59 protein-coding genes and 1 pseudogene (2 of these 60 cut by a window edge) are annotated in these 57671 nt (G+C 28.6%); 28 read left to right on the top strand and 32 right to left on the bottom strand.

What is annotated here, in order from left to right; all coding sequences use genetic code 11:
• Nucleotides 1-121: the 5' portion of a hypothetical protein gene (locus tag AVENP_RS00315; protein ID WP_128358222.1), read on the bottom strand. The gene continues 65 nt to the left of window position 1, outside the view; 121 of the gene's 186 nt are visible here — the first part of the coding sequence; its start codon is at nucleotides 119-121; its stop codon lies beyond the left edge, outside the window.
• A gap of 101 nt (nucleotides 122-222) precedes the next feature.
• On the opposite strand from AVENP_RS00315, the gene nifB reads away from it, so the two are divergent.
• The 9 genes from nifB to AVENP_RS00360 all read left to right on the top strand — a co-directional run bounded on the left by nifB (nucleotide 223) and on the right by AVENP_RS00360 (nucleotide 6405).
• Complete coding sequence (nifB, locus tag AVENP_RS00320) at nucleotides 223-1668, top strand: nitrogenase cofactor biosynthesis protein NifB (protein WP_128358223.1); 1446 nt, start codon at nucleotides 223-225, stop codon at nucleotides 1666-1668.
• 10 nt (nucleotides 1669-1678) lie between these two features.
• Nucleotides 1679-1963 (top strand): hypothetical protein, encoded by a 285-nt coding sequence (locus AVENP_RS00325; protein ID WP_128358224.1) that lies wholly within the window; start codon nucleotides 1679-1681, stop codon nucleotides 1961-1963.
• Nucleotides 1964-2092: 129 nt separating this feature from the next.
• A complete protein-coding gene (locus AVENP_RS00330; RefSeq protein ID WP_128358225.1) occupies nucleotides 2093-2470 on the top strand; it encodes a hypothetical protein in 378 nt (125 codons plus the stop codon).
• A gap of 233 nt (nucleotides 2471-2703) precedes the next feature.
• Nucleotides 2704-3816 (top strand): homocitrate synthase, encoded by a 1113-nt coding sequence (gene nifV / locus AVENP_RS00335; protein WP_128358226.1) that lies wholly within the window; start codon nucleotides 2704-2706, stop codon nucleotides 3814-3816.
• Nucleotides 3798-4604, top strand: a complete 807-nt coding sequence (locus AVENP_RS00340; RefSeq protein WP_128358227.1) for a hypothetical protein — start codon at nucleotides 3798-3800, stop codon at nucleotides 4602-4604. Before nifV ends, AVENP_RS00340 begins: the two co-directional genes overlap by 19 nt.
• 10 nt (nucleotides 4605-4614) lie before the next feature.
• The gene (locus AVENP_RS00345) at nucleotides 4615-4821 is read left to right on the top strand and encodes a CCE_0567 family metalloprotein (RefSeq protein WP_128358228.1); all 207 of its coding nucleotides are present in this window, start codon (nucleotides 4615-4617) and stop codon (nucleotides 4819-4821) included.
• A gap of 6 nt (nucleotides 4822-4827) precedes the next feature.
• On the top strand, nucleotides 4828-5076 hold the full coding sequence (locus tag AVENP_RS00350) for a hypothetical protein (RefSeq protein WP_128358229.1): 249 nt from the start codon (nucleotides 4828-4830) through the stop codon (nucleotides 5074-5076).
• On the top strand, nucleotides 5073-6068 hold the full coding sequence (locus tag AVENP_RS00355) for a leucine-rich repeat domain-containing protein (RefSeq protein ID WP_128358230.1): 996 nt from the start codon (nucleotides 5073-5075) through the stop codon (nucleotides 6066-6068). Before AVENP_RS00350 ends, AVENP_RS00355 begins: the two co-directional genes overlap by 4 nt.
• A gap of 10 nt (nucleotides 6069-6078) precedes the next feature.
• On the top strand, nucleotides 6079-6405 hold the full coding sequence (locus AVENP_RS00360; protein ID WP_128358231.1) for a nitrogen fixation protein NifQ: 327 nt from the start codon (nucleotides 6079-6081) through the stop codon (nucleotides 6403-6405).
• Nucleotides 6406-6525: 120 nt separating this feature from the next.
• Here the strand turns inward: AVENP_RS00360 and AVENP_RS00365 are convergent, their stop codons facing one another.
• The gene (locus AVENP_RS00365) at nucleotides 6526-7422 is read right to left on the bottom strand and encodes an RluA family pseudouridine synthase (protein WP_128358232.1); all 897 of its coding nucleotides are present in this window, start codon (nucleotides 7420-7422) and stop codon (nucleotides 6526-6528) included.
• 147 nt (nucleotides 7423-7569) lie between these two features.
• Between AVENP_RS00365 and purB the strand changes: the two genes are divergently transcribed.
• The 3 genes from purB to AVENP_RS00380 all read left to right on the top strand — a co-directional run bounded on the left by purB (nucleotide 7570) and on the right by AVENP_RS00380 (nucleotide 12405).
• Nucleotides 7570-8901 carry an adenylosuccinate lyase gene (gene purB / locus AVENP_RS00370; protein ID WP_128358233.1) on the top strand — a complete coding sequence of 444 codons (1332 nt, stop codon included), beginning with the start codon at nucleotides 7570-7572 and terminating at the stop codon, nucleotides 8899-8901.
• 24 nt (nucleotides 8902-8925) lie between these two features.
• Entirely contained in the window at nucleotides 8926-11310 is a 2385-nt protein-coding gene (locus AVENP_RS00375) for a ribonucleoside-diphosphate reductase subunit alpha (RefSeq protein WP_128358234.1), read from the top strand.
• A 75-nt stretch (nucleotides 11311-11385) separates the two neighbouring features.
• Nucleotides 11386-12405, top strand: coding sequence for a ribonucleotide-diphosphate reductase subunit beta (locus tag AVENP_RS00380; RefSeq protein WP_128358235.1), 1020 nt, complete (start codon nucleotides 11386-11388; stop codon nucleotides 12403-12405).
• A 120-nt stretch (nucleotides 12406-12525) separates the two neighbouring features.
• Here AVENP_RS00380 and AVENP_RS00385 read toward each other — a convergent pair whose 3' ends face one another.
• Nucleotides 12526-13392: a hypothetical protein gene (locus AVENP_RS00385; protein WP_128358236.1), complete on the bottom strand. Its 867-nt coding sequence runs from the start codon at nucleotides 13390-13392 to the stop codon at nucleotides 12526-12528.
• 362 nt (nucleotides 13393-13754) lie between these two features.
• Here AVENP_RS00385 and AVENP_RS00390 point away from each other — a divergent pair, with 362 nt between their 5' ends.
• Nucleotides 13755-14204: an acyl-CoA thioesterase gene (locus AVENP_RS00390; RefSeq protein ID WP_128358237.1), complete on the top strand. Its 450-nt coding sequence runs from the start codon at nucleotides 13755-13757 to the stop codon at nucleotides 14202-14204.
• Nucleotides 14205-14211: 7 nt separating this feature from the next.
• On the opposite strand, the gene AVENP_RS00395 is transcribed toward AVENP_RS00390, so the two are convergent.
• Nucleotides 14212-14829 carry a LysE family translocator gene (locus AVENP_RS00395; protein WP_128358238.1) on the bottom strand — a complete coding sequence of 206 codons (618 nt, stop codon included), beginning with the start codon at nucleotides 14827-14829 and terminating at the stop codon, nucleotides 14212-14214.
• 137 nt (nucleotides 14830-14966) lie between these two features.
• On the opposite strand from AVENP_RS00395, the gene AVENP_RS00400 reads away from it, so the two are divergent.
• Together AVENP_RS00400 and AVENP_RS00405 are read left to right on the top strand one after the other, a co-directional pair.
• On the top strand, nucleotides 14967-15851 hold the full coding sequence (locus tag AVENP_RS00400; protein WP_128358239.1) for an AraC family transcriptional regulator: 885 nt from the start codon (nucleotides 14967-14969) through the stop codon (nucleotides 15849-15851).
• An 18-nt stretch (nucleotides 15852-15869) separates the two neighbouring features.
• Nucleotides 15870-16259 (top strand): VOC family protein, encoded by a 390-nt coding sequence (locus tag AVENP_RS00405; RefSeq protein WP_128358240.1) that lies wholly within the window; start codon nucleotides 15870-15872, stop codon nucleotides 16257-16259.
• 9 nt (nucleotides 16260-16268) lie between these two features.
• Here AVENP_RS00405 and AVENP_RS00410 read toward each other — a convergent pair whose 3' ends face one another.
• Nucleotides 16269-16997 (bottom strand): dienelactone hydrolase family protein, encoded by a 729-nt coding sequence (locus AVENP_RS00410; protein WP_128358241.1) that lies wholly within the window; start codon nucleotides 16995-16997, stop codon nucleotides 16269-16271.
• A gap of 15 nt (nucleotides 16998-17012) precedes the next feature.
• Entirely contained in the window at nucleotides 17013-17501 is a 489-nt protein-coding gene (locus AVENP_RS00415) for a hypothetical protein (protein WP_128358242.1), read from the bottom strand.
• Between the two features lie 85 nt (nucleotides 17502-17586).
• On the opposite strand from AVENP_RS00415, the gene AVENP_RS00420 reads away from it, so the two are divergent.
• A complete protein-coding gene (locus AVENP_RS00420) occupies nucleotides 17587-18057 on the top strand; it encodes a CYTH domain-containing protein (protein WP_128358243.1) in 471 nt (156 codons plus the stop codon).
• Nucleotides 18058-18078: 21 nt separating this feature from the next.
• Here AVENP_RS00420 and hcp read toward each other — a convergent pair whose 3' ends face one another.
• On the bottom strand, nucleotides 18079-19404 hold the full coding sequence (gene hcp, locus AVENP_RS00425; RefSeq protein WP_128358244.1) for a hydroxylamine reductase: 1326 nt from the start codon (nucleotides 19402-19404) through the stop codon (nucleotides 18079-18081).
• Between the two features lie 135 nt (nucleotides 19405-19539).
• Between hcp and AVENP_RS00430 the strand changes: the two genes are divergently transcribed.
• Entirely contained in the window at nucleotides 19540-19800 is a 261-nt protein-coding gene (locus AVENP_RS00430; protein ID WP_128358245.1) for a hypothetical protein, read from the top strand.
• Here AVENP_RS00430 and AVENP_RS15955 read toward each other — a convergent pair.
• Both AVENP_RS15955 and AVENP_RS16050 read right to left on the bottom strand, forming a co-directional pair.
• The gene (locus AVENP_RS15955; protein WP_346726423.1) at nucleotides 19797-20732 is read right to left on the bottom strand and encodes an FAD-dependent oxidoreductase; all 936 of its coding nucleotides are present in this window, start codon (nucleotides 20730-20732) and stop codon (nucleotides 19797-19799) included. The two genes, AVENP_RS00430 and AVENP_RS15955, sit on opposite strands and share 4 nt — an antisense overlap.
• Nucleotides 20733-20738: 6 nt before the next feature.
• Nucleotides 20739-21017, bottom strand: a pseudogene (locus tag AVENP_RS16050) (NAD(P)-dependent oxidoreductase); the annotation flags it as partial.
• A gap of 174 nt (nucleotides 21018-21191) precedes the next feature.
• Here AVENP_RS16050 and AVENP_RS00440 point away from each other — a divergent pair.
• On the top strand, nucleotides 21192-22217 hold the full coding sequence (locus tag AVENP_RS00440) for an OmpA family protein (protein WP_172664174.1): 1026 nt from the start codon (nucleotides 21192-21194) through the stop codon (nucleotides 22215-22217).
• Nucleotides 22218-22220: 3 nt separating this feature from the next.
• Nucleotides 22221-22703, top strand: coding sequence for a hypothetical protein (locus AVENP_RS00445; protein WP_128358248.1), 483 nt, complete (start codon nucleotides 22221-22223; stop codon nucleotides 22701-22703).
• An 8-nt stretch (nucleotides 22704-22711) separates the two neighbouring features.
• Here AVENP_RS00445 and AVENP_RS00450 read toward each other — a convergent pair whose 3' ends face one another.
• The 16 genes from AVENP_RS00450 to AVENP_RS00525 form a co-directional block, all read right to left on the bottom strand.
• A complete protein-coding gene (locus tag AVENP_RS00450) occupies nucleotides 22712-23698 on the bottom strand; it encodes a YhdH/YhfP family quinone oxidoreductase (protein WP_128358249.1) in 987 nt (328 codons plus the stop codon).
• Nucleotides 23699-23767: 69 nt separating this feature from the next.
• Nucleotides 23768-24472, bottom strand: coding sequence for an energy transducer TonB (locus AVENP_RS00455; RefSeq protein WP_128358250.1), 705 nt, complete (start codon nucleotides 24470-24472; stop codon nucleotides 23768-23770).
• Nucleotides 24473-24481: 9 nt separating this feature from the next.
• Entirely contained in the window at nucleotides 24482-25378 is an 897-nt protein-coding gene (locus tag AVENP_RS00460; protein ID WP_128358251.1) for an NAD(P)H-dependent glycerol-3-phosphate dehydrogenase, read from the bottom strand.
• Nucleotides 25378-26805, bottom strand: coding sequence for an Asp-tRNA(Asn)/Glu-tRNA(Gln) amidotransferase subunit GatB (gatB, locus tag AVENP_RS00465; protein ID WP_128358252.1), 1428 nt, complete (start codon nucleotides 26803-26805; stop codon nucleotides 25378-25380). Before gatB ends, AVENP_RS00460 begins: the two co-directional genes overlap by 1 nt.
• Before the next feature lie 14 nt (nucleotides 26806-26819).
• The gene (locus AVENP_RS00470; protein WP_128358253.1) at nucleotides 26820-27644 is read right to left on the bottom strand and encodes a peptidylprolyl isomerase; all 825 of its coding nucleotides are present in this window, start codon (nucleotides 27642-27644) and stop codon (nucleotides 26820-26822) included.
• 71 nt (nucleotides 27645-27715) lie between these two features.
• The gene (locus AVENP_RS00475) at nucleotides 27716-30553 is read right to left on the bottom strand and encodes an FAD-binding and (Fe-S)-binding domain-containing protein (RefSeq protein ID WP_128358254.1); all 2838 of its coding nucleotides are present in this window, start codon (nucleotides 30551-30553) and stop codon (nucleotides 27716-27718) included.
• Between the two features lie 216 nt (nucleotides 30554-30769).
• Nucleotides 30770-32131, bottom strand: a complete 1362-nt coding sequence (locus tag AVENP_RS00480) for a TRAP transporter large permease (protein ID WP_128358255.1) — start codon at nucleotides 32129-32131, stop codon at nucleotides 30770-30772.
• Nucleotides 32128-32739 carry a TRAP transporter small permease subunit gene (locus AVENP_RS00485; RefSeq protein WP_172664176.1) on the bottom strand — a complete coding sequence of 204 codons (612 nt, stop codon included), beginning with the start codon at nucleotides 32737-32739 and terminating at the stop codon, nucleotides 32128-32130. Before AVENP_RS00485 ends, AVENP_RS00480 begins: the two co-directional genes overlap by 4 nt.
• 110 nt (nucleotides 32740-32849) lie before the next feature.
• A complete protein-coding gene (locus AVENP_RS00490) occupies nucleotides 32850-33917 on the bottom strand; it encodes a TRAP transporter substrate-binding protein (protein ID WP_128358256.1) in 1068 nt (355 codons plus the stop codon).
• Between the two features lie 65 nt (nucleotides 33918-33982).
• Nucleotides 33983-34627 carry a response regulator transcription factor gene (locus AVENP_RS00495; protein ID WP_128358257.1) on the bottom strand — a complete coding sequence of 215 codons (645 nt, stop codon included), beginning with the start codon at nucleotides 34625-34627 and terminating at the stop codon, nucleotides 33983-33985.
• A gap of 2 nt (nucleotides 34628-34629) precedes the next feature.
• Nucleotides 34630-36825 carry a sensor histidine kinase gene (locus AVENP_RS00500; protein WP_128358258.1) on the bottom strand — a complete coding sequence of 732 codons (2196 nt, stop codon included), beginning with the start codon at nucleotides 36823-36825 and terminating at the stop codon, nucleotides 34630-34632.
• A gap of 25 nt (nucleotides 36826-36850) precedes the next feature.
• Complete coding sequence (locus AVENP_RS00505) at nucleotides 36851-37438, bottom strand: LutC/YkgG family protein (protein WP_128358259.1); 588 nt, start codon at nucleotides 37436-37438, stop codon at nucleotides 36851-36853.
• Nucleotides 37431-38801: a lactate utilization protein B gene (locus AVENP_RS00510; RefSeq protein ID WP_128358260.1), complete on the bottom strand. Its 1371-nt coding sequence runs from the start codon at nucleotides 38799-38801 to the stop codon at nucleotides 37431-37433. Before AVENP_RS00510 ends, AVENP_RS00505 begins: the two co-directional genes overlap by 8 nt.
• A complete protein-coding gene (locus AVENP_RS00515; RefSeq protein ID WP_128358261.1) occupies nucleotides 38798-39547 on the bottom strand; it encodes a (Fe-S)-binding protein in 750 nt (249 codons plus the stop codon). Before AVENP_RS00515 ends, AVENP_RS00510 begins: the two co-directional genes overlap by 4 nt.
• 61 nt (nucleotides 39548-39608) lie before the next feature.
• On the bottom strand, nucleotides 39609-40178 hold the full coding sequence (locus tag AVENP_RS00520) for a class I SAM-dependent methyltransferase (protein ID WP_128358262.1): 570 nt from the start codon (nucleotides 40176-40178) through the stop codon (nucleotides 39609-39611).
• An 8-nt stretch (nucleotides 40179-40186) separates the two neighbouring features.
• Nucleotides 40187-40624, bottom strand: coding sequence for a deoxycytidylate deaminase (locus AVENP_RS00525; protein WP_128358263.1), 438 nt, complete (start codon nucleotides 40622-40624; stop codon nucleotides 40187-40189).
• Between the two features lie 170 nt (nucleotides 40625-40794).
• Here AVENP_RS00525 and accB point away from each other — a divergent pair, with 170 nt between their 5' ends.
• The 9 genes from accB to AVENP_RS00570 all read left to right on the top strand — a co-directional run bounded on the left by accB (nucleotide 40795) and on the right by AVENP_RS00570 (nucleotide 51228).
• Nucleotides 40795-41259, top strand: coding sequence for an acetyl-CoA carboxylase biotin carboxyl carrier protein (gene accB / locus AVENP_RS00530; RefSeq protein ID WP_128358264.1), 465 nt, complete (start codon nucleotides 40795-40797; stop codon nucleotides 41257-41259).
• Between the two features lie 9 nt (nucleotides 41260-41268).
• On the top strand, nucleotides 41269-42621 hold the full coding sequence (locus AVENP_RS00535) for an acetyl-CoA carboxylase biotin carboxylase subunit (RefSeq protein ID WP_128358265.1): 1353 nt from the start codon (nucleotides 41269-41271) through the stop codon (nucleotides 42619-42621).
• Nucleotides 42622-42860: 239 nt separating this feature from the next.
• The gene (locus tag AVENP_RS00540; protein WP_128358266.1) at nucleotides 42861-44558 is read left to right on the top strand and encodes a DEAD/DEAH box helicase; all 1698 of its coding nucleotides are present in this window, start codon (nucleotides 42861-42863) and stop codon (nucleotides 44556-44558) included.
• 195 nt (nucleotides 44559-44753) lie between these two features.
• The gene (locus AVENP_RS00545; RefSeq protein WP_128358267.1) at nucleotides 44754-46337 is read left to right on the top strand and encodes an inorganic phosphate transporter; all 1584 of its coding nucleotides are present in this window, start codon (nucleotides 44754-44756) and stop codon (nucleotides 46335-46337) included.
• An 89-nt stretch (nucleotides 46338-46426) separates the two neighbouring features.
• Entirely contained in the window at nucleotides 46427-47332 is a 906-nt protein-coding gene (locus AVENP_RS00550) for an AEC family transporter (protein WP_228201854.1), read from the top strand.
• Nucleotides 47333-47338: 6 nt separating this feature from the next.
• Entirely contained in the window at nucleotides 47339-49129 is a 1791-nt protein-coding gene (asnB, locus tag AVENP_RS00555; protein WP_128358269.1) for an asparagine synthase (glutamine-hydrolyzing), read from the top strand.
• A gap of 60 nt (nucleotides 49130-49189) precedes the next feature.
• Nucleotides 49190-49492, top strand: coding sequence for a hypothetical protein (locus AVENP_RS00560; protein WP_128358270.1), 303 nt, complete (start codon nucleotides 49190-49192; stop codon nucleotides 49490-49492).
• Nucleotides 49492-50112 carry a 5,6-dimethylbenzimidazole synthase gene (bluB, locus tag AVENP_RS00565; protein ID WP_128358271.1) on the top strand — a complete coding sequence of 207 codons (621 nt, stop codon included), beginning with the start codon at nucleotides 49492-49494 and terminating at the stop codon, nucleotides 50110-50112. Before AVENP_RS00560 ends, bluB begins: the two co-directional genes overlap by 1 nt.
• A gap of 51 nt (nucleotides 50113-50163) precedes the next feature.
• Nucleotides 50164-51228 carry a TRAP transporter substrate-binding protein gene (locus AVENP_RS00570; RefSeq protein ID WP_128358272.1) on the top strand — a complete coding sequence of 355 codons (1065 nt, stop codon included), beginning with the start codon at nucleotides 50164-50166 and terminating at the stop codon, nucleotides 51226-51228.
• Nucleotides 51229-51258: 30 nt separating this feature from the next.
• Here AVENP_RS00570 and AVENP_RS00575 read toward each other — a convergent pair whose 3' ends face one another.
• The 7 genes from AVENP_RS00575 to AVENP_RS00605 all read right to left on the bottom strand — a co-directional run.
• Complete coding sequence (locus AVENP_RS00575) at nucleotides 51259-51996, bottom strand: succinate dehydrogenase/fumarate reductase iron-sulfur subunit (protein ID WP_128358273.1); 738 nt, start codon at nucleotides 51994-51996, stop codon at nucleotides 51259-51261.
• Nucleotides 51993-53594: an FAD-dependent oxidoreductase gene (locus tag AVENP_RS00580; RefSeq protein WP_128358274.1), complete on the bottom strand. Its 1602-nt coding sequence runs from the start codon at nucleotides 53592-53594 to the stop codon at nucleotides 51993-51995. The genes AVENP_RS00575 and AVENP_RS00580 overlap by 4 nt, the downstream gene beginning before the upstream one ends.
• A gap of 2 nt (nucleotides 53595-53596) precedes the next feature.
• Nucleotides 53597-53983 (bottom strand): hypothetical protein, encoded by a 387-nt coding sequence (locus AVENP_RS00585; protein WP_128358275.1) that lies wholly within the window; start codon nucleotides 53981-53983, stop codon nucleotides 53597-53599.
• 306 nt (nucleotides 53984-54289) lie between these two features.
• Nucleotides 54290-55693: a PhoH family protein gene (locus tag AVENP_RS00590; protein ID WP_128358276.1), complete on the bottom strand. Its 1404-nt coding sequence runs from the start codon at nucleotides 55691-55693 to the stop codon at nucleotides 54290-54292.
• Nucleotides 55693-56214 carry a CopD family protein gene (locus tag AVENP_RS00595; protein WP_128358277.1) on the bottom strand — a complete coding sequence of 174 codons (522 nt, stop codon included), beginning with the start codon at nucleotides 56212-56214 and terminating at the stop codon, nucleotides 55693-55695. The genes AVENP_RS00590 and AVENP_RS00595 overlap by 1 nt, the downstream gene beginning before the upstream one ends.
• 1 nt (nucleotide 56215) lies before the next feature.
• Nucleotides 56216-57406, bottom strand: coding sequence for a replication-associated recombination protein A (locus tag AVENP_RS00600; RefSeq protein WP_128358278.1), 1191 nt, complete (start codon nucleotides 57404-57406; stop codon nucleotides 56216-56218).
• Nucleotides 57390-57671 carry the end of a pseudouridine synthase gene (locus AVENP_RS00605; RefSeq protein ID WP_128358279.1) on the bottom strand. It continues 525 nt past the right edge of the window, so the window shows 282 of its 807 coding nt (coding positions 526-807); its start codon lies beyond the right edge, outside the window — the gene reads right to left on this strand; its stop codon occupies nucleotides 57390-57392. The genes AVENP_RS00600 and AVENP_RS00605 overlap by 17 nt, the downstream gene beginning before the upstream one ends.

A 57671-nucleotide genomic window follows, 5' to 3' on the forward strand; every position in this document is an offset into this window, starting at 1 on the left:
TAACTGCTTCATCACATGGCTTGTCAAGACTGAATCTCAAACTTACGAAATCATAGATATTATCAATATTCCCATACACTTCTTTTAGTAGCTCTTTTTTTATCTCTTCTTGTATTCTCATCTTGAATCCTTTTTTTTATTAAAAACTTGCATTTACTATTCCTAAAATTCGTGTGGAACAATATGTGCATTATATTTCTAAATTTAAATAAGGAGTTATCTATGAGTTGTTCGTGTACTTCAAGTAGTTCTCAAGAATCAATCCAAGAAGAGGTAATGGCAAAAATTAATAATCATCCATGTTATAGTGAAGGTGCTCACCAACACTATGCAAGGATTCATGTTGCCGTTGCACCAGCTTGTAATATTCAATGTAACTACTGTAATAGAAAATATGATTGTTCAAATGAGAGTAGACCAGGTGTTACTAGTGGTAAATTATCACCAGAAGAAGCAGTTAAGAAGATTTTATTTGTTGGTGGAGAAATCCAACAACTTTCTGTTGTAGGAATCGCAGGTCCTGGTGACGCATTAGCAAACCCTGAAAAAACTTTTAAAACATTTAAAATGCTATATGAAAAAGCACCAGACTTAAAAATGTGTTTATCTACAAACGGACTTATGCTTCCAGATTTTATTGACCAAATTGTAAAATACAATGTTGACCACGTAACAGTTACAATCAACTCTGTTGATGAAACTGGTGAAGTTGGTTCAAAAATTTATCCTTGGATTTTATGGAATCATAAAAAAGTATTTGGAAAAGAAGCTGCAAAAATCCTTTTACAAAGACAACTTGAGGGAATCAAGATGTTAACAGATAGAGGAATTTTAGTTAAAGCAAACTCTGTTTTAATTCCAGGTGTTAATGATAAAGAATTACCAAATGTTGCTAAAAAATTAAAAGAGTTAGGTGTATTTTTACATAACATTATGCCACTTTTATCTAAACCTGAATTTGGTACATATTATGGACTAAATGGACAAGAAAGTGCAACTGATCAAGAAGTTATGGCTGCACAAGAAGCTTGTGGAATGGATATGAAATTAATGTCTCACTGTAGACAGTGTCGAGCTGATGCTGTTGGACTAATTGGTGAAGATAGAGGGGACGAGTTTACAAAAGATACTTTTGTAAAAATGGACTGGGAAGATTTAACAAAAAAATATGATATCTCAGCTCGAGCTGCTAAACACCAAGTTATTGAAAACTGGAGAGCGGCTCTTGAAGTTGCAAATGAAAAAGTAAAAATCGCACAAGCATCTAAAGAGCAATTAAGTTCAACAGGTGAGACTAAACTTGTAGCTGTAACAACTGCTGGTGAGGGAACTATTAACTTACACTTTGGTAATGCTAAAGAGTTCTTAATCTACGAAGCTGGTGATAAAGCAATTAAATTTGTAATGCACAGAAAAGTAGAAAATCCATATTGTAAAGGGCCTGAAGATTGTGATGGTTCTTATCCAATTGAAGATATTAAAAATACATTAAAAGATGTGGATTTATTATTAACTGAAAAAATTGGTGGTTGTCCAATGGATGAATTAAAATCAATTAACTTGATTTGTGATGATTCTTATGCTCTTCAACCAATAGAAAAATCAGTTTTCGCAGCAGTTCAAAGATATTTTTATGCAGAAAATAAAACTGAACATGAGTTAGGGTAATCCCTAACTTATGAAAACAAAACCTACAGTAATCCTTCTAAAAGGTAATGGACCAATCTCTATAAACAATGAATTAATGGAGCTAATTACAATTACCACTTCACACGGTTTTATTGGTTTCCCACTAAAACAACTTCGTGCACAAAAAATCGTAACACTAACTGACTATGATAGATTTTTAACTATTGAAAAAGAAATCACTACAAAACCCTGCTGTTTTGTTTTTTCTTATGACAAATTGGAAGCTAAAGATTTAGAACTTATTAAGGCTGAAGAGTTAGAAGTTTTGGAATAATTTCACATTCTTTTTGAGTTAATTCTTATTTTATGAAAAGTTGATTGTCCCCTTTATTTCACTTTATTTGTTGGGACCGAGGAAAATTATTTAAGAGATTAAAAATATATAATTATATACAATGATGTTATGAATTTAATTAAAACAATAATACTAATAACTTTTATTTCAAACTCACTATTCTCTTATGATAAATGGAAAAATGAAATAAACATACATAAACTAGATAATCAGAATCTTTCATTTGAAACTAAAAAATATTTTTGTGAACATAAAAATAAAAAAGAACTTCAAGAAGAGATTTTTCTTTTTTTAAAAGAACAAGATTTAAATTTTTATATAAAGTATTCACAAACTATAGATTATTTACCGAGAAAATTGATTGATAGTACACTAAAGAAGAATCAAAATTGTGGTAATCCTAGGAGAAATATAGTAATTGGTTCTTGTGGTAATTGGGCATGTTTAGATGGTAGCAAACCTGATGTAATATTGGATATTAGATAGGTTTTTTTTGTTACCAAGCTCTAGATTGGTAATGTATACTTTTTTAATCATATTATTTATAATTATACTATTCAAATGACTCAATTTTATTTTATTAAGTTTTATATATTCTCAAAGTGTAAAAACTAGAATTTACAAATTCCTATTCTAATATTTCCCAAATTCTTTTCAACAAGCCTCACTTCGGAACACTATTTGCATGAATATTTATATCGAAATTAAAGGTTAGTATAATGCCAATTATTAATGATACAACTTTAAGAGATGGTGAACAAACGCCATACGTAGCTTTCAACTTAAAAGAGAAGTTACAAATAGCAAGGCTTTTATATGAAGCTGGTGCAGATGAGCTTGAAGTAGGAATTCCTGCAATGGGAAAAAAAGAACAAGATGACTTAAAAGAGATTCTTGCTCTTAATTTACCTATTCCAATAATGAGCTGGAATAGAGCTACGATGAGTGATTTAGAAGCATCATTAAAGTGTGGATTAAAAGCAGTTGACTTATCTATACCTGTTTCAGATATTTTGATTGACATTAAATTTGGTGGAGATAAAACAAGATTACTAAAACAATTAGAAGAAGTAATTTTACAAGCCAAAAAAGAAAATTTATTTGTTTGTATCGGTGGAGAAGATTCAAGTCGCGCGAACAACTCTTTTTTAAAAGAGATTATGACATTGGGGAAAGAACTTGGTGCAAATAGATTTAGATATTGTGATACGGTTGGCATTTTAACACCTCATAAAACTTATGAAAATATCAAAGATTTAAGTTCTTCAAATCTTTTAGATATAGAAATGCACACTCACAATGATTTTGGAATGGCAACGGCAAATGCGATTGCTGGTTATGAAGCTGGTGCTATGAGTGCTAACACTACAGTTATTGGTATTGGTGAGAGAGCTGGAAATGCTAGTTTTGAACAAGTATTGATGTCTTTGAGATTATTAGGAAAAGATGTTCATATAAATTCAAAAGTATTAAAAGCTCTTATCAAAACTGTAAGTAGCGCTTCAAATAGAAGAATAGATACAAATTTACCAATTATTGGTAAAAACATATTTTCACATGAATCTGGTATTCATGTAAATGGTATGATGAAATCAAATCAGGCTTATGAGCCTTTTACTCCAGATGAAGTTGGATTAAAACGAACTTTCCCAATTGGAAAACACTCAGGTAGCTCAACATTGGTTTATCATTTGAAAGCTGTTGGAATTAATCCAAATCTAGAAATTGTACAAAAAATTCTTCCAAAGGTGCGAGAAATCGTTACGAATAGGAAAAAAGTTTTAAGTACAAATGAATTAAAAGAGTTATACCTATGTTCATTGGATATTTAAAAAATGGATTTGAAGAATCATTAGAGGATTTATTAATTGAAAATCCTCTATTTGATTTAGAACTATTAAAACAAACATATCATGTTTATCCTCAACACTGTTTTGCAGCCTATGAAGATTCAAAAATAGTTGGCATTTTAAGTGCTTATATTTTTGAGAATTATTTGTATATAAATGTGATTGATGTGATAAGTAAATATGAAGATATTCTAAAAAGATTAATCTCTTTGTTACTGAGAAATTTTCCTGAAGAAAATATTTTAGTTTTAATTGAAAATGATAAAAGTAAACAGTTGGAAGAATTAGGATTTAAAACTTATAGTGATTTTCTAAGATTTATGCATTCAGGCGAATCTGTTGCTTTTAACTTTTCAAATTCAACAGCAAAACAAGTTAGTGGTGAACACTACGCAGAAGTTGCAAAAAGAGTTGATAGAAAAGTTTTTAATTTAAATAGAGATGAGTATTTAAAAACAGATTGTGTTTTTACTAATTCTTTGAAACTCTCTACTGGATATGGATTTTTGCACTCTTATGTGGTAAACAAAAGATTTATAAAAATCTCACCTTGGATTATGGATAATGAAGCCTTTTTAGATGCTGAGAAGCTTTTGCGAGGAGTTTTATATTATCGAGGATTAAAAAGCATTTATGGATATGCTCCAAAAAATGTAAAAGAGATAGTGGATTTATATCAAAGCTATAAGTTTAAAATTTATGGGGATTTTAAACTTATGTATTTGAATGAAAAACCAAACATCATACTAGATAATTTATACGCAATTTAAAGGAGTAATTATGGAATTAACACATGAGCAAAAAGAGTTAAAAAAAGAGTTGGCTAAATATAAAAGAAAAGTTGTTGAGTTAGCAGGTGAAGTTCATGACATCGTTGAAGATTCTATTTGGACTGATTATGTGAGATTACCAAAATTGAGCCAAGATATAGATTCTGGAATGAAAATTGTTAATGAGTTTTTAGAACGACATCCATACTTAAAGTAGTATATAATGGAAAATTTAAAAGATAAACAAATTTGTGAATGTGGGGGAATGACCATTCTTCAAGCACAAAAAATATTTGAAGAAACTGACTTACCATATAAAAAAGCAAAAAAACTTGTTACTGGCTGTAGTCAAACTTGTTGTAGAAGACCTTTAATGGCTCTATTTAACATGGTTGAATTTGGTGAAGTTGATTATGAAGAGATTGCATTTTTAATTGATGCGAAAAACGATAGATTAAAGGATGACGAATGAGTTACGATATCGAACATTTTGTAAAATGGATAAGAGCTAACGATTTAACACCTATAATGTCAGTTGTTGAAGATGATTTGGAGTTATTAACACATTTAGATTTATCAAAAAGAAATTTAAAAGATTTACCTGAATCAATTGGAATTTTAAAAAATCTAAGCGTTTTAAAACTCTCAAATAACAAACTTAGAAAACTTCCAAAAGCAATTGGAGAATTAAAAAACTTAAGAAATCTTCAATGTGAAAATAATTTAATTGAAGAGTTACCAACAGAAATAGGAAATCTAGCAAATCTAATGATATTAAATCTAAATGTAAATAGACTAAAAGCCTTACCAAAAGGTTTTTATGATTTAAAATCACTAACTAGACTTACCCTTGCTGCAAATAGAATTGAGAGTTTAGATGAAGATTTCAAAAAATTATCAAAACTTTTATATCTCTCACTTGAAACAAATGAGTTAGAAGATATTCCTGATATTTTTGAGAATATGCAACAGCTTTATTATTTGGATTTATCGTTCAATCATTTAACTTCTTTGCCCTCTTCTTTATCAAGAATAAAAGAGTTAGAGACTCTTATTTTAGAAGGAAATAGTTTAAAAGAATTACCATCTTTAGAATCTCACGATATGCTTATAAAACTTGATTTGAGTGGGAATAATTTAACATCTTTAGATTTTGATATTAGTCGTTTAGAAGACTTAAAAATATTAATTTTGGACAATAACTTATTAATAAAACTTCCAAAAGATATTTGTAAGTTAAATAAACTTAGTACTTTGTCAGTTAGTTCAAATAAATTAGATGAGTTGCCTGATTTAATAGGTGATTTAGTAAATCTTCAAGAGTTAGATGTAGAAGATAATGATTTAAATTCTATTCCAGAGTCAATTAAAAATCTAACTAATTTGAATAATTTATTTATAGATAATAATAATGGATTAAAAAAACCAAAATCACTTGAGTTAGAATTTTGTGATGTAAAATAAGGAGTATCCCATGAGTAGTTTAGTACATATAACAATGGAAAGTGAAATTTTAGAACTTCTTCAAAGTCATGCAAATGACAAATATGCAAAAGATGAACTAGCTCCATGGATTGCAAAAACTTCATTACAAATGGGACATTTATACTCAGATTTAGGTTTAGAAAGTAGAGAAGAGATGGGGAAATTTATGAGCAAAAATTTCACCTCATTAGCAAAACTAAAACCTCAAGATAAACGATGGAAAAAGTATTTGTATGATTGTATTGGCAAAACAGCCCCTGCTTGTGCTGCTTGTGATGATATTAGTAACTGTTTTAATTGCTCTTTAAATCAATAAAGGAAGCATATTGAATATTAAAAATAAGTCTCAAAATAGAAACTTTAGTAAAAAAGATTTAGCTATTTTAGTCTCTTTTGAGCTTATGATTGTTCTTGTTTCTTTATTTTTTACAATGGATTAATTTAAAAATTCATTGTAAAGGTCTTTGTTTTTAGAGAATATTTTATAAGTTACATCTTTGTATGTAAACTCTAAATAATTAGCATGAAGCCATAATCTACTTGATTTTGTAACTTCAAATCTATCTTCAAGACTTAGGGTTTTATTTAGATAATTTTCTGCACTATCATCATCAACTCCATAAATTGGGTCACCTAAAATTGTATGACCAATTGAGTGTAAATGAACTCTAATTTGATGCTGTCTCCCTGTTAATGGTAAGGCTTCAATAAGAGTTAAATCTTTTTCTTTATTATATTTAAGAGGTTTTATAATAGTAATAGACTCTTTCCCCTCATCGCAAACTTTCATTCGTACACCAATTACAAGCCCTTCTCTATCTAGCCCTTTATCTATTCTAATCTCTTCTTTTATTTCGCCTTGAGCAATTGCCAGATATGATTTATGATATTTTTTTTCTTGGAACATCTCTTTTAGAGCAATTTCGCTTTTTTTGTTTTTCCCAACGATAATCAAACCTGATGTTTCAGCGTCAATTCTATGAATTAAATTTGCATCTTCCCCAAAATGAAACCTAATTTCATCAAGTAAAGAGTAAGGTGTACTTTTTGAAATTGGGTGAACCATAAGATTTGTAGGTTTATCAAAAATTGCAAAATCAGTAAACTCAAGAAGAGGTTTTAAGCCCTTTGAAACACCCTCAAAAACAGCTATATAAATGTAATCAGTTGGAATAGTTTCCCCAGTATTTATAGTGTTCATGTTTTCATCAAAAATTCTTCCTTTTGATGTGAGTCTTTGCCCTATTTTAGGGTCTAGACCTAACTCATGTATCAAAAATATTTGTATTTTTTTACCTTTGATAGCTTTGTGTTTTTTAAGTGTAAATGGCAAATTTTTATCCTATTGTTTTTTGGTAATCTAATATTTTTTAATAGATTTTTTAAGTTTATATTGGTGTAATTTAGATACCATATCATACATAAATTAATAAAAATATTTAATAAAAATTCAAGAAACATGATTATAAGGGACATATAAATGGTTGAAAGATACGCTAGAGTTGAAATGAGTTCAAAGTGGACTCAAGAAGCAAGATATGCAGCATGGTTAGAAGTAGAAAAAGCTGCTGTTAAAGCTTGGAATAAAATTGGACTTATTCCCGATGCTGATTGTGAAAAAATAATAAAAAATGCTACTTTCTCAGTAGAGCGAATTGAAGAAATCGAAGCTGTTACAAAACATGACTTAATTGCATTTAATACAAGCGTATCTGAATCTTTAGGTGAAGAATCAAGATGGTTCCACTATGGAATGACATCTTCTGATGCTGTTGATACGGGTGTAGCTCTTCAAATGAGAGACTCTTTAAAAATAATTATTGAAGATGTGAAAATGCTAATGGAGTCTATTAAAACAAGAGCCTATGAGCATAAAATGACTTTAATGGTTGGAAGAAGTCATGGTATTCACGGTGAGCCAATAACTTTTGGTTTAACTTTAGCTGTTTGGTATGATGAAGTTGCACGTCATCTTTTAAATCTTGAACAAACAATGGAAGTTATAGCAGTTGGACAAATCTCAGGCGCTATGGGTAACTTTGCCCACGCACCACTTGAACTTGAAGAGTATGCAATGGCAGAACTTGGGTTAAAACCAGAACCTTGCTCAAATCAAGTAATCCATAGAGATAGATATGCAAGACTTGCAACGGCTTTAGCACTACTTGCATCTAGCGTTGAAAAATTTGCAGTTCAAGTAAGACACTTACAAAGAACAGAAGTTTATGAGTGTGAAGAGTATTTTGCAAAAGGTCAAAAAGGATCTTCTGCAATGCCTCACAAAAGAAATCCAATTTTAACAGAAAACATAACTGGACTTGCAAGAATGATTAGATCATATGCAATTCCTGCTATGGAAAATGTTGCTTTATGGCACGAAAGAGATATTTCTCACTCTTCAACAGAGAGATTTTGGTTACCAGATGCCTTTATTACAAGTGATTTTATGTTACACAGAATGAATAGTGTAATTGCAAATTTAACTGTAATGCCAGAAAATATGATGAAAAATTTAAACTTAACTGGTGGATTAGTATTCTCTCAAAGAGTATTACTTGAGTTACCACTTGCAGGTGTTTCAAGAGAAGATGCCTATAGAATTATTCAAAGAAATGCGATGAAAGTTTGGGAAGAGATTCAACATGGAAAACCAACAACAAATGAAAAAGGTGAATCTTTATACCTTCAATACCTTTTAGCAGATGAAGAATTAAGAAATTCATTATCTGAAGAACAAATAAGAGAATGTTTTAACTTCGAATACTATACAAAAAATGTGGATAAAATTTTCAACAGAGTATTCAAAAAATAATATAAGATACTACAAGGTAAAATTATGGGAATTATGATAAAAAAAAGAAATGGTCGCAAAGAAGTTTTAGATATTACTAAAATTCAAAAAATGACTGTGGAGGCAACTGAAGATTTAGATGGTGTCTCTCAAAGTGAACTAGAACTTGATGCTCAAATCAAATTTATTGATGGGATGAGTTCTTCTGATATTCAAGATGCACTTATTAAAACAGCCGTTGAAAAAATTGATATAGATGTTCCAAATTGGACATTTGTAGCAGCTCGTCTTTTTGTTTTTGATTTATATCACAGAGTTGGAAAAGCAACTCATGGGATAAAAGGTGAGCCATATTGCCATTTAAGAGATTATTTGAAATATGGAAAAGACGCAGGAAGATTAATTCCTAGTCTTGGTGAAGGTTACGATTTAGATGAATTAAATGATTATATTGACCCTAAAAGAGATTTCTTATTTAACTACTTAGGAATCAAAACTTTATATGATAGATATTTAATTAAAAACAATAAAGCTGAACCAATCGAGTTACCACAACATATGTTTATGGCAATTGCAATGTTTTTAGCTCAAGATGAAGTTAATAAACAACAATGCGCAAAAGAGTTTTATGATGTAGTTTCTAAATTTGAAGTAATGCTTGCCACTCCAACTTTATCAAATGCTAGAACAAATAGACACCAATTATCTTCTTGTTATATTGGAAGTTCTCCTGATAATATCGAGGGAATTTTTGATGGTTACAAAGAGATGGCACTATTATCTAAATTTGGTGGAGGAATTGGTTGGGATTGGAATCAAATCAGAGCTTTAGGTGGTGTTATTGATGACCACAAAAGTGCTGCTGGTGGAACAGTTCCATTCTTAAAAATCACAAATGATATAGCACTAGCAGTTGACCAATTGGGTACAAGAAAAGGTGCAATTGCCGTTTATCTTGAACCTTGGCACATGGATATAGTTGACTTTATTGACTTAAAGAAAAACTCTGGTGAAGAAAGAAGAAGAGCTCACGATTTATTCCCTGCTTTATGGATAACTGATTTATTTATGGAGAGAGTTTTAGAAGATGCTCATTGGACTTTATTTGACCCTTATGAAGTAAAAGACTTAAGTGAGTGTTATGGTGATGAATTCAAAGTAAAATATATTGCTTATGAAAATGATGAGTCTATTACAAAAAATGTGATGAAAGCAAAAGATTTATGGAAAAAAGTTTTAACTTCATATTTTGAATCTGGAAGTCCATTCTTATGTTTCAAAGATACAGCAAATAGAGCAAATCCAAATTCGCATGTTGGACATATTAGAAGCTCAAATCTTTGTACAGAGATTTTCCAAAATACAAATCCAAACTATTACAAAATCAGACTTGAGTTTGTAGATGGAACAGTTTCTACTTATGAAGAAGAAGAGTTAATTGTTGTTGATGGTGGAATCACTAAAAAAGCAAATAAAGTTTCTGCTCTTGATAGTATTAATGGAAAAAGAGTATTTATTGTTGAAAAAGAAAAAATTGATGGAGATACAGCTGTTTGTAACTTAGCTTCTGTAAATCTTTCAAGAATTAATACAAAAGAAGATATTGAAAGAGTTGTTCCAATAGCTATTAGAATGCTTGATAATGTTATTGATTTAAATTTCTATCCATTAAGAAAAGTAAAAGCTACAAACCTAAAATCAAGAAGTATTGGTTTAGGTGTTATGGGTGAAGCTGAAATGTTAGCTGAATACAAACTTGTTTGGGGTTCAAATGAACACTTCAAAAAAATCGACCAAATTATGGAAGCAATTTCATATAATGCAATCAAATCAAGTTCAAATATAGCAATAGAAAAAGGTATTTACCCTACTTTTGAGGGTTCTAAATGGTCTTTAGGAATTATGCCACATGACCACGCTCCTCAAGCTGTAAATGCACTTGTAAATAAAGATTTATTTGATGCTTCTTACGATTGGGATGAATTAAGAGCAAAAGTTAAAAAAGATGGAATGAGAAATGGTTATTTAATGGCCGTTGCTCCAACTTCATCTATTTCAATTCTTGTAGGAACTACACAAGCAATAGAACCAGTTTACAAAAGAAAATGGTTTGAAGAGAACTTATCAGGATTAATTCCAGTTGTTGTTCCAAAACTAAGTCCTGAAACTTGGAATTATTATACTCCTGCTTTTGAAATTGACCAATTACAAGTAATTAAAGCAGCCGCAATTAGACAAAAATGGATAGACCAAGGTCAATCAACAAATATTTTCATGAGCTTAGATAAAGCAAGTGGAAAACATCTACATGAAATCTATACATTAGCTTGGAAATTAGGACTTAAATCAACATATTATTTAAGAAGCCAATCACCAGAAGCAAAAAATGATGTAGAAGACAGATCTATGGAGTGTAGCGGTTGTCAATAAGATAACCTTACATTCTATCAATACAAACAATTAAATTTATATAATAAAATCTTAGAAAAAAGCAGAGGACTCCAAATGGAAAGAAAAACTAGTTATAACCCTGATTCTAAAGAGAGTTTAAACGATAGAAGAGTTTTTGGTGGAAATAGTGATGGAATGATTAATTTTACTAAAATGAAATATCAATGGGCTTTAAATCTTTGGGATACAATGGAAGCAAATACTTGGTTTCCAAGAGAAGTTCAAATGACAGGTGATGCAAAAGATTATAAATATCTAACAGAGCCTGAAAAAAGAATGTATGATTTAGTTTTATCTCAACTTATTTTTATGGATTCATTACAAACAAATAACCTAATGGATAATATAAATCCATATATCACAGCTCCTGAAATAAATGCTTGTTTAGCAAGACAATCTTATGAAGAAGCAAATCACAGTAAATCATATGCAGTTATGGTTGAGTCTATTTCTGATAACACAGACTTGATTTATGATATGTGGAAAAATGATGTAAAACTAAGAGAAAAAAACAACTACATTGCAGCTGTTTATAAAGACCTTTCAGGTGAAATCACAGATGAAAAAATCGTTTTAGCACTTTTCGCAAATCAGATTTTAGAGGGATTATATTTTTATGCTGGATTTGCAGCTATGTATGCCCTTGGAAAATCAGGAAAAATGCTTGGAAGTTCACAAATGATTAGATTCATCCAAAGAGATGAAGTTACTCACCTTTTACTTTTCCAAAACATGATAAATTCAGTTAGAAAAGAGAGACCAGAACTATTCACAGCCCAACTTGAAGAGACTGTAAGAGGAATGTTCAGAAAAGCCGTAGAACTAGAATCAGCTTGGGGTTCATATATCACTCAAGGTCAAATCCTAGGTTTCACAGATGGAATCATAAAACAATATATTCAATATCTTGCAGATAAAAGATTAGATGCAGTTGGATATAAACCAGAATACAACGTAAAACACCCTATTCCATGGGTTGATGGTTATGCAAGTTTCAATGACCAAAGAACAAACTTCTTCGAAGGTAATGTAGTTAACTACAGTAAAGGTTCAATCGACTTCGACGATTTTTAATAGTTCTTTTACACAATCTCAGCGTTGGAGCAATTTTTTTACTCAGTCACATACTGATTGTATGCTCCCTCGCAAAAAAATCACTCCGCCTTGACCTTGAATAAAATAACTATTAAAAAATTAAATTAGCCCATTTTCTACAATATATTTCTTTCCTTCATCATTAACTTTATAGATGTATTGCTGTTTATTAGGACTGTATTCATTTGTTAAGAGTCTTTTTGCAATTAAATTCTTTAAAATATAGTCTGCTTTTAACTCTGGAAGATTTAATAATTTTGATATTTCTTCTAAAGTAGTTTCTTTTTTATGATTACTTGCAAAATCTTTCATTATTAATCTTTCTTCATCTGAAGAGTTTCTATATGTTTTATCTAATTCTTTTTTAAGTAACGTATTATGTTCACTAAAAGTTTTTAAGTTATTTTGTAATTTTTGATTTTCTTGAATTAATTCTTCAGTATTTTTTGTATCTTTTTTGTATTCATCAATTTTATTTAAACTTTCTAATAATAAATGTTCTTTTTCATCAAGAAACTTTCTAAGTTGTGTGATTTCTTTGTCTTTTTCTGAAAATGTTTTACTGAAACTTAATTCTAATTCAAAATATTTTTGTTGAAGTTCTCCAAATTCTTTTTCAGTAAGTACTTTTCCATTACTTATTTTTTTTAATTCATTTTGATGCCATATCCAAGCTTTATGAATAAATTTAGAAATAAATGGTAAAACTAAAACATAAGCAAGTGCAATTAATAAGGGCAATAACAATCCATTGATTGGTATATTTAAGATTGAAATAGAAATATAATCTGTTTTGTATAGGTTATCTATAGCTACAAATTTGTTTTCAGAAGTTAAATCTTTATCAAATAAAATTACAATAAACTTGTAATTACAAATAATCCAATAAAAAATAAAAGAACCAAGCAGTGGACTAGTTGTTCTTTCATAGAGATTTGCTTTGAATGAGTTAATCATGTCTTTCATTAAAAATCCTAAATTAAAATTGTTAGGATAATAGCAAAAAAATTAATAAAAAAGATAAAAGCTAAAACCGAAGAAATCCCAGCCTTTGTCAAAGCCGAGTAGTTTTAAATTTTTTTCGGAAAAAGTCGAGGACTGTTTGAGTAAAAAAGAGTGACAAATTCACTCTTTTTTGCGAGTTCCGCAGACTAGAAAACAAATTTGAAACTAGGAGGGAAGCTTTGCCTTTGACAATATGGCTGTGGCTTTTTGTTTTACTTTTTACCACTAAAAAGTAAAGAAAATATTACAACTTCCAAATATCTTTAAACAAAATATAAACCCTTTTCGTTAAACTATCCTCCTTTTAAATTGGAGAAAATAAAATGTTCACAGAAATAATAAAACCAAGATTTTTAGAAACAGATGCGCTTGGGCATATTAATAACAACACTTACGGTGTGTGGTTTGAAGCTGCACGAGATGAGATATTTCGTATCTTTATGCCAAAGGCAAATGTAAAAGAGTGGAATCTTATCATGGCTCATACTTCTTTTGACTTTTTAAAAGAGGTATTTTGGGGTAAAGAAGTTATCGTAAAAACTGGTGTTACAAAATTAGGTAACTCTTCTATTGAATTATGTCACGCAGTTTATCAAGATGGAAAACTTTGCACAACTGGAAAGTGTATTATTATTCACTATAATTTTATGACAAAAGAGGCAGTAAGAATCCCTGATAATATCAGAACTATACTTGAATCTCATATTTTCTCAATCCCTTGGATGGGAACTTTAGCAGAAGTTGAAGAGTTTGAAAAAAGTAATAAGAGTTAATCTCTTATTACCAATTTCCAAGAATAACTGGCAGAACGGATACAACTAAAAGTATCGCCATGATTAGATTGAACTTTCTTACATGACTTTCATCTTTTATAAATCTTTTTAAAGCAACACCACCTATTGCCCAAGCATTACACGAGATTATTCCAGCTATTAAAAACAAAAAAGCAATGATAATTACTTGAGTTATACTATTCTCTTTTGATGTTACAAATATTGACATAGCAGTCATTGACATAATCCAACCCTTTGGATTTACCCATTGAAAAAGTGCTGCTTGTATAAAAGTAAAAGGTTTGTGTTTCTCTTTTATTTTCAGATGACCTTTGCTAGAACCTATTTTATATGCCATCCAAAATAGATAAAGAAGTCCTACAACTTTTAGTATTTTTAATACTATTGGAAACTTTTCAAATACAATTCCAATTCCTAATCCCACAAGTAAAACCATCAAAGCAAAACCTAAAAATACTCCAAATACATGGGGAATACTTCTTTTATATCCAAAGGTTAAACCAGAAGATAAAAGTAAGACATTATTTGGTCCTGGTGTTATTGTGGCTGTTAATGCAAATGCAGCAATAGAAATCAACATTGTTAGCGTATAAAAATCTTCCATTTTAACTCCTTTTTAATTTTTATGAATTCTATCTTTTAATTTTCTTTTATTCTTTACATATTTTGGTTTAAAAGTTATCTATTATTGTTTAAAAAGTATGCCTAAATATGTTAAACTTATGACTAATAAGGATTATTATGCAAAAAAGAACTACTTATAACAAAAATGTACAAATAGCAAATGATGCAATGTATTATATTTATGAGTACATAGATACAGATATTAATATTGATGAATTAGCTTTAAATTTTGGTATTAGCAAGTTTCATTTGCACAAACTTTTCAAAGAAGTTATGGGGATAAATATCTATGAAACAATAAAATCAATACGGCTTCAAAAAGCTTCAAGTTTACTTCTTACAAATAAGTATTCAACTATTACTCAAATAGCTTCAATGTGTGGGTATAGCTCACAAACTTCATTTATTAGAGCATTTAAAGAAAGATTTAATCAAACACCAAAAGTGTGGAGAAATGGAGGATATGAAGAGTATTCAACTAATATTTTAAGAAATTCTAATATGGCTTATTATGAGAAAAAAGATTTTGAAAACATAGAACCAAAAATTATTAAATCAAAACCTCTAAGAACTTATTACATAAGACAAAGGGGTTATCTAAAAGAAGAAGTTACAAGAGTATGGCAAAAACTTCAAGCTTGGGTTTATACAAACAATATTACAAAATATGAAGAGATTGGTATTTATCATGATAATCCAACTATAACACCTCACAGTGAGTGTTTTTATGTGGCAGGAATTATTCCAAAAGGTGATGTTGATTTATCAAATACAAGTCTTCCTATTTTTGATACTCCTGAGGCTTTATATGCAACTTTTGAGATAAAAGGAGAGACAGGAGATATTCTTAGATTTATCCAATGGGCATATCAAGAGTGGCTTCCAAAGAGTGGGTTTGAAACAACAACAAATCCACCTTATGTAATATTTAAAAAGAATCACTTTTTGAATGAAGATAGAACTTTTGAAGCGACATATTATTTGCCAATACAATATGTCTAAAATTTGTTATAATTTTTAATGATTAAAATTAATAGATTAGACCATTTTGTATTAACAGTAAAAGATATAACGGCTACTGTTGAGTTTTATACACAAATTCTAGGTATGGAAAAAGAAGTTTTTAAAGGTTCAAGAATTGCATTAAAATTTGGAAATGCAAAAATAAATCTTCATGAATTAGGACATGAATTTGAACCAAAAGCTTTTAATGTAAAAGAAGGTAGTGCCGATTTATGTTTTATAATTGATACACCTTTACTTGAAGCAAAAAGTTATATTGAGAGTTTAGGTATTGTTATTGAAGAGGGAATTGTTAGTAGAACTGGAGCTCTTGGAGAAATTGAATCAATTTATCTAAGAGATCCTGATAAAAATTTGATTGAACTATCAAATTATAAAAGCAAGTAAAACTTGCTTTTATTTTAATGTCTCTTCTAAAACTTCTGTAAATCTTTTCCAAGATTTTTTATCTGCATCTTCCCTATAACTTTTTGCTCCAAAAACTGTAAAAGCATGTGGTGCACCACTATAAGTTGTCATTTCATGATTTATTCCTGTTTTTTCTAGCTCAACAGCTAAAGAAGCAAATTCGCTAAATGGTACAACTGTATCTGCACTTCCGTGAAATACTACGATTTTACCTTTTGTATTTTTATAATCTTCACCCTCAGGAGTTGCAAGATTTCCATGAAAAGGAACAAAAGCTTTCATATTAGCTCCACTTCTTGCCATTTCAAGAATTGCACTTCCTCCAAAACAATAACCCATTCCCAGTGTATTTGATACATTTGCACCTAGTTTTTTTGCTTCTTCAAATCCTGTATTTAATCTTTTTCTCATTTCATCTCTATGTGAATAAAGATATTTTGTCTGAGCGATTTTGTCATTAAGTTCTGTTGGTCTTATACCTTTTCCATATAAATCAACTGCAAAAACTGAATAACCTAAATCATTTAACATTTTTGTTCTTTTGATTTCATACTCAGTGATTCCATCCCAATCATGTACCATAAAAATAAGAGGTGCAGTTTTTGAAACAGGACTATAATATCCCTCATACTCTTTTCCATCAATATTGTAAGTAACATTTCCATTTGCAAAAGATATGCTTACAAGTGATAATATTGTTAAAATAAACTTTTTCATAAAATATTTCCTTTTTTAAAATTTAGTTTCATCAAAATAAAACTCATTAACTCCATTAAATCCCTCTAAAAAATATAAAAAGTGAGAAACTTCTTCTATTTGAGTATCATTGATTTTACCTTTCATTGAAGGCATGGTATTAAAGTGCCTAATTACACCCTCAAGACAGATTGTTTTAGCTTTATCTGGATTAATTATATAATCTTTTACGAAAGCTGTGGTTTGCATAAGATGAAATTCTACATCATCCCTACTTCCAATTTGTTGTTTTAGTCTAAAGGAGATTTCATTTCCAGTTGGAGCCTTTAGATTCAAAGTTTGGTTATTCTCTTCAATAAAATTTTTCATCAAAAGAGGAATTGGCATTGATTTTTGGTGACACTCCATACATTTATTTTCAAAGACTTTTTCACCTTGGTTATATAAGTCTCTATCAAATTCTTCAGGTAATTCATTGGCAAATATAAAGCCTGTAAAGGCAAGGGTTAAAACTATATTTTTCATCGTAACTCCTTTTTTAAATTTTAGCACAAAATTAAATATATTAAATTGTTTTGATAAAATTAATAAAATATAAAAAAGGTAAGTTATGGCTTTAGAAATAGAAAGAAAATATCTTGTTGATTTAGAAAAACTTGGCACTTTAGAAAATGGAAGCAGAATAAAACAAGCTTATCTTTCAACAAATAAAGATGCAGTTGTAAGAGTTAGAGTTAAAAATGACAAAGCATATCTAACAATAAAAGGCTCAAATATTGGAGTTACAAGATTAGAGTTTGAATATGAAATTCCTTTAGATGAAGCAAATGAGATGTTAGATAAATTATGTCAAAAACCAGTGATTGATAAAACAAGATATTTGATAACTCATGAAAATCATATTTGGGAACTTGATATTTTTTATGGAGAGAATGAGGGTTTAGTAGTTGTTGAAGTTGAACTTTCAAGTGAAGATGAAACTATAATTTTGCCTTCTTGGGTAAAAGAAGAAGTAACAACTGATGCCAGATATTACAACTCAAATCTTATGAAACATCCATTCAAAGATTGGCAAAAATAAAGAGAATAAATTCTCTTTATTTTAAGCGATTAGAAGTTTTGCTAAATCATCTTTTGCATTTGTTGTAAGTGTAAGATTGAAGTTTTCTGCTAAGAAGTTGAAAATATCTTCATTTACAAATTGTGGAGGTTTTGGCCCTAAGTAAATATTTTTTATTCCAAGTGAGAATAGAGCTAATAAGACAATAATAGCTTTTTGCTCCATCCACGATAATACAATTGAAATTGGTAAATCATTGATTGGAGTATTTAATGCTTCGCTTAAAGCTTTAGCAATTTCAACTGCACCATTTGAGTCATTACATTGACCTAAGTCTAGGTATCTAGGAATTCCAGTTCCTTCAATCTCTCCAAAATCAATATCATTGAATCTGAATTTACCACAAGATGAAGTGATGATTACACAATCTTTTGGTAAAGATGAAGTTAATTCTCTATAATATTCTCCACCTTTCCCTGGTGCATCACAACCAGCAACTACGAAGAATTGTTTGATTTTCCCCTCTTCTAATGCTTTTAAAATTTGTGGAGCTAAAGTTAAAACTGTTTTATAGTGATGACCAGTTGTTAATGTTGTAGTTTCATTAAAATCAATTCCATTTGCATCTGCGCACTCTAAAGTTCTTTTGATTAAAGCATCAAAGTTATCATTTTCAATAGGAGTTGAACCCTCAACACCTACGATTTTGTAAGTGAATAATCTATCTAAATATCCACAATTTTTCTTTGGAGGAACAATACAGTTTGTATTTACTACAAAAGTTCCAGGGAATTTTTCCATCAGTTTTGCTTGGTCAAACCATGCTTTCCCAACATTTCCTTTTAGGTGTTTATATTTTCTTAGTTCTGGATAACCATGAGCTGGTAACATTTCAGAGTGTGTATAAACATTAATTCCTTTATCTTGTGTTGCTATTAACAATCTTTCAAACATCTCTAAATCATGTCCAGAAACTAAGATAGCTTTCCCTTCAACTTTGTTTTGAGAAACAGTTACGGGAGTTGGAATACCAAATTTATTAGTGTGAGTATTTGATAATCTATCCATTACTAAACTTCCAGCTCGTCCAATTTTCATTAGTTGATTGATGTGGTCGTTAAAATTAAAATTCACATTTGTAAGTGTAAAATAAAGCGTTTCACTCATAACATCATCAATTTCTTTTGTAAGTTCAGGTTTAAATGTATTTAAATGCTCTCTATATGCACTAAGACCTTTTAAACCAAAAATCATAATATCTTGTAATCTTGAAAGATTTTCATCTTTCCCACAAGTTCCAACAACTGCACCAGTACTTCCACAACCACCTTTTTGACTCATTTCACATTGATAACAAAACATACTCATAATATAAAATCCTTTTAAGTTTTGAGGGATTATATGGTTTTAACAGATGTGATACATTGATACAAATCAATACTTGTTTATGTTTTGTAAGTTATAAAATCCTAGAATACGAACTTTAAAATAAAAAGGATTATTATGTCAAAAGATAGAATTAGAGATTTTATAGATATTCAATTTGAAAATTTAGAGGATCCTATTTATAAAATTGAAGAAGATGAGAATCATGTTTATGCAATTTTCACAGAAGTTTTAAGTAAAAATGTATCTAAGGAGATAACTTTTAAAATATTAAATGATATTTTATATCTACATTCTGTAACTTATGGTTGGAAACCAGTAGAAAAAGGGAATGCAAATAAATATTTTTGGATTGAACTTTTAAAAACAGAAGCCTAAGAAGCTACTGTTTTTGCTGGAAGTTTAGAAATAAACTCTTCAATAGACAAAGCAACTCTTTTAGAAAAGGCAACAGCTTCTACAACAGTTCTGGCACCGGTAACCACATCACCAGAAGCAAATACACCACGTCTAGCTGTTATTCCATTTTCATCACTTTGTAGTAGTCCATTTTCGCCTAAAGATAATCCAGTATTATTTCTTACAATTAAATCCCTTGCTGTTTGACTAATTGCAATTAATATAGAATCAGCTTCTTCAAAACTTTCTCTATTTACTTCTTGATCTGTTGTCATATATCTAATGCCTTTTTCTGTTAGTTCTAAAGGTAATTTGTGAAGATTGAATTTTACACCATCTATTTTTGCATGGTCAATTTCCATTTTTTCTGCATGCATATCTTCTTCACCTTTTCTATACATTAGTGAAACATCATTTGCACCATTTCTAATGGCAGTTCTTGCAACATCCATGGCAACATTTCCAGCACCAATTACAACAACTTTTTTGCCTAAATCGTAAGCTTTTGGAGTTTTTAGATAATCAATCGCAAAGTGAACATTTCCAAGACTTTCGCCTTTGATTCCTAGTTTTTTAGGTGCCCAAACACCTGTTCCTATAAATATCGCATCAAAGCCATCTCTTTGTAAATCATCAAGGGTGATATTTTTCCCAATCATGATATTTTTTCTAATCTTAACCCCTATTTTTTTTAGCTTATCTTCTATTGTGTCTAAGATAGTTTTGTCAAGTCTAAAATCAGGAATACCATATCTTAAAACACCGCCGATTTGGTTGTTCCCTTCATACATAGTTACATTGTAACCTTTTATAGCCATTATCATTGCAAGACTAATTCCAGCAGGTCCTGAGCCAATGATTGCTATGTTTCTACCCTTTTGAATTGGTTTTTCAAACTCCCTATAATTCATATAATAAGTTGAGATATAGTTTTCTATTCCACCTACATTTACGGGAGTCGATTTTTTATTTAAAACACAATGTCCTTCACAATGCTTTTCATGTGGACAAACTAAAGAACAAACAATTGATAAAGGATTATTATCAAATACTAATTTCCCTGCTTCTTTGATATTTCCACTTAAAAAAAGTCTAATCATTTCTGCAATTGGAGTGCTAACAGGACAACCTGTTTGACACTTAGGTTTTTTACAATCTAGACAAGTTTGCGCTGAATTTATTATATGTTGCATTTTATACTCTTTTTGTTTTGTATGTAATTATAACAAATTAATTAATCTATTAAAATAATTTAAATATAGCAAGCAATTTTCTAGTTATTTCTTCACTAATTAAGTATAATATTCAACTTTAAATAAATAGTTATTAAACAACTAACATAATAAAAATAATTATATAAAAGGATGGTGATGTCTCTTGTTAAAAAGGTAGTTTTCTTGGTAGTTTTATTGCTTGGATTTATAGTATATTCTGTTTATACATTTGATTATGATACAGCTTTAAATACTAATTCAGCAGTTTCAAATTCTGAAAAAATACAAAATAAAGTTTCCCAAATAGGCTTTGTTGATAAAATTATTAATATGTTTGATTCTTCTGATGATACACAAACTAAACCTTTTAGTTTTGTTTTAACTAAAAAAGATGGAATGCTAGTTATGGATGGTATTTTTTCAAGTGAAGATGATACAAAAAAAATATCAGATATTTTAAATATTAATCGTGATGGTGAATATACTTATGAAGAGGATATATCAATTGACGAAGATTTAATAAGTAAAATTGCTAATTTAATTACACCTTTAAAAGATTTTTTTGAAGATGGGGCAAAACTATCAATTATAAATAATGAAGTTTTTTTATCAGGGGAATTAAAAGATCCAAATTATTCTTCATTATTAGAAACAATGATTTCAAGATTAGATATTAATATAATAGAAGATATAAAAATATCAAATCCTATACTTGTAAGTGAATCAACTTCTTTAGAGAACAATGAATCAATCTTAAACACTGAATTACCTAATGATAAAACTGTTAATGCTAATAATAAAAAATCTTTGAATATTCAAGAGATACAAGCAAATATAAATAAATTATTAGCAGATAAAAAAATTACATTTGAAAGAAGAAGTACTTCTGTTACTGAGGATTCTTATTCAACATTAACAAAAATCTCACAGATAATGAAAGAAAATAAGAGTTTAAAAATTGAAATAGCCGGACATACTGATTCAAGAGGTGAAAAGGCATTAAATAAACAGATTTCTCAAGAAAGAGCAAATAGTGTTAAAAATGTTTTAGTGTCTTTAGGCATCCCCTCAGATAGTTTAACTGCAGTTGGTTATGGTGAAGAACTTCCTCTTGTTAAAGATGATGAAAACGGATTATCAGAAATTAACAGAAGAGTTGAATTTAATATTATAGGAGAATAAAAAATGTTTGAAATTGCATCATTAATTGTTGTGAACTTGTTGCTTGCTGGAATTATAGGATTTATTATAGGTTATCTAGTTGGTAGAACTAATTCTCCGAAAATTAAATCAATAAAGAATAATAATAGCGATGAACCAAGAGATGAAAAAGTAAGACATTCTATAAACCCAATTTTTAAAAAGAATTCGACTTTAGATTTTAAACCACTTATTTTAACTTGTCCAAAGTTATCTGGAAAAGATGCTTTAACAAAAATTAAAGGTATAAATAAAAAGATTGAGAATGATTTGAATAACTTAGGTATTTATCATTTTGAACAAATTTCAAAATGGTCAAATAAAAATTCTGAATGGATTGAAGAGTTTTTATTGCTTCCTGGAATTGCAAGAGGTAATCAATGGGTTGAACAAGCCAAAATCTTATGTTCAGGTAGAAATACTCCTTATAGTTTGCAAGTTGAAAATGGTGAAATTGAAGTAGATTAAGTTTTAATCTACTCTTTTATTTTTACTACATATCTTCCTACTGCTTTTCCTGATAAAAGAAGCTCATAAGCAGATTTTATTTCATATAATGAAATTTCATTTACTATTGTATTTAGACTATTAATTTTCCATCTACTAGCTAGTTTTTCCCAAGCAGCTTGTTTTTTTTCTAATTTACACTCAACTGAATCAATTCCTATTAGTCTTACACCTCTTAAAATAAACGGAAATACATTTGTATTTAATTCAAAAGAAGATGTTAACCCACAACACGTTACTATTCCATCATATTTTACTTGTTTAAGTGCATTTGCTAATATTTTTCCACCAACTGTATCAATTACTCCTGAGTATTTTTCACTTAACATTGGCTTTGTAGATTCTTCTTCAAATTCTTCTCTTGAAATTACTTCATTTGCACCGATTTTTTTCAAGAATTCAACTCTTTCTTTTTTCCCTGAAATGGCAGTTATTGTATAACCCAATTTACTTAAAATCGCTATTGCAATTGAACCTACTCCACCTGTTGCACCTGTAACTAAAATATCTCCACTTTCTGGTTTTATTCCATTTTCAATTAACTCATTTACACTAAGAGCTGCTGTTAATCCAGCTGTTCCAAAAGTCATAATTTCTTTATCTGAAACAGAATCAGGAATTCGAGCAACCCAAGATGCAGGTATTTTTACAAATTGAGCATGACCTCCATTTGAATTCATCCCCATATCATAACCAGTTACTAAAACTCTCTCACCTACTTTAAAAATTGGTGAAGTTGATTCATAAACAGTTCCCGCAACATCAATTCCTGTAACATGTGGGAAATTTTTAGTGATTCCTGGATTTCCCATAGCACTTAAGGCATCTTTATAATTTAGTGAAGAGTACGTAACTTTTATTACAACTTCATTCTCTTCACATTTTGGAGTTTTTATATCTTGGACGTCTGATACAAACTCATCCTCTCCAACTTTTTCAACTACAAAAGCTTTCATTTATTTCCTTTTTCCTATTTGTATTTATACTTTAGCTAAAATATTGTAAAAGCTAAATAACATTTTGTATTAATTTATTACAACAAATTCTAATGGAACATCAAAATCCATATACTCTTTATTTATATCTTTATCAAATGCTTTATATGCTTTTGTCTCATATAAAGCTCTTAAAGCTGCTTCATCTAATCTTTTGATATTACATGAGCTTTTTAGTTTTATGTTCTCAAATAGACCATTCTTTTGCACTCTAAAGCTAATTATTACTTTTCCTTCTTCTTTTAATTTTCTTGAAATTACAGGATAGCTTTTATTTTTATTTATCTCTTGTCGTAACTGCATCATATAGTTTTGAATAAAGAGTTTTTCTTTATTTATTTGATCTTGTGTGATTAAATTTTCTTTTATCTCGTTTTGATTTTTTGTATGGCTATTTTCTACTTCTTTTACTTCTTGAGTTATATTTTTCTCAGAATTTTCTTTTGAAATAAGTGGAGTTATATTAGGTTTTGTAACTTCTTTTTTGACTTGAACAGTTTTTTCTATTTGTTTTATAGTTTTAGTTTCATTTTTAGGTTTTGTAATCTCTCTTTGAGTTATAGCTTCTTGATTTAATACTTCTTTTTTTGTTTGAGTTTTTGAAAGTTGTAATGAAATAAAAGTACTCTTTTGTTGTTGATTTTGCTCTATTTTATCTGTTTTTAAAAAATTGATAAGTACAAAGTGAGCTGTTGAAACTAAAATAAAACTAAGAGTAATTATAAATTTATTCATAATTTATAATTAATGTTTTAATAAATCTTTTAAACTATCTTTTGGATTTTTACCATCTAATATAAGTTTCACTTCATTTGCAATTGGTGTATATATTTCATGTTTAATTGATAGGTTATATATAGCATCGGCTGTTTTAATACCCTCTGCAACTTCACCTAAATCTTTTAAAATTTCATTAATTTTTTTATTTGAAGCAAGACCAAGTCCTACTCTATAGTTTCTACTCATTGTAGAGTTCGCAGTCAAAAACAAATCTCCTGCTCCACTTAAACCTAAAAAAGTTGATTTTTTTGAGCCAAAGAATCTACCAAATCTCTCCATTTCAACTAATCCTCTTGCTATTAATGAAGCTTGAGCATTTTTACCGAGATGTAATCCCTCACAAATTCCACTTGCAATTGCTAAAACATTTTTATATGCACCGGCAACTTCTGCTCCAATAACATCAGAACTATAATAAGTTTTAATAAAAGTTGGGAAAAAAGCAGAGAATTTTTTAAAAAGTTTCTTTGAATCTGAATTTAAAACTAAAGCACAAGGTAAACCTTGAATAACTTCAGCTGCAAATGATGGTCCAGAAATAAATCCTATATTTTTATTTGGAACAAATTCAGCATAAATTTCATTTAAAAACTCTCCACTTGAAGCTTCAATACCTTTTGAAGCAACAAGAATTTTTTGTCCTTTAAAAATAAAATTCTCTTTTAACCAAGCTCTAATTTCTTGAGCAGGAATGGCAATTATTAAATATTCACACTCTAAAGCAGTTTTCAAATCAACGAAGTTTTTTATATCTCTTGGTGTTCTTGATGTTATAAAAGCTTCTTGTTTTTGACTAAGTGCAAAATGAAGAGCTTGTCCCCATTTCCCTGCACCTATAACTGCAATAGAGTTGTTTTTCATTAAGATAATCTTTGTTTTAATAGGTCATTTACTTTAGCAGGATTTGCACTACCTTTTGATTCTTTCATAGTTTGACCTACAAAGAAACCAAATAGTTTATCTTTACCTGATTTATATTCAGATACTTTATCTTGATTTGCAGCAAGTATTGTATCAATAATAGTTAATAGTGCACCATCATCAGATACTTGTTTAAGTCCTAATTTTTCAATAGCTGAATCAACATCTGTTGATTCATTTTCTATTAGGAAATCTAGTACTTCTTTTGCTGCTTTTCCTGAAATTGTATTATCTTCAATTCTTTTAACAATTGTTGCTAAAGTTTTTGCATCGATAATTGAATCTTCAAGTGAAGCGCCCTCTTTTAGTCTTGCAAGTAATTCAACAGTTAACCAAGTAACTGCATTTTTTGCACTAATTCCCTCAGACATCATTTCATCAAAATATTTAGCCATTTCCAAACTTGCTGTTATAACTGAAGCGTCATACTCTTTAAGTCCAAAATCTTTTACAAATCTCTCTTTTTTCTCATCTGGAAGTTCTGGAATTACTGAATATTTAGCAAGCATTTCATCTGTAATAATTACGGGTAAAAGGTCTGGGTCTGGAAAATATCTGTAATCAGCAGCATCTTCTTTTCCTCTCATAGATCTTGTTTCACCAGTATTTGGATCAAAAAGTCTTGTTTCTTGAACAATCTCTTTTGAATGAACTCCATCTTCCCATGCTTCAATATGTCTATTTACTTCATAAGCAATTGCTTTTTCAATGAATTTAAATGAGTTCATATTTTTGATTTCACATCTAGTGTAAAGGTTTTTATCACCTTTTGGTCTAATAGAAACGTTTACGTCACATCTAAAGCTTCCCTCTTGCATATTAGCGTCACTTATACCTAAATATCTTACAATTGAATGTAATTTTTTCAGGTATAAAACAGCTTCTTCTGCACTTCTCATATCAGGTTCAGAAACGATTTCAAGTAGTGGAGTACCTGCTCTATTTAAATCAACCTGTGAAACACTTCCTGCATGGATATTTTTTCCTGCATCATTTTCTAAGTGAGCTCTTGTAACTCCAATAGTTTTTTGTCTTCCATCTGGAAAATCAATTACTAATTCACCAAGTCCAACAACTGGAACTTCAAATTGAGAAATTTGATAACCACTTGGTAAATCTGGATAGAAGTAGTTTTTTCTATTAAATACTGATTTTTGATTTATTTGTGCTTTTAGTGCAGTTCCTAGCATAATTGCTTTATGAACAGCTTCTTTATTTAGTACTGGAAGTGCTCCTGGTAATCCTAAACAAGTTGGACATACATTCGTGTTTGGTTCTTCTCCAAAACTCGTTGCACAAGAACAAAAAAGTTTACTATTAGTATTTAATTGAACATGTACTTCTAATCCTATAATAACTTCAAACATATTTTATATTCCCTTTATCTTACTATTTTTATATCAGCTGTTAATTTCTCTTTTTCAAAGTAATCTTTTAGATATTTTTTTTCTCTTAAACTCATCATATCATTAAATATTTTTGCTTTAACGCTTTCAAAATTAAGTGAAGTTGTTCCTTCTTTTCTTGTTACAAACAAAGAAATGAATTGTTTATTAGCTGTAAAAATTGGAGTGAAACTATTTGTTTTAGTTTCATTTAATAAATATTGCATTTGAGGTTGTAATTTATCACTTGCTAATCTTACTGGCTCTCTTTCAACATCAGAAGGAAGAACCATTGGATTTTTTATTGCACTATTTAAAGAAGATTTATTTTTTGATGTATATTGAGTTACTTCATAAAATTTTGAAGTTGAAAATTGCTCTTTATTTTTTTCATAATATAGTTGCATATCTTCTTCTGTAGCAATTGCAAGTTGACCTTTTACAATTTTTTGAATTAGTTTTTGTCTAATTACTGCATCTTTTGCTTCATCTTCAAAAGCTGTATAATCTCCATATTTTTGTTTTACAACTGATTTAAATGTGTATATATCCATCCCATTAGCATTTGCTAATTTTTCAATGTAATCATTGATTTCAAAAATATCTGCACTGATGTTATTTTCTTTTATAGATTGTTCATATAGAGCTTTATCTATCAATAATCCAACAGCTTGATTTTTGCCTATTTTATTTACTGACATAGTATTATCAATATCATAAATTGTAATTGGTTCATCATTAACAATTAAAGCAACACCATTTACCATACCTGCAAATGATATTCCTGAACTTACAAGTAGTGTTAAAAAAAGTTTGTACATAGATTTTCCTTTTTCATAAAGCAGATATTTTACCAAAAAAATGGTAAATATCTGTTTTGTTGGAAAAAAGATTATAAAGTTTTAGTTTTAGTTACTTTATTAATTAAATAAAATATTGAATTGTAGTCTAATCCTGATTCTTCACTTAGTCCAATTTCACAAGTTTTACTTGTAGAAAATGCCATTTTTGCACCAGCTGTTTGCTCTTTTAAGTGTCTTAATGCAGATTTGTTCAGTTCTGGAAAATTAAATCCTCTATCTCCTGCAAAACCACAACATTTTACATCTGCTGGAATTATTACATTTGTAGAGCACAATGTTGCTAAAGTTTTAAACTTATCTTCTAATCCCATTTTTCTTGAACTACAAGTTGTATGAATTGTAATTGCTTCATCTATTGCTGTGAATTCTAAATCTTTTGTTAAAAACTCTAAAGCAAATTCAATTGGTTCATAAATGTTAATTTTCTTTGTAAAGCTTTCCATCATTTTTTTAGTACAAGGACTTGTGTCACATAATACTGGATATTCTCCTGAATTACTTACTTTTAATAAAGCTTGTTCTAACTGAGATGATTTTGTATGTGCTGCTTCATTAAAACCTTTTGATGAAAATGGCATACCACAACATAAGTTTGATAAATTTTCAGGGAATAGTATTTGATAACCAGCTTTTAGCAATAATTCAACTGTAGTTTCAAATAGTTGTTTTTCTTCTTTTGATACGGCATTTAATCCCATACTTCTATTTAGACATGAAGGAAAATATACTACTTTTTTATCACTAACTTTTTGTTCAAAATTTAAATCAATATTTGTTCCTATTGGCATTGTAACGCTCCATTTAGGAATAGAATTACTAAAATCTCTAAATGTTTTAGTCATTGTTTCCATGCTTGGAGTTCCAAGAACTTTATGAATAAAGTTTGCACTATGAAGTCCAAATCTAACACCTTTTAGAGTTGCTGAAAAATTATTTGCTACAAAATTTGCAATTGATTTTCCAGTATTTGAAATTTGTTCAGCTCTCAAATGCTTGGTTAAACTTCCTGTATCAATTTTTACTGGACATGCAGTTGAACATAAACTACAAGTTGCACAAGTTTCAATTCCATCATATTGGTATAAATCTTTATATTCTTTTGCTTCCTTTTTATTTCCAATACTTTCAAGTCTTGAAATTTCTCTATTAATTACAATTCTTTGTCTTGGAGTTAAAGTTAGCTCATTTGATGGACATGTTGGTTCACAAAATCCACATTCAATACATTTATCAACAATTTCATTTGTTGCTGGAAGTGTTTTAAGATTTTTTAAGTGAGCTTGGGCATCATCATTTATTATAACACCTGGATTTAAAAGCCCTTTTGGGTCAAATAATGATTTTATTTTTTTCATCATAATATAAGCATCATACCCCCACTCAATTTCAATAAATGCAGCCATGTTTCTTCCTGTTCCATGTTCTGCTTTTAGACTTCCTTGATATTTAACGGCAACAGAGTGAACAACTTCATTCATTAAATCATCATATCTTTTTATCTCTTTTGGATCTGAAAAATCTTGTGTAAATACAAAGTGGAAATTTCCCTCAAGTGCATGCCCAAAAATTAAAGCTTCAGAGTAACCATGTTTTTTAAATAGTTCTTGAAGTTCAAGTGTTGCTTCTGCTAAGCATTCAATAGGATATGCAACATCTTCAATAATTACTGTTGTTCCTGTTACTCTTACAGCTCCCACTGCTGGAAATAAACCTTTTCTAATTTTCCAATAAAGAGTATATTCTGCAACATCTTTTGTAAAATAAATATCTCTAACAACTGAAAACTCTTTTAATAACTCTTCAATTTGTGCTGTTTGAATATCAAGTTGTTTATCACTTATTGCTCTTGTTTCAATTAAAAGAGCTGTTATATTTTCATCAAAATCTTTTATAAATGCTGGCATTGCTGGGTCATTCTCAATACTTTTTAACCCTGCTCTATCCATTAATTCAACTGCATCTACAGTGATTTTATTTGCATCTTTTGCAAGTTTCAATTTAGTAACAGCAGAACATGCTTCATTCATATCTTTGAAATAAATTAGTGAACTAGCTTTATCTTTTAAATCTTCAACTGTGTAATAAGTAATCTCTTCAATAAAGGCTAAAGTTCCTTCACTTCCAATGATTAAGTGTTCAAGAATTTCAAACTCATCACTAAAATCAATTAAAGCATTTAGTGAGTAACCACATGTATTTTTGATTTTGAACTTTCTTTCAATTTTTGCTTTTAACTCTTCATTGTTTTTTGTATCATCTGAAAAACTTTTTAGACTTTTTAGAAATTCGCCATGTGATTTTCTAAATGCTTCTTTGCTCTCATTACATCCTGTATCAAGTTTTGCCCCATCTGCAAAAATTAATTTCATTGATTTTAATGTTTTATATGAATTTTGTGAAATTCCACAACACATCCCTGAAGCATTATTTGCAGCAATTCCACCAATCATAGCAGCATTTATACTAGCTGGATCTGGACCGATTTTTTTAGAATATCTTGCTAATAGTCCATTTACTTGTGCACCTGTAAGTGCTGGTTGAAGTGAAATAAAACTAGCATCTGGTGAAATTTTGAAGTCTGAAAACTTTCTTGAAGTGATTATTAAAATAGAATCACTAATTGCTTGACCAGACAGTGAAGTTCCCGCTGCTCTAAAAGTTATACTTAAATTCATTGAATTTGATAATTCAATAATATCTTGAACCTCTTTCGCATTATCTGTTTTGATTACTATTTTTGGAATTAATCTATAAAATGAAGCATCTGTTCCATAAGCCAGTGTGTGGAGTTTATCTGTAAAGATTCTCTCTCTTTCAATTTTTTTTACGATTTCATCGTGAAATTTTTGGTATTTACTATCTAACATTTTTATCCTTTTTTATTTTTTTTGTTTATTAAAAATAAATAAATTGTTACTCTAGTCTTGGTACCGTATATATTCTTTGTTGAGGATCATATATAAAAGCAAACATTTTATCTTTGATTTTATATATGATATTGAAGATTAGTTCTAAAAAATATTTACAAGTTTTCATTTTACTTCTCAATTATGTAGTAAAAGAGGTTTTTGCCTCTTTTACTATTATAGTTTTGGATTTATTCCAAAAACTTCTGGATAAAAAACAATTAACATTAACACAAATATTTGTATTATAATAAACGGAAGAACACCTTTATAAATATCAATAGTTCTAACACTAGCTGGTACAACTCCTTTTAAGTAGAAAAGGGAGAACCCAAATGGTGGTGTTAAAAATGATGTTTGTAAATTCATTGCAATTAATATTGCAAACCAAACTGGACTAATATCTAAATTCATCGCAATTGGAACTAAAATAGGAACAATAATATATGAAATTTCAACAAAGTCAATAAAGAATCCTAAAATAAATATTGCTAACATTGTAAATAAAATAAACGCAAATTTCTCATCACCTGGCAAATTCATCATAAAATGCTCAACTATCTCATCTCCACCTGTGTATGTGAATACCATTGAAAATGCTGTTGCACCAATTAAAATACCAAATACCATAGATGTGATTTTTACAGATTCAAAAGCTGCTTCTTTTACCATATCAATTGAAAAAGTACGATATAAAACTGCTAATAATACAGCTCCAATACAACCAACTGCTGATGACTCAGTAGGTGTTGCAATACCAGCAAAAATTGAACCTAAAACCATTATAATAAGCGTTAAAGAAGGAATAATTGCAAGTAAAGCTGAAATTACTTGTTTAGTTTTATTTCCTCTTGATGGATCTTTTGGAATAGCAGGTGCCATGTCTTTTTTGAAATAAGAGACAATTAATATAAATATAATATATGCAGCAACAAGTGTAAGTCCTGGCCAAACAGCAGCTGCAAACAAGTCACCTACTGGAACTTGAAATACATCTCCTAAAATAATTAATACAATTGAAGGAGGAATAATTTGTCCTAAAGTACCTGAAGCACAAATTGTTCCAGTTGCTAATGGAAGATTATATTTATACTTCATCATAACAGGAAGTGAAATAACACCCATCGCAACAACTGATGCTCCAACAACTCCTGTAGATGCTGCAAGTAAAGTACCAACTAAAACTGTTGAAATTGCAACTCCACCTCTTATTTCTCCAAAAAGAAAAGCCATTGATTCAAGTAGTTTTTCAGCAAGACCAGTTTTTTGTAAAATAATTCCCATAAAAATAAACATAGGAACGGACATTAATATTGTATTTTGCATTATAGACATAATTCTATAAGGCATAAAGTCAAACATTGCAAGACCTTCATCTAAACCATCAACTAAGCCATCTAATATTCCATTGTCAAAACCAACTTCAAGAATACCAGCCATTATTCCAAAAAATAAAGATACTGCTGCAAAAGTAAATGCTACTGGAAAACCAAAAGATAACATTACTAATGAAGCGAAGAACATAACAATACCTATCATTTGTTCTCTCCTTTTGTATCTTCTAAATCAACTACATGATGTTTGTGTTGTTTTAATTCATTTTTTAAATTTTCAATTTCACCTTTTAAATTGTATCCATCCATTGATCTAAGACCTTTATACACATTTAAATTTTTAATAAAAAATCCAATTGATGTGATAATTAATAGGAAAAAAGATAATGGAATCATTGATTTTACAATCCATCTATATGGTAAACCACCTGGATCGCCACTTTGCTCATTTGATGCAAATGATTCTATTACATAAGGAATAGATTCAATTCCAATCAATAATGCAACTGGAAGAATAAATAACACAACTCCCGCCATATTTATTCTAGCTTTCTTTTTATCAGTTAATCTATCGTAAATAATATCAACTCTTACGTGACCATCTTCTTTTAATGTGTAAGAGATACCTAATAATATTATCACAGAAAATAGGTGCCATTCCATCTCTTGCATTGCAATGCTACCTGTATTAAAAAAATATCTCATGACAACGTCATAAGTTACATTTAATATCATTAGTACCATTACAAAAGCAGTGAAATAACCTATTATATCTGCAAATTTATCAAAACCTTTTTCAAGCTTTAACAGCATATATAATCCTTTTGTAATTTTTAAATAAGTCAAATAAACATATTAAGGTAGATTTACTTGATTTATTTGGAGTTAGATAATCCAACTCTCTTTCGAGAGTTAGAAAGTTTTTATAAATTGTCTTTTAAGTATAAGTAATCAGACATTTTTGTCCATTCTCTTGCTTTCTTTTGGTACGCAGCTTGAGAATCTAAAATCTCTTTTAATAAAGGAGATTCTGTTTTAAGTTCAGTTAATAACTCATCATTTGCTTTTTTCATAGCATCCATAACAGGTTTTGGGAAAGTTTTAACTTTGATATTTGGGAATTCTGTTAACATTGTTGCCCAAGCTTCACTACTCATGTGGTAATTTTGAATATACATATCATAAGCAGATACTCTCATTGCAGTTAATAAAATTTGTTGATAGTCTTTTGGTAATTTATTAAAGTCTTTTTCATTTACCATAAATTGTAATTCAGTTGCTGGTTCATGCCAACCTGTGTAATAATAAGGTGCAATTTTGTGGAATCCCATTGATATATCCATTCCAGGGCCAACCCATTCCAATGCATCAATAGTTCCTCTTTCAAGTGATGTATATAATTCACCCGGAGCTATATTTGTAACTGATAATCCTAGTTTTGCCATAACTTCTCCAGCAAATCCTGGAATTCTCATTTTTAGACCTTTTAAGTCATCAAGTGTATTGATCTCTTTTCTAAACCAACCACCCATTTGGTTACCAGTATTTCCTCCAGGGAATGATAAAACTCCATGTTTTTTATATGCTTTTTGCATTAACTCCATACCACCACCATAGTAAAACCATGCATATTGTTCTGGTGCAGTCATACCAAAAGGCATAGTTGTAAATGGTAAAAGTTCTATATCTTTACCTTTCCAGTAATATGATGCTGAGTGAGCCATTTCATATTGACCACCTTTTACCATATCTAGAACACCAAGTGGCGCTTTATGTTTATTTGCAGCATCAATTCTGATTTGGAATTTTCCATCAGACATCTCTTCTACAAGTTTAGCCATATTTGTTGGTGCATCAATAAATGGATTAAGTGTTGAACCCCATGTTGTTGCAAGCTTCCATTTAATAACCTTATCATCAGCATTCGCTACTATTGATAAACCTGCAATAAGTGCAGATGTAACAAGCAATTTTGTCGTAAATTTTAACATTTCATTTCTCCTTAGATTTGTTAGTTTTAAATTTTAACTTTACCGAATGATAATGATATGATAATTTAGCTTATTTTAAAAATATAACCAGTGTCAACAACTGTTTGAATATAATCTTTATCTAATAATTTTCTTAGTCTTCTTATTAGGCTTCTTATTGATTCTAAAGAGACGAAACTGCCTTCCCATACATAGTTTTCAATAGTTTCATAAGTTATAACTTGATTCTTTTTACTAAGAAAGAGATTCATTAAAAGTTTTTCTTTTTTTGTTAATCTTGTCTCTTTATTATCAATTACTACTGTTGCAGATTTGAAATCGAAATAAGAATTATCATCAAAATAGATATTGTTATCTTCAATATTACAAAGTTTTTCTATTTTAATTTCTAATTCATCTATAAAAAAAGGTTTTTTTAAATAATCATTACAACCAAAATCATAAGATTGTTTTATAACATCTAGTTCAACACTTCCACTTATGATTATTACTGGCACGATTTTATAATACTCTCTTATTTTTTTTAAGATATTTATTCCATCAACATTTGGAACGTTTATATCTAATATAAAACAAGAAAAACCTTCGGTTATTTTTTCGTAAGCATCAGCACCATCAGTAAATGAGATTACATTATAGTTCTTTATTTTTAATCTTTTTGTGATGGTATCATTTAGTTTTTTATTATCTTCAAGAAGTAAAATTTTCATCTTTAAGCCTTTTTGTGAGGAAGTTTTATTGTGAAGATTACATTATCACCATCATTTTTAGCGTTAATTGTTCCTCTCATTTTTTCTTCTATTATAATTTTGGCCATATAAAGTCCAAGTCCAGTTCCATCTGCTTTTGTTGTAAAATATGGTTCAAAAATTGAATTTATAATTTTTTCATCAATTGAGCCTGCATCATCAATTATTTCTATGGTATTAAAGTTTTGACATCTTTGAATATTTATATTTATATTACCTTTTTTATTTATAGGTAAATTTTTATCTACGATTTTATTTTTTGCATTATTAATAATATTTAATAAAACCTGTTTAAACTCATTTTCATATCCATAAACAAGAAGTTCTTCATTCTCGTTTTTATAATTAAAATTCATTTTGATATTTGAATAAAATACTTGTTTTCCAATTATTTCATTAATTTCACTTAAAGATTTAGAAATTGAAAATAGCTTTTTTTTCGTTGATGGTTTAAGGAAATTTCTAAAATCATTAAGTGTTCTTGACATATATTTTATTTGAACCATCGAGTCATTAACAAACTCTTTAACCTCATCGTCTTTTAACTCTTTTAATAAATAAGATGTTTGAATATCTTGAACAAGTGCAGATAATTCCACAAGAGGTTCATTCCATTGATGAGCAATTGCTGCAATCATATCACCCATTTCTGCTAGTTTACTTTGTTGAATCAAAAACTGTTTTTGTTGAATTCTCTCTGTAATATCATCCATAATACAAACAATACCACCAACACTTCCATCAATATTTTTATAAACTGCTTTATTTAAAATAATATGTTTCATCTCATTTGAAGCTGTATAAAAAGTAAATTCAGAAGTACTTGTACAAAAAGTCAGTAATAACTCTTTATCTCTTGCTGTATTTTCGCTAGCTACTTTATATGGAAAAAAATCAAAGGCTGTTTTTCCTATTACTTCATTTCTTGAAGAACTAACTAATGATGCAAAACTTGTATTACAACCTAAGAATTTTCCTTCAACATTTTTATAATAAATAGGATTAGGAATAGTATCAAGAAGAACTTTATCAAATTCAATTCGATTTGAAAGTTCTAGTTCAAGTTTTTCTCTTCTTATTATATTAGCTCTTAAAATTACTACTATAATACTTAATATTAAAATGATTAAAATTGTTATAATAAAGAATTTTGAGTGCTCTTTATATATAGTACTTGGTTCATTAATTATTATTGGATTTTCAACATAATCTGGAATATCAAGATTGAATCTTTTTAATTCATCATAATTAAACATATATAAATTTGGTGATTTTTCTAAAATAGGAATATCCGTAATTTTCTTACCATTTAAAACTTCTAAAGCCATTTTAGAAACAGTTTCCCCTTGCGCAACTGCTGAAGTTAATAATCCTCCTACAATTCCACTATGTAAATAAAAATCCCAAAGTCCATAAATTGGCACTTGACTTACTTTTCTTACTTCTTCAAAACTTTGTTTATGGGTGAAAAATTTCCCCGTTGTATCTTTAAATAAAAGTACGAATAGTATTACGCTATTTTTTTTATCTAAATTTGAAACTTTATCTTGAAGATTACTAATTTCTAAGTTATCTGTATATTCAATATTGAAGCGGTTTTGATATTTTTCAATTATTGGATTTAGATCCCGTTTAATTGCAGAACCAGTTGATGAAGTATCATTTATAATTAATAGATTTTTTAAATTTGGATGCATATGTGAAATTAGCTCAAAATTCTTTTCAATATCAACTTCTTCTGCTAATCCAGACATATATTTATACATGTCATTTTCACCTAAAAGAACCTTATCAAAATTATTTATTCCACAAAATAGAACAGGAATATTTTTAAATAAGTAATCATGATATTTAATCATAAAATCAAAAGCATTATTATCACTTACGATAATTAAATCAAATTTTCGCCCTTCAAACTGTTGTTTATAAAGTTTTGAAAGGTTATATAAATAAGTAGAATCATCAATTCTTTTTGTATCCATATAAACAGTTGTTAATTCTATGTTTTTATGGCTATCAAAATTCTTTTCAATTGTTCTTGAAATATCATCAGTCCAAATATATCCTTTATGATATGAATGAATTAATAAAACTTCTTTCGATTGATCCGCAAATAAGTAGTTAAAAAAAAGTATGCTAAATAGTAAAAAATATTTCATTATTGTCCCCTATTTAGCAATTATATCAAGATTTTATGAAGATTACATAACCTGATTTTGGTCCATGTGCTCCAATTACAAGTGATTGTTCAATATCTGCTGTTTTTGATGGACCTGAAATAAATACACCATAACCAGCATCTTCAAAATCAATTTTCTCATAAGCTTCATGCATATTATTTAAAAGTTCATTTTCATCAATTACAATAACAATATTTTGAGCAATAAAATATAAAGCTCTATGTCTGTTATTTTCATTTTTCATCCAAATTGCACCATTTTCAGCAATTGCAAAATTACCTTTTACAACAGCTAAATCAATATTGCTTAGGTCATGTGCATCATCAAAATTATTTGCATTAAAATTTCCAATAGAACAAAAATCAACATCACTTGCTATTTGTTTTTCATCAGGATAAAGAGCTTTTATTGTTTCATCTAGTTTATCTTTTTCAATCAATAAAGCTTTTCCTCCAACACTTTCAATCATAGTAGAAAAAGTTTCAAATTTATTGTCATACTTAATACCAAAATTTTCATAAGTTGGAAGTTTTACATTTTTAACAACATTATTGTCTTTAATATTTTTTAATATTTTTTCTTTACTAGTCATCTAATTCTCCATCTCTAAACATTTCTTTAAAACTTTTTGAAGGCATTTTAGGCATATCCCTTTGTTTTCCCCACGCATTTGCTTTATTATATATAATAGAATTTGGTAATTTTGGCACTATAAATCTAGCCATTTTTCCAGCAAACTCAAATAGTGTTGGTTTACTCATTAACCAAGCAGTTACTTTTAATGCCATTTTTTTCTTTGGATCAATTAAATTTGCTTCTGATAAATCTTGTCTTAGACTATATAATTGTGAATCCAAATCAATTTTTACTGGACAAACATTTGAACATGAACCACATAATGTACAAGCAAATGGTAAAGAATTATGTTTTTCTGGCTCTTTTTTTGAACCTAAAATCGAACCAATTGGTCCTGGAATTACATATTCATAAGAGTGACCACCACTTCTTCTGTAAACTGGACAAGTATTCATACATGCACCACATCTAATACAGTTTAGAGCTTTTTTATTTTTTTCAGATGCTAAAAATTGACTTCTATTATTATCAACAATAATAATATGCATTTCACCACCTTCAACTGGTGCATGAAAATGAGAAGTATAAGAAGTTATTGGCTGACCAGTTGCACTTCTTGCTAATAATCTTGTAAATACAGATAAATCTTCAAGTCTTGGAATAATTTTTTCAATTCCCATAGAAGCGATATGAAGTTTTGGAACACTAGCTCCCATATCTGCATTTCCTTCATTTGTACAAACTACAACTCCACCAGTACTTGCAATTGCAAAATTTACTCCTGTAAGTCCTGCTTGTGCAGTTAAGAAATCTTCTCTTAAAGCACCTCTTGCTGCACGAGTAAGATATGTTGGGTCATAATTTCCTTGCTCTGTTCCTAAATGTTCATGAAAAGTATCTGATACATCAGATTTTTTTAGGTGAATTGCTGGAAGAACAATATGTGATGGAGTCTCATGTCTTAGTTGAACGATTCTTTCCCCTAAATCTGTATCTATAACTTCTATTCCTAAATTTTCTAAATATGGATTTAAGTGACACTCTTCTGTTAACATAGATTTTGATTTTACAAGTTTTGTTACATTATGCTCTTTTAAAATATCTGCAACAATTTGATTATGTTCTAAAGCATCAATTGCAAAATGAACTTTAATACCTTTTTTTGTTGCATTCTTTTCAAATTCTAAAAGATAAGTGTCAAGATTTGCCATTGTATGAGTTTTGATTTGATTCGCAAATTCTCTTAAATGTTCCCATTCAGGAATTGATTTACTAGCTCTATCTCTTTTTTCTCTTACAAACCAAAGTGCTTGATCATGCCAATGCATTCTCTCATCATTAGCTACAAATTTACTAGCATTTACACTGTGACTACTCATAGTTTAACTCCTGCAAGAATTTCTACAATATGCATAACTTTTATTGGATTTTTATCTCTGTTTATAATCCCATCCATATGCATTAAACATGACATATCAGCACCTGTTATTACTTGTGCTGATGAATCTAAATGGTCTTTTATTCTATCTTTACCCATAGCAACTGAAATAGCTTCTTCTTGAACACTAAATGTTCCTCCAAAACCACAGCATTCATCTTCTCTTTTTAATGTAACTAATTCAATATCAGATATTTTATTTAGAAGATTTTTTAGTTTTGAATCATAAGGAATATTAAGTTCACTAGCAGTTGCTAGTTTTAAAACTCTATGTCCATGACATGAGTTGTGAACTCCAACTTTATGAGGGAATGAAACATTAAAATTAATATTTTCAATCTTTATAATATCATGTAAAAATTCACAAACTTCATAAATAGAAGCTTTTACTTTATTGTAATCTTTATCGTTATCAAAAAACTCTGCATAATGCTCTTTTACCATTGCAACACATGAACCACTTGGTGCAACGATATAATCGTAATCTTTAAATGTTTTTACAAATTCAAGTGCTAATTTCTTAACATCTTTCGAACAACCAGAATTTGCCATAGGCTGGCCACAGCAAGTTTGACTAAGTGGATACTCTATTTGTAAACCTTGATCTTTTAGCACTTTGTATGTTGCTTTGCAAATATTTGGATATAACTCATTCATAAAACAGGGAATAAAAAGACCTATTTTCATGTACACTCCTACTTTTTAATAACTTATTTTATATTTAGTATATGAGAAATATATGATAATTTTATTTTTTTATAAATATACTAATATCATTGTCTAAATAATTCTCTTTTATTTTCACTTTTTTTGATATTTTTTTACAAAAATCTATTACTTCAATATGGTCAATCTCTGTTAATGAATCGTTTTTTAGAAAATTAAAAATAAATCCAACTTTTGAAGCTAGAAAGCATTTTTCTATAAAAATAAATATCTCATTTTTTTCTAAAATGTTTAAAGCACCACTACAAATATAATAATCAGCAAAAGAGAGTTGATCTTCCAAAATATTTGAAATTTCGAACTTTGCTTCCAAAAATCTCTTTGATGCTAAATTTATCATTTTTTCTTCGCAGTCAATTCCCAAATATGATTTTGGTTTTAATTGATTATCAAATAAGTAGTTGTAATACTCACCAAAACCACAACCAGCGTCAATAATATTTGATTGAATAACTTTTTCTTCTATAAAACTTGTTAATACTTCAAATCTTTTGTATTGCGTGTATGTTGAATTCCAATGAACACCTTGTGGACTTATTCCATATTTTGAAATAGCAGATTTATAGAATTTATTATTGTCTTTGTATGCCATAAATATTTTTATTCAGATATTTGTTCTATTTGAACATTATTGTCTTTTATAAATTTTGATATTATTTCTGAGTTTGTATGTTCATAAGCTTTTTCATATACTATTCTTTTAATTCCACTTGCAATCAGATTTTTAGAACATTCACTACAAGGTTCTAATGTTACATAAATTGTTCCACCTTCTATTGAAATACCTTTTCTAGCTGCCCAGATTATGGCATTCATTTCTGCATGAATTTCATAAGTTTTTGACCATTCATGGTGATCTTTTGTATATTCACCATTCCAATGTTCGCTACAATTTTTATATCCAGCTGGCGTTCCATTATAACCTGTTGATAATATTCTTCCATCTTTTACAATTACTGCTCCAACTTGTTTTGATACGCATTTTGATGCAAGTGCTATCTCTTTTGCAATATTAATAAAACTTCTATCGTTTAACATTTTATTCCTAATTAAATTTTTTTGATTATATCAAAAAGATATTTTAATCAAATACAAGAGATAATTCTATCTGAAACTTAAATAAAACTTATTTAAATATATAAAAATATATTTATCAGAAAAAATGTGCTATTATCAGAAAAAATTTTATTAAATTAAAAAGGCTGAGTATGGATTTTAAAGATATCAAAGAATTAATAAGAGTATTTGATAAGAGTGAACTTAACAAATTAAAGGTTAAAGAAGGTGAATTTGAGATTTCTATGCAAAGAGGTTTTGAAAATGGATTTGCAACTACGGTAACAACTACAGCACCAGTTACTCAAACTGCTCCTGTTGCTGCTTCAATTTCTGTTGTACCTGCTTCAGTTGAAGTTGCAAAAGTTGCAAACTCTGGTGAAACTATAAATTCACCAATGGTTGGGACTTACTACTCTTCACCATCTCCTGAATCACCATCTTTTGTTGAAGTTGGAGCTACAGTTAAAAAAGGTCAAACACTTTGTATTTTAGAAGCAATGAAAATTATGAATGAAGTTGAAGCTGAATTCGATTGTAAAATTGTTGAAATTTTAGTAAAAGATGGTTCACCTGTTGAATATGATATGCCAATCTTTATTGTTGAAAAATTATAAGAGTTAATTATGGCAGAAATTAAAAAAATTTTAATAGCTAATAGAGGCGAAATCGTTCAAAGAGCTGTTAGAACTATTAGAGAAATGGGTAAAAAATCTGTTGCTATTTATAGTACAGGTGATAAAGATGCATCTTATTTAAAACATGCAGATGAAGCTGTATGTATTGGCGGTGCAAAATCTAGTGAATCTTACTTAAATATTCCAGCAATTATTACAGCTGCTGAAATGACAGGTTGTGATGCTATTTTCCCAGGTTATGGATTTTTATCTGAGAATCAAGATTTTGTAGAAATCTGTAGACTTCATAATATTAAATTTATTGGACCATCTGTTGAAGTAATGGAAAAAATGGCTGATAAATCAAAAGCAAAAGAAGAGATGATAAGAGCTGGTGTTCCTGTAGTTCCAGGTTCAAAAGGCGCTGTTCATTCTGTTGATGAAGGGAAAAAGAAAGCCCTTGAAATTGGTTATCCAATTATGGCAAAAGCTTCTGCTGGTGGTGGTGGAAGAGGAATGAGACTTATTCATGATGAGTCAGAATTTGAACAACTATTTATGGCAGCTTCAAGTGAAGCATTAGCTGCATTTGGTGATGGAACAATGTATCTTGAAAGATTTATTAATAACCCAAGACACATTGAAGTTCAAGTTGTTGGAGATTCTCATGGTAATGCTATTCATATTGGAGAGAGAGATTGTTCACTTCAAAGAAGACATCAAAAAGTTATTGAAGAATCACCTGCTATTTTATTAAATGATGAAACAAGAGCAAAACTTCATGAAGTAGCTGTAAAAGCTACTAAATATTTAAAATATGAAGGTGCTGGAACTTTTGAATTTTTAGCAGATGACAAACAAAATATCTTTTTTATGGAAATGAATACAAGACTTCAAGTTGAGCATCCCGTTTCTGAAATGGTTTCAGGAATTGATATTGTAGAACTTATGATTAAAGTAGCTGAGGGTGAAAAAGTTCCTCCTCAAGAATCAATTAAATTCAAAGGTCATGCAATTGAGTGTAGAATTACAGCAGAAGATCCTAACTCATTTTTACCAAGTCCTGGAAAAGTAACACAATGGATGGTTCCTGGTGGAAGAAATGTAAGAGTTGATTCTCACGTTTATACAAACTATATTGTGCCGCCTTATTATGACTCAATGATAGGAAAACTTATCGTTTGGGGAAGAGATAGAAATAAAGCAATTAATATTATGAAAAGAGCTTTAGCAGAATTTGAAGTTGAAGGAATTAAAACAACAATTCCTTTTCATCAAAAAATGATGGAAAATGAAGATTTTATCTCGAATAATTACGATACAAAATACTTAGAAAACTACAAAAAGCTAGATGACTTATAAGAAATAGAGGTTCCCTCTTTTTCTTAAAGCTTAAATTTATCTAAAATTAGATACAATCCCAGAAATTTATACACATTTATATACCCATTTTACTTTGATATATTAATCAAAGATTCATTTTCATTAAACTGACTTACTTGCAAGACTCGAATTGCGTTTTAATTGTACATTTATGGGGAGATTAAATCTAACTTATATAACCGTGTGTATTTTTTTATAAATATATACTAAGGTAAAAAATGACTTTTAACGAATTTAACTTCAAAGAACAATTGCAAAAAGCAATTGAAGAAGCAGGTTTTAAAGAACCAAGTCCAATACAAGAACAAGCAATTCCAGTTATTACATCTGGAAAAGATATGGTTGGGCAAGCACATACAGGAACTGGTAAAACAGCAGCATTCGGACTTCCAATTTTAAATAAACTAAAAGGGAAATCAGGTGTTGAAGCAGTTGTAATTGTGCCAACAAGAGAACTTGCAATGCAAGTTTCAGATGAATTATACAGATTTGGTAAATTCTTAGGATTAAATACTGCAACTGTATACGGTGGTCAAGCGTATGCTAGACAAATCAAACTTATAGAAACTGCAAGTATTATTGTTGCAACTCCAGGTAGATTTTTAGATTTACTAAGAGGACAAAAAATCGATATTAAACCAGAATATGTTATTCTTGATGAAGCAGATGAAATGCTTGATATGGGATTCTTAGATGATATTAAAGAGATTTTTACTTTCTTACCAAAAGAAAGACAAACTTTATTATTCTCTGCAACTATGCCAACTGCTATTAAAAATTTAGCAAAAACTATTTTAAACGAGCCAGAATTTATTACATTAACTAAAAGTGATGTAACTAATGCAAAAATTACTCAAACTTTTTATGTTGTTGATGAAAGAGAAAGAGATGATGCTTTAATTAGATTATATGATTATAAAAATCCAACTAAGTCAATTATATTCTGTCGCACTAAAAAAGAAGTTGATAGATTATCAACTTTTATGGTTTCTCAAGGATTCATGGCAAAAGGTCTTCATGGTGATATGGAACAAAGACAAAGAGAAGAAGCAATTAGAGCGTTTAAAACTTCTAAATTAGAAATTTTAATCGCAACAGATGTTGCTGCACGTGGACTTGATGTTAATGATGTTTCTCACGTATTTAATTATCATTTACCATTCGATTCTGAGTCGTATGTACATAGAATTGGAAGAACTGGACGTGCAGGAAAAGAAGGTGTTGCTATTTCTATTGTAACTCCACATGAGTTTAGAATGTTACAAAAAATTGAAAAAAACATAGGTACTAAATTAGAAGGAAAAGCTATTCCTAATATTGATTCAGTAAAAGAGAAAAAAATTGTTGAATTAAAAAATCAAATTAGTGAACAAGAAATTAGTGATTATGCATTAGCACTTGTAGAAGATTTAAAAGAAGAGTTTGATATTTCTACAATTGCATTTAAATTAGCATCAATGATTTCAGCATCTACATTAGTTCAAGGTAATAATAATATTGGAAAATCAGAATCTGATATTAAAAGACTTATTGAAAATTCAAGTAGATATGATAATGATGGTTCATCTTCTGGAAGAAATTCAAGAGGTGGAAGAGGTGGAAGATTTGGTGGTTCTCGAGGTGGAGATTCAAGAGGTGGAGATAGAGGTCCTAGAACTGGGGATAGAAACTCAAGAGGTGGAGATAGAGATAGAGCCCCAAGAGGTGATAGACCATCAGGCGATAGAGCTCCAAGACCATCAGGTGACAGACCAGCTGGAGATAGAAAACCAAGTGGTGATAGAGCTCCAAGAGGTGATAGACCATCAGGAGATAGATCACCTAGACCATCAGGTGATAGAAAACCAAGTGGCGATAGAGCACCAAGACCATCAGGTGATAGACCATCTGGCGACAGAAGTAGAAAAAGAGATTAATTCTCTTTTTCAAATCTTATAAATACATTTTCCTTCTTAATAAATCCCCTTCTTTTTAGTAATAATATATTGTGATTAGTTATAATTTAATGAGTAAGTCTATAATAAATTTAAGCTTTCTTAAAGCTATGATAAGCGAAATGCCACTATAATACTGCCTTACTTAGGTTACAAGATAGTTACAAAAGGTTCACTTTGGATATTAAAACAATTAACAAATTTGAGAAAGCTAGAGATAAGACTCTTCCTGGCTTTGCAAAACTTTCACTGGCATTACTTTTTATAGTAGTAGTTTTTTTATGGTCATATACTTCTAATGGTAATGTTCCTAATAACACATTTCTAATAATTGGTGCAATATTTGGTGCATATATGGCTATGAATATAGGTGCAAACGATGTTGCAAATAATGTTGGCCCAGCTGTTGGTTCTAAAGCATTAACTCTTACAGGTGCAATATTTATTGCAGCAATTTTTGAAAGTTTAGGTGCTTTTATTGCAGGTGGTGATGTTGTAAAAACAATTAAAGATGGGATAATTAATCCAGCTTTAATATCTAATCCAGAAATATTTATTTGGGCTATGACAGCAGCACTTTTATCTGGTGCTTTATGGTTAAATTTTGCTACGTCAATTGGTGCTCCTGTTTCAACAACTCATTCAATTGTTGGTGGTGTTATGGGTGCTGGAATTGCAGCTGCTGGTTTTTCAATTGTTGCTTGGGACACAGTAGGTAAGATTGTTGCTTCTTGGATTATTTCACCTTTATTGGGTGGGATTGTTGCAGCAGGATTTTTGTTTTTTATCAAGAAACAGATTATTTACAAAGAAGATGTATTAGCAGCTTCAAATAAATTTGTTCCTTTATTAATTGCTTTTATGGCTTGGTCATTTAGTACATATCTAATATTAAAAGGTCTCAAAGCAATTATTGATGTTAACTTTTTAGTTGCTACATTAATTGGTTTTGCTATTGCAATTGGAATTTATTTTGTTGTTAAACCATTGGTTGCAAAAGTATCAGCTAAATTACAAAATAATAGAGCATCTATAAATACATTATTCAATTTGCCACTTATTTTTGCAGCTGCTTTATTATCATTCGCTCATGGTGCAAATGATGTTGCTAATGCAATAGGACCACTTGCAGCAATTAATGATGCTATTATGAATTCTGATATTTCATCGAAAGTTTCTATTCCTATATGGGTTATGGCTGTTGGTGCATTTGGTATTGTTGTTGGACTTGTATTATATGGACCTAAATTAATTAAAACGGTTGGGTCTGAAATAACTGAACTTGACCAAATGCGAGCTTATTCAGTTGCTATGTCTGCTGCACTTACAGTTATTATTGCAAGTCAATTAGGTCTTCCCGTTTCTTCTACACATATAGCAATTGGTGGAGTTTTTGGTGTTGGATTTTTAAGAGAGTACCTTGATGCGAATGAACAAAGATTTTTACAAGAAACAAGAAAAAAATTTAAAAAGCATAAAAAAGAACTTGACTCAATGCATGAAGAATTAGAAAAATTAGAGATTATTAAAGATAAATCAAAAGCAAATTACATGAGAATTGTTGAACTTTACAAAAAAATTGATGACAGAGAAGAGTTAGTTAAACAAGATAGAAGAGATGTTAAAGATGCGAAAAGCACAAAGTATGTAAAAAGGGATGCTGTTAAAAAAATTATTGCAGCTTGGATTATTACTGTTCCTGCTGCTGCTATTTTAGCTGCTGCGATATTTTTTATGATTAAAGGTGTTATGATTGCATAAGTAAATTTTACTTATGCATTTTTTCTAAATATTTATCTCATTAATGATAAAATCTCTAAAATTTTTATTAGGGATTTATTATCGAAGCTATATTCTCAGTTTTACCTGTTTATTTCTTTATCTTATTAGGCTTTATAGCAAAAAAAGTTTTTACTAATCAACTTGATGAGAGAACATTAGTTTTACTTTCACTTTATTTTTTTCAACCAGTTCTTATTTTTTGGGGTTTAACAAAAAGACCAATTGATTATGAATTTATTGTATCTCCTATTTTATATTTTCTTATTATGCTTGTATCTTTAGGTGTTTTAATATTAATTAATAAAAAAATATTTTCTCAAAGACAAGACCAATCAATTTATTTAGCAACAGCATTAGTTGGAAATACTGGAAACTTAGGAATTCCTCTTGGGATTGCTCTTTTTGGTATGGATTCAGTTCCTTACACAAGTATAATTAATATTGCAAATACTTTTTTTATCTATATTTTTGCTGTTTATTTTTTTGCAAGAGATAACTTTTCTTTAAAAGAAGCAATAATTTCTATAATGAAAATACCTGGTATTTGGTTCGCAATATTAGCTTTATTAATAAACTCACAGGGTGTTGGAATCAATAAACATGTTTATTCTGCACTTGAAATGGGTGCTTATACTTCTATGGTAATTCAACTTATTATTTTTGGTATGTATTTATCAAGTGTTAAAGTAAAAATTTTACCTTGGTATTCCTCTTTACATATTAGTTTTGTAAAACATATCTTATTACCTGCTATTGGTATTCTTATAATTGTTAATTTTACGAATTTAAATTCTTATGTTGCTTCTATTTTAATTATGGAATTAATGGTTCCACTTGCAGTTAATAATGTAAATCTTGCTGCTTTATATCATTGTAAACCTTATGATGTTGCAGCATCTATTCTTATTTCTAGTGTTGTTTTTGTTTCTCTATTATATTTTTATATTCAAATTATTGAATATTTTGTTAAGTAGTTTTTTATGTGTGGGATAATATGTACAAATTTTTTGTCAAATAAGTTTGATAAATCTTTAGAACTTTTGAATCATAGAGGTCCTGATTTTCAAAAATCAATAAAAATTGATAATAAACAGTTTGGACATACAAGACTTGCAATTATTGATTTAGATGAAGAAGCAAATCAACCAATGATATTTGATGATATCTTGCTTGTATTTAATGGAGAAATTTATAATTACAAAGAATTGATTCACGTGGAACATTTAGAATGTAAAACATCAAGTGATAGTGAAGTCTTAATTAGACTCTATCAAAAGTATGGATTTGACTTTTTAAATAAATTAAATGGAATGTTTTCTTTTTGTATTTATGATATGAAAAAAGAGTTATATTTTTGTGCTAGGGATAGATATGGTAAAAAACCATTTTTTTACTATTTTAAAGATAATCAATTTATCTTTTCATCATCAATAAAATCAATATTAAATCTACTTGATTATAAACCAAATCTAAATAAAGTAGCACTTTCAAAATATATGCAGTATTTTGTCTCTTTTGGTGAAGACACTTTTTATCAAGAGATTTTTAAACTCGAAGCATCTACATATATGATTTACGAGCCAAATAAGAGCCCTGAGCTTCAAAAGAAGAAATATTACAAGATAAATACCTATAAAGCAATAAAAGACGAAAAACAGGCTTTAAATGATATTGAAGAACTTTTATTCAAAAGTATTGAATATAGACTCAAAAGTGATGTTGAAGTTGCATCACTTTTGAGTGGTGGAATTGATAGTTCATTAATCTCTGCTCTTTATACAAAAATCTCAGGTAAAAAGATAAATACTTTTAGTGTTGGATATAATGAATACAAAAACTATTGTGAGTTGGATTATGCACAGATAACAGCTAATCATATTGATTCAAATCATAATCCAGTGATTATAAATCAAAATGAGTATATAAAGCATTTTGAACAAACACTTGATATGCTTGAAGAACCCCATGGAGATAGTGCAGCAATTCCTTTAAATATTTTAACAAAACAGATACATAAATCTGGAATAAAAACTGTACTTTCAGGTGAAGGAAGTGATGAGATATTTTTAGGTTATGATAACTATGCAAAGTTTTTAAAATATTATGAGTTTGAAAAAAGTTTATCAAATGAACAAAATGTTTTTTTAAATGACATAATTGGAGCTTTACAAAATAATACTAAAGAGAGTGAATATTTAAGAAGAATTGTAAAAAAACAAAATCTTTATAACTCTTTTGGGGAAATTTACACAGATATTCAAAGAAAAAGATTGTTTAAAAAAGTACCAACTTTTAAAAGTGAAACAGCAAAACAAGATCCAGTTGATTGGATGAGTTATATTGACTTAAAAATTTGGCTAGGAGAAGCTTTATTATCAAAAGTTGATAGAATATCAATGGGAAACTCTTTAGAGGTTAGAACACCGTTTTTAGACTTTAATTTAGTGAATTATATGTTTCGTGTTGACTCAAATATTAAAGTTGGAGATACAAATAAATATTTATTAAAAAAAATAGCTTCTAAATATATTCCTGAAACTATAATCAATAGAACAAAAAAAGGATTTAATTCACCTTTCAATGAGTGGTTAAATAAAGAATATAAAGATAAAATACTTGATGTTATAGTTGAAGTAAATAATGAGACAAATTTATTTAATCATGAGTATATTTTACATATTTACGAGCTTAGTAAATCCAATAAATTTAAACAACATTTATATTCGCTTTTTGTATTTTCATTGTGGTTTAAAAAAGAATTTTTATCTTAAGATAAAAGATAGTAAAATCATAATACATACTAAATAATAAATATTTGAAAAGAGATTAATATGACAATTTTAATACCTGTAGATTCTAAAAATAGACATGAATGTGTAATTTCATCTATTGAAGAAAATAAAGCGTGGGCGTTTGTAACTTTAGATGAAGGAAAAATCACTAATATTGAGTTTTTTGATAGACGAGAAGATATTTCAGTTTGGATTGATGCTGTTGTTGTAATAAATGAATTAGAATACGTTTGGCCTTTTATGGATGAGGGAATAATCGCTTTAATTGCTCCTAGTCAAAAAAGTATTGATGAAATTGTTGAAGCTTTCTTATTTAAAGATCTACATGATTTTTCTATTTAATGAAATTTAATAAAAAAGATTTAAATACTCTTACAAAAATTATCACTTCAAGAAGAGATGTAAGAGGTAATAACTTTATAAATAAAAAGATATCAAGTAAAAAGCTCGATATTATTTTGCAATCTGCTTTAAATGCACCATCTGTAGGATACTCTCAACCATGGAAATTTCTTATTGTAAATAAAGAGGAACAAGAGCTTGTTTATAATCATTTTTCTAAATCATTTGAAAAAAGTAAAAAGAATTTTATTGATAAACCTTTATATAATAATTTAAAACTTGAGGGTATAAAAGAATCTGATATTAATATTGCAGTTTATTACAAAAAAAATAAAGATAATGTACTTGGTCAAACATATATGAAAAGAACAGGTGAATATTCTGTTGTATGTGCCATTTTAAATATGTGGCTTACTGCACGAGCTTTAAATATTGGTATGGGTTGGGTTTCAATTCTAAAACCTAAAAAAATAAATAAAATATTTGATATAGATAAAAATGAATACAAGTTTATTGCTTATTTGTGTTTTGGTTATACAAAAGAATTTTATGATGAGCCAGAACTTAAAAAACTTAAATGGAATAATAAAAAGAAATTAAAAGATTGCCTTTTTACTTAAGCCTTTTAATATTTTCTTAAATATATAATTCTTCAACTTCTAGGAGAAATTATGAAAAAAACAATCAAAAAACTTTGTATTTTATTAACTTTATTTACTGCATCTTCAGTTTTAAGTGCAAATGAAAAAGTATATAAATTGTCAATGGCTACAACTTGGGGAGAAACTGCATCTCCTTTAATTGATACTGCAAAAAGTATGGCTAAACTTGCAGAAGAAATGTCTGATGGTAGATTAATCATTAGAGTTGATTCTGCTAATAAACATAAAGCACCTTTAGGTGTTTTTGATATGGTTAAAGGTGGACAATATGATATTGCGCATACTGCATCATATTATTGGAAAGGTAAAGATATAAATACTTTACCTTTTACTTCTATGCCTTTTGGTTTAACTTCACCTGAACAATACGCATGGTTTTACTATGGTGGAGGAATGGAACTCATGAAAAAAGTTTATGATAAACATGGTGTTCTATCATTTCCTGGTGGAAGTACTGGTGTTCAAATGGGTGGATGGTTTAAAAAAGAGATTAAAACTCTTGATGATTTAAAAGGCCTAAAAATGAGAATACCTGGATTTGCTGGAGAAATTATGGCAAAACTTGGTGTTCAAGTTACAAATGTACCAGCAGGTGAATTATTTACTTCATTAGAAACAAATAATCTTGATGCTTTAGAATGGGTTGGCCCTTCTATGGATATTTCAATGGGATTTCATAAAATTGCACCATACTATTACACTGGTTGGCATGAACCAGCTTCTGAAATGCAGTATATAATTAATACTAAAAAATTTGAAAAATTACCAGCTGATTTACAACAAATATTAGTTGTTGCTATGAGAGTAAGTGCATATGATATGTATATTCACAATTATGATATGAATGCAAATGCTTGGCAAGAGATGAAATCTGAGTATCCTAATATTCAAGTGAAAACTTTTGCGAAAGATATTATGGATGCTATGAAAAAAGCTAATCAAGAGTTAAGAACTGAAATGTCAGCAGAAAACCCTTTATTAAAAGAGATTTTAGATTCACAAGATGCTTATATGAAAAAAGTTAGAGAGTGGACAAAAATGTCTGATTATTTATATTTAAAAGATAACTTATAATTTATTAAATAGAGAGAATCTTCTCTCTATTTAAAATCCATTTGGATTAAACCCACCAAAATCATCCTCAAAACTTTCATTAAAATCAAAACTTTGCTCATATGGATTTGTATATCCATTTTGAACTGAAATATTTTGTAATTGCATAATATCTGCTTTTGGATCAATACTTTGAGGACAAACTAATGTGCAAGCACTACATAAGGTACAATCCCATATTCCACTTGATTGAATTGAATCAAGTATAGTTGCTTTATTTAAGAGTTTTTTATCATTTAGGTATCTCAATGCTCTTGTTAGTGCAAAAGGGCCTAGAAACTCTTTATTTGCATCGTAAACAGGGCAAGAGCTATAACATGAATTACAAAGAATACAATTACTTTGTGAATCAATTTTCTTTATATCTTCTTGAGATATTTCACTTAAATTTTCATTCTCATCTAGTGAAATTTTTGTTTTCTTTATCAAAATTGTTTCATGTGAAACATTTACTATCAAATCCTTTATTATATTTAAATTTTTAATTGGCTCAATAAAATCATTTTCTTTTATAAATGTCTTACATGCAAGTTTCTCAATTCCGTTTACTCTAATTGCACAAGAACCACACACACCACTTTTACAACCACATCTAAATGTTAAACTATTATCTTCTTTTGTTTTAATCTCTATTAGCGCTTGGAGTAAATTACTGTTATTAACTTCATATTCAGATATATAATTTGGCTCAGAAATTTCACTGTTAAATCTTTTAATAGAAATTTTCATATTATTTCCTCAAACTCAATTTCGATTTTATCCCCTACTTTTCTAATCAAAGATGTTTTTTCATATGAATCATTTTTTATTGGATAATCCAATCTATAATGACTCCCTCTACTTTCTAATCTTTCTTTTGCACATAATGCTGTAAGTATTGAAACTTTTACAATATTAATAAATTCAATAAATTCAACTAAGTTTTTATTATAGATTTTTGATTTATCCCCTATTCCCATATTTGGAATATTTGATTCAATTTCTTTTAATTCTTCTAATAAAATTGACATATCAGATTCATTTCTAAATAAACCTAATTTTTCAAAAAGTAAAGCACTTATCTCTTCTTTTTTAGAGTAAAAATTCATTTCATTTTGGTTTTTATAAAGATTACTTACAAACTCTTTATCTAAAGATAATTGATTTGATATATATTCAATAGTTGTGATTTCTTTTGAATTATTAGATGCAATTAATCCAACTATTTTACCAAATGTTACAATTTCTAGTAATGAATTTCCACCTAATCTATTTGCACCATGAATAAATGATTGCGCACATTCACCACAAGCATAAAGATTCTTTATATTAGTCTTTCCATCAATATCTGTTTTTATTCCACCCATGCTATAGTGAGCGGCAGGTGTGATTGGTAATAATTCATTCTCTACTTTAATATTTGAATACTGTAAAGCTAATTTTCTTTCTTGAGGGATTAACTCTTTTATCTTATTAAGGCCAAAATGTCTTAAATCTAAATATACTTTTTCATTATTCAAAATTCGTTCATAGATTGCACGAGCAACTTCATCTCTTGGTTTTAGTTCATCAATAAATCTATTTTCATCTTTATCTAATAAAAGTCCACCCTCACCTCTAGCGCTTTCGCTTATTAGAATATTTGAGTTTTCTAAAGTTGTTGGATGAAATTGAATAAATTCCATATTTGATAATTCAACTCCTGCATTAAATGCAACAACTATACCATCTCCTGTATTTGAATATGAATTTGTAGTATGTTTTGAATAAATGCCTGCATATCCACCTGTTGCTAATAATACTGTTTTAGAATAATATTCTTTTACAATTCCAGTATTTATGTCAAGTGCTGTTACTCCAATACATAGTTGCTCTTTTATGATTAGATTTAACAGTAAATGTTCACTTTCAATTTTAATATTTAAATCTATTGCTTTATCATAAAGAGTATGTAAGACTTTTAAACCAGTATAATCACTTGAATAACATGTTCTAATTTTTGATGTTCCACCAAATTTTCTTTGTGCTATTTTATTATCATTAGTTCTATTAAATGGTACTCCAATTTTATCAAGCCACAAAATTGCATCTTTAGCATTTTCACACATACGTTTAATATTTTTTTTATTAGCTAGATTACAAGATGCTTTGTATGTATCTTCTATATGATTATTAATATTGTCATTTTCTTCGTATATAACAGCATTTATTCCACCTTGTGCTTGTACACTTTGTGAATGAGTAGGAAAAGTTTTAGATAATACTAAAACTTTTGAGTTATTTTGAGATGCATTTATTGCTGCTGTTAATCCAGCTATACCTGAACCAATTATAAGTACATCAATCATAGTTAATCCCAAAATTCTTTTAGTGGTTCGTCTTTATCTTTTGTTAAATCTGAATTAAATGAAAATTCAAGATTATCTATTTCATTTTCTTTTATGATAATTGAATTATTATCTAAGTCTATTTCCTTATTAATTTCAGCTTTTTGTTTTAGAGTTGCTGCTTTTATAAAGCCATTTGCTTTATTTGTTTGTTGTTTTAAAGTTAGATATTCTGTCATTATTTTTTCATAATAATTGAAATCAAGAAGTATAATTCCAGGTTTACCATCCCTTAAAATTATTGCTTTTTCAATTTCTTCTTTATTCAATTTATCAAAAATATTTTTGCTTTTTCTTACAAGTTCTGTTGAAGAAAACATTTCATTTGAAGTATATTGTAACAATCCCATATATATTCCTTTTATGTATTATAATATGTATTATAACACATAATAGAATTATTGAATGTTTTTATTAGCATAAATTTTTTCTAGAGTATATTTCTAATCCAATACATATTTTAGGCTTCTAATTTGAGTTTTATTACATAAAAATACATTTTTAATTTAAATATGATATGTAAGATTTAAACTAGAGTAAATTATATATAATAAAATTTTATATAAGTGAAAATGATTTATATTATGATTTAAAAAAAGAGTTATAATAGATTTATAATAGATTTATTTTATATCCATAAAATTTATTTATGGATATTATTTTGAGAATATTTCTTCTGCCCACTCGGTTATTGGACCTCTTAAAACTTTTTGTAATTTGATTGCATATGTGTTTACAAGAGTATTTTCATTCTTTGTAGATTTTAAAAGTGTAGTTAGAGCATTAGTATATTTATTTACATAGAAGTTATCTATTTGTTTATTTGATCCAAGAACTACAACTTTACAGCTACTGTCAATTCTTGATAATACCATTTGCATAGTTTTGTTAGACATATTTTGTGCTTCATCAATTATAATAAAAGCATTTGATAAAGTTCTTCCTCTCATTTCCCCTACCCACATTGTTTCAATTCCATAATTACTTATCATCTGCTCAATTCTAGCTGTTACTTCACTGTCATCAAGTTCTGATACTACAAGGTCTGGATTTTTTTTATTTCTTTTTCTTTTATGTTCAGTTCTAATAATATAATCTAAACTATCCATCAAAGGATGATTATATATTTTGAATTTTTCTTCAAGTCCTGGAAGATAACCAACATCCTCACCTTTATCAAGTGATTCAATTGAATTTCTTATGTATATAATCTTTTGAAAGAACTTTTGTCTAACTAGTTTTAAAGCACCACTAAGGGCTAAAAGTGTTTTTCCTGAACCAGCCTTAGCTTCTACAATTAAAACGTTGTATAGGTGGCTTAAAATTGCATCACTGAAGAAAAGTTGTTCTTTATTTAGTGGAGTTATTACTTGATCTCTTATTTCATTTTCATCTAAGAGTTTTATTCTTTTATTTTGAATATTTGCTAATATTACTTGATCTGATGATTTAACTTTAAAGCAATAAGAAAAATTGTAAGGCTTATATTCTTTATCAAAGTTTTCAATTAATTGATTATCAATAAATTCTAAGTCTTCAAAATTAATAGTAATTTCTTTGCTAAATTCAAAGTCAAAAGCATCTTTATCTTTTCCAACTAAGGCATCTGTTTTTATATCAAGTGATATAGCTCTTGTTCTTGCCATAATATCTAAAGATAAAAACTCTACTTGTTTTTTGTAGTAACTGTTAGTAAAAGTTGCAATTTCAAGTATTTTTCTATCATTGATTATATTTGGAGAAACATTTTTTATATTTACTTGATACTCTTCTTTTGAAATTATATCAATAAAGGTATTTTTTTCACTGATTTTTAATCGAATAATTTTATATAAATCTTTTTTGATTGATTCAACGATAATTGCATTTTCAAGGATTCTTGCAAATTCTCTTGCTTGAAAATTTATTTCATCAAATCCACTCTTTTTTGTATCAATCTCATCAAGAACTGTTTCAGTTAAAATTATTAGATTTTTTCCATCTTGAGAAAGTTTATATATGTTTGAAGCATCTTCAAGTAAAATATTTGTATCTAATATATAGTATTTCTCAAAATTCATTATTTAGTCTCTCTTTTTGGTTTCATTATCACATAAGATATATATGCAAATAGTAGCACAATTATTAAAGTAAATAGTAAAGAAAATGTTTTAGTAATAACATATCCTACGATTAATATTGATAGCATTGTTGGAAGTTCATTATACATTCTAAAAAATTTACCACTTTTTTTACAAGAATTATTTTCTAATTTTTTTCTATATTTTTCAAGTGAAAAAGAGTAAATAATTAAAAAGAACAGTGCTGTAAGCTTTGCATACATCCATGGCGAAGTATTAAAATCAAGTAAATAAGGATTTAATGTAAGCATAGTTATACCACTTAATATAGTTGCCCACATTGCAGGCATTCCAATATATTTATAGATTTTGTACTCTTGAATTTTTACAATTTCAACGTACTCATTTTTTTCAATATTTTCTACATGATAAACAAAAAGTCTAGGTAGATAAAATAGCATTGCCATCCATGACATAAACGCTACAATATGAAAAGTTAAAACCCAAGTGTAATATTCCATTTTAATCCTCTTTTTTATTCTTAATTTTGTTTAACCACTCATTTAAAGTTTTTTCAAATCCAATATTTGAATTTTCATAAAGACTTAAATCTTCTTTTAAATATTCTTGCTCAACATATCCACCAAAATCATGGGGGTATAAATAGCCTATATGTTGCGAATCTAAGTGTTTTGGTATATCAAGTAGTTTTCCAGCTTTTATCTCTTGTAGAGCTTTATTTACACCTTTATATGCACTGTTAGATTTTGGACTTGAGGCTAAGTAAATTGCACATTGAGAAAGTATAATTCTAGATTCTGGATATCCAATTTTATTACAAGCCATCATAGTATTAACAGCAAGATTTAGTGCATTTGGATTTGCATTTCCAATATCTTCACTTGCAAAAATTACTAACCTTCTTGAAATAAAATCAACACTCTCTCCACCATTAATTAATCTACTCATATAATATAATGCTGCATCAATATTTGAACCTCTTAAAGATTTTATCATAGCACTTGCTAAATCATAGTGAGTATCTGATGATGAAACTCCATCCCCTATTACATTTTCTCTTAATTCTCTTAATAAACTAACATCAATATCTTTTGATACTTTATATGCAAAATTTAGAAGTGTAAGCATTGCTCTTGCATCACCTGAACTTGATGTAATCAAGTATTCTAAAGCAAGAGGTTCAATATTTATTTCTATATCTTTTAAAGCAATATGAAGAATTTTATTCATTTCATCTTTTGTAAATGCTTTAAATTCATATAAAAATGATCTTGAGCGAATTGCAGAAGTTAAAGTAAAAAATGGATTTTCTGTACTAGCACCAATAATAATTGCATCATAATTTTCCATAATGGGAAGAAGAACTTCTTGCTGGTTTTTAGAAAGTCTATGCACTTCATCTATAAAAATTAAAGGCTTAATCAAACTTCCCTTATATTTATCAAATACTTTTCTTAAATCTTCAACTTTTATACTTGTAGCATTAAAGTAAAAGTAATCTGTGTTGATTTCACGTGCAATTATTTTTGCTAGTGTAGTTTTTCCAGTCCCCGGTTTTCCATAAAAAAATAGATGAGGAATGTCTTTTTGTTTGATTAGTTTGTAAAGTGCTTTATCTTTTGAGATAATGTGGGATTGACCAACAAAATTATCTAAATTTGTTGGTCTTAGTTTATTAGAGAGATCTATCATCTTCGTTCATAAAGATTCTTAGATTTTTATATTCTTCTTTTGTTAAAAATCTAGTTTTTCCAGTTGGTAGATTATTTAAAGAAATTCCACCATACTCTAATCTTTTTAAATCAAGTACATCAAGTCCAAAGTGAGCAAAAAATCTTCTTAACTCTCTATTTTTACCTTCAGAAATAACTACTTTAATTTTAGAGAATTTTTCTGCATTAGTTAAAATATCATAAGCTAAAAATGGAGCAAAAGTCATAGACTTGATTTTACTTGT

The sequence above is a fragment of the Arcobacter venerupis genome, assembly GCF_013201665.1.
GTDB classification, from domain to species: domain Bacteria; phylum Campylobacterota; class Campylobacteria; order Campylobacterales; family Arcobacteraceae; genus Aliarcobacter; species Aliarcobacter venerupis.

What these genes read in the sequence shown, in the direction of transcription:
- nifB (WP_128358223.1), top strand. Translation starts at nt 223, where the DNA reads ATGAGTTGTTCGTGTACTTCAAGTAGTTCTCAAGAATCAATCCAAGAA.
- AVENP_RS00325 (WP_128358224.1), top strand. Translation starts at nt 1,679, where the DNA reads ATGAAAACAAAACCTACAGTAATCCTTCTAAAAGGTAATGGACCAATC.
- AVENP_RS00330 (WP_128358225.1), top strand. Translation starts at nt 2,093, where the DNA reads ATGAATTTAATTAAAACAATAATACTAATAACTTTTATTTCAAACTCA.
- nifV (WP_128358226.1), top strand. Translation starts at nt 2,704, where the DNA reads ATGCCAATTATTAATGATACAACTTTAAGAGATGGTGAACAAACGCCA.
- AVENP_RS00340 (WP_128358227.1), top strand. Translation starts at nt 3,798, where the DNA reads ATGTTCATTGGATATTTAAAAAATGGATTTGAAGAATCATTAGAGGAT.
- AVENP_RS00345 (WP_128358228.1), top strand. Translation starts at nt 4,615, where the DNA reads ATGGAATTAACACATGAGCAAAAAGAGTTAAAAAAAGAGTTGGCTAAA.
- AVENP_RS00350 (WP_128358229.1), top strand. Translation starts at nt 4,828, where the DNA reads ATGGAAAATTTAAAAGATAAACAAATTTGTGAATGTGGGGGAATGACC.
- AVENP_RS00355 (WP_128358230.1), top strand. Translation starts at nt 5,073, where the DNA reads ATGAGTTACGATATCGAACATTTTGTAAAATGGATAAGAGCTAACGAT.
- AVENP_RS00360 (WP_128358231.1), top strand. Translation starts at nt 6,079, where the DNA reads ATGAGTAGTTTAGTACATATAACAATGGAAAGTGAAATTTTAGAACTT.
- purB (WP_128358233.1), top strand. Translation starts at nt 7,570, where the DNA reads ATGGTTGAAAGATACGCTAGAGTTGAAATGAGTTCAAAGTGGACTCAA.
- AVENP_RS00375 (WP_128358234.1), top strand. Translation starts at nt 8,926, where the DNA reads ATGGGAATTATGATAAAAAAAAGAAATGGTCGCAAAGAAGTTTTAGAT.
- AVENP_RS00380 (WP_128358235.1), top strand. Translation starts at nt 11,386, where the DNA reads ATGGAAAGAAAAACTAGTTATAACCCTGATTCTAAAGAGAGTTTAAAC.
- AVENP_RS00385 (WP_128358236.1), bottom strand. Translation starts at nt 13,392, where the DNA reads ATGAAAGACATGATTAACTCATTCAAAGCAAATCTCTATGAAAGAACA.
- AVENP_RS00390 (WP_128358237.1), top strand. Translation starts at nt 13,755, where the DNA reads ATGTTCACAGAAATAATAAAACCAAGATTTTTAGAAACAGATGCGCTT.
- AVENP_RS00395 (WP_128358238.1), bottom strand. Translation starts at nt 14,829, where the DNA reads ATGGAAGATTTTTATACGCTAACAATGTTGATTTCTATTGCTGCATTT.
- AVENP_RS00400 (WP_128358239.1), top strand. Translation starts at nt 14,967, where the DNA reads ATGCAAAAAAGAACTACTTATAACAAAAATGTACAAATAGCAAATGAT.
- AVENP_RS00405 (WP_128358240.1), top strand. Translation starts at nt 15,870, where the DNA reads ATGATTAAAATTAATAGATTAGACCATTTTGTATTAACAGTAAAAGAT.
- AVENP_RS00410 (WP_128358241.1), bottom strand. Translation starts at nt 16,997, where the DNA reads ATGAAAAAGTTTATTTTAACAATATTATCACTTGTAAGCATATCTTTT.
- AVENP_RS00415 (WP_128358242.1), bottom strand. Translation starts at nt 17,501, where the DNA reads ATGAAAAATATAGTTTTAACCCTTGCCTTTACAGGCTTTATATTTGCC.
- AVENP_RS00420 (WP_128358243.1), top strand. Translation starts at nt 17,587, where the DNA reads ATGGCTTTAGAAATAGAAAGAAAATATCTTGTTGATTTAGAAAAACTT.
- hcp (WP_128358244.1), bottom strand. Translation starts at nt 19,404, where the DNA reads ATGAGTATGTTTTGTTATCAATGTGAAATGAGTCAAAAAGGTGGTTGT.
- AVENP_RS00430 (WP_128358245.1), top strand. Translation starts at nt 19,540, where the DNA reads ATGTCAAAAGATAGAATTAGAGATTTTATAGATATTCAATTTGAAAAT.
- AVENP_RS15955 (WP_346726423.1), bottom strand. Translation starts at nt 20,732, where the DNA reads ATGAATTATAGGGAGTTTGAAAAACCAATTCAAAAGGGTAGAAACATA.
- AVENP_RS00440 (WP_172664174.1), top strand. Translation starts at nt 21,192, where the DNA reads ATGTCTCTTGTTAAAAAGGTAGTTTTCTTGGTAGTTTTATTGCTTGGA.
- AVENP_RS00445 (WP_128358248.1), top strand. Translation starts at nt 22,221, where the DNA reads ATGTTTGAAATTGCATCATTAATTGTTGTGAACTTGTTGCTTGCTGGA.
- AVENP_RS00450 (WP_128358249.1), bottom strand. Translation starts at nt 23,698, where the DNA reads ATGAAAGCTTTTGTAGTTGAAAAAGTTGGAGAGGATGAGTTTGTATCA.
- AVENP_RS00455 (WP_128358250.1), bottom strand. Translation starts at nt 24,472, where the DNA reads ATGAATAAATTTATAATTACTCTTAGTTTTATTTTAGTTTCAACAGCT.
- AVENP_RS00460 (WP_128358251.1), bottom strand. Translation starts at nt 25,378, where the DNA reads ATGAAAAACAACTCTATTGCAGTTATAGGTGCAGGGAAATGGGGACAA.
- gatB (WP_128358252.1), bottom strand. Translation starts at nt 26,805, where the DNA reads ATGTTTGAAGTTATTATAGGATTAGAAGTACATGTTCAATTAAATACT.
- AVENP_RS00470 (WP_128358253.1), bottom strand. Translation starts at nt 27,644, where the DNA reads ATGTACAAACTTTTTTTAACACTACTTGTAAGTTCAGGAATATCATTT.
- AVENP_RS00475 (WP_128358254.1), bottom strand. Translation starts at nt 30,553, where the DNA reads ATGTTAGATAGTAAATACCAAAAATTTCACGATGAAATCGTAAAAAAA.
- AVENP_RS00480 (WP_128358255.1), bottom strand. Translation starts at nt 32,131, where the DNA reads ATGATAGGTATTGTTATGTTCTTCGCTTCATTAGTAATGTTATCTTTT.
- AVENP_RS00485 (WP_172664176.1), bottom strand. Translation starts at nt 32,739, where the DNA reads ATGCTGTTAAAGCTTGAAAAAGGTTTTGATAAATTTGCAGATATAATA.
- AVENP_RS00490 (WP_128358256.1), bottom strand. Translation starts at nt 33,917, where the DNA reads ATGTTAAAATTTACGACAAAATTGCTTGTTACATCTGCACTTATTGCA.
- AVENP_RS00495 (WP_128358257.1), bottom strand. Translation starts at nt 34,627, where the DNA reads ATGAAAATTTTACTTCTTGAAGATAATAAAAAACTAAATGATACCATC.
- AVENP_RS00500 (WP_128358258.1), bottom strand. Translation starts at nt 36,825, where the DNA reads ATGAAATATTTTTTACTATTTAGCATACTTTTTTTTAACTACTTATTT.
- AVENP_RS00505 (WP_128358259.1), bottom strand. Translation starts at nt 37,438, where the DNA reads ATGACTAGTAAAGAAAAAATATTAAAAAATATTAAAGACAATAATGTT.
- AVENP_RS00510 (WP_128358260.1), bottom strand. Translation starts at nt 38,801, where the DNA reads ATGAGTAGTCACAGTGTAAATGCTAGTAAATTTGTAGCTAATGATGAG.
- AVENP_RS00515 (WP_128358261.1), bottom strand. Translation starts at nt 39,547, where the DNA reads ATGAAAATAGGTCTTTTTATTCCCTGTTTTATGAATGAGTTATATCCA.
- AVENP_RS00520 (WP_128358262.1), bottom strand. Translation starts at nt 40,178, where the DNA reads ATGGCATACAAAGACAATAATAAATTCTATAAATCTGCTATTTCAAAA.
- AVENP_RS00525 (WP_128358263.1), bottom strand. Translation starts at nt 40,624, where the DNA reads ATGTTAAACGATAGAAGTTTTATTAATATTGCAAAAGAGATAGCACTT.
- accB (WP_128358264.1), top strand. Translation starts at nt 40,795, where the DNA reads ATGGATTTTAAAGATATCAAAGAATTAATAAGAGTATTTGATAAGAGT.
- AVENP_RS00535 (WP_128358265.1), top strand. Translation starts at nt 41,269, where the DNA reads ATGGCAGAAATTAAAAAAATTTTAATAGCTAATAGAGGCGAAATCGTT.
- AVENP_RS00540 (WP_128358266.1), top strand. Translation starts at nt 42,861, where the DNA reads ATGACTTTTAACGAATTTAACTTCAAAGAACAATTGCAAAAAGCAATT.
- asnB (WP_128358269.1), top strand. Translation starts at nt 47,339, where the DNA reads ATGTGTGGGATAATATGTACAAATTTTTTGTCAAATAAGTTTGATAAA.
- AVENP_RS00560 (WP_128358270.1), top strand. Translation starts at nt 49,190, where the DNA reads ATGACAATTTTAATACCTGTAGATTCTAAAAATAGACATGAATGTGTA.
- bluB (WP_128358271.1), top strand. Translation starts at nt 49,492, where the DNA reads ATGAAATTTAATAAAAAAGATTTAAATACTCTTACAAAAATTATCACT.
- AVENP_RS00570 (WP_128358272.1), top strand. Translation starts at nt 50,164, where the DNA reads ATGAAAAAAACAATCAAAAAACTTTGTATTTTATTAACTTTATTTACT.
- AVENP_RS00575 (WP_128358273.1), bottom strand. Translation starts at nt 51,996, where the DNA reads ATGAAAATTTCTATTAAAAGATTTAACAGTGAAATTTCTGAGCCAAAT.
- AVENP_RS00580 (WP_128358274.1), bottom strand. Translation starts at nt 53,594, where the DNA reads ATGATTGATGTACTTATAATTGGTTCAGGTATAGCTGGATTAACAGCA.
- AVENP_RS00585 (WP_128358275.1), bottom strand. Translation starts at nt 53,983, where the DNA reads ATGGGATTGTTACAATATACTTCAAATGAAATGTTTTCTTCAACAGAA.
- AVENP_RS00590 (WP_128358276.1), bottom strand. Translation starts at nt 55,693, where the DNA reads ATGAATTTTGAGAAATACTATATATTAGATACAAATATTTTACTTGAA.
- AVENP_RS00595 (WP_128358277.1), bottom strand. Translation starts at nt 56,214, where the DNA reads ATGGAATATTACACTTGGGTTTTAACTTTTCATATTGTAGCGTTTATG.
- AVENP_RS00600 (WP_128358278.1), bottom strand. Translation starts at nt 57,406, where the DNA reads ATGATAGATCTCTCTAATAAACTAAGACCAACAAATTTAGATAATTTT.